This window comes from Actinomadura luteofluorescens, from assembly GCF_013409365.1.
GTDB classification, from domain to species: domain Bacteria; phylum Actinomycetota; class Actinomycetes; order Streptosporangiales; family Streptosporangiaceae; genus Spirillospora; species Spirillospora luteofluorescens.
In genome coordinates, this window is record NZ_JACCBA010000001.1 from 1,601,026 (window position 1) to 1,656,215 (window position 55,190).

Annotated in this window: 57 protein-coding genes and 1 riboswitch (2 of these 58 only partly in view); of the genes, 18 read left to right on the forward strand and 39 right to left on the reverse strand. The window is 73.6% G+C overall.

Annotated elements, in window-relative coordinates; genetic code table 11:
* On the forward strand, positions 1-856 hold the final stretch of the coding sequence (locus BJY14_RS07140) for a glycoside hydrolase family 3 C-terminal domain-containing protein (protein WP_179842880.1). It extends 1,298 nt beyond the left edge of the window; only the last 856 of its 2,154 coding nucleotides appear in the window; the start codon falls outside the window, past its left edge; it ends in the stop codon at positions 854-856.
* 91 nt (positions 857-947) lie between these two features.
* Positions 948-2,036, forward strand: coding sequence for a serine/threonine-protein kinase (locus BJY14_RS07145; RefSeq protein ID WP_312879044.1), 1,089 nt, complete (start codon positions 948-950; stop codon positions 2,034-2,036).
* A gap of 13 nt (positions 2,037-2,049) precedes the next feature.
* On the opposite strand, the gene BJY14_RS07150 is transcribed toward BJY14_RS07145, so the two are convergent.
* From BJY14_RS07150 to BJY14_RS07165, 4 genes are all read right to left on the reverse strand, one after another.
* The gene (locus tag BJY14_RS07150; RefSeq protein ID WP_179842881.1) at positions 2,050-2,208 is read right to left on the reverse strand and encodes a hypothetical protein; all 159 of its coding nucleotides are present in this window, start codon (positions 2,206-2,208) and stop codon (positions 2,050-2,052) included.
* A gap of 48 nt (positions 2,209-2,256) precedes the next feature.
* Entirely contained in the window at positions 2,257-2,943 is a 687-nt protein-coding gene (gene thiE, locus BJY14_RS07155; RefSeq protein ID WP_179842882.1) for a thiamine phosphate synthase, read from the reverse strand.
* Positions 2,944-3,114: 171 nt separating this feature from the next.
* On the reverse strand, positions 3,115-3,489 hold the full coding sequence (locus tag BJY14_RS07160) for an Rv2175c family DNA-binding protein (protein ID WP_179842883.1): 375 nt from the start codon (positions 3,487-3,489) through the stop codon (positions 3,115-3,117).
* A 76-nt stretch (positions 3,490-3,565) separates the two neighbouring features.
* The gene (locus BJY14_RS07165) at positions 3,566-4,783 is read right to left on the reverse strand and encodes an NAD(P)/FAD-dependent oxidoreductase (protein ID WP_179842884.1); all 1,218 of its coding nucleotides are present in this window, start codon (positions 4,781-4,783) and stop codon (positions 3,566-3,568) included.
* 106 nt (positions 4,784-4,889) lie between these two features.
* Positions 4,890-5,003: riboswitch (TPP riboswitch) on the forward strand.
* On the opposite strand from BJY14_RS07165, the gene thiO reads away from it, so the two are divergent.
* The 6 genes from thiO to BJY14_RS07195 all read left to right on the forward strand — a co-directional run bounded on the left by thiO (position 4,993) and on the right by BJY14_RS07195 (position 11,035).
* Complete coding sequence (gene thiO / locus BJY14_RS07170; RefSeq protein ID WP_179842885.1) at positions 4,993-6,120, forward strand: glycine oxidase ThiO; 1,128 nt, start codon at positions 4,993-4,995, stop codon at positions 6,118-6,120. (Overlaps the previous riboswitch by 11 nt.)
* Positions 6,117-6,317 carry a sulfur carrier protein ThiS gene (gene thiS / locus BJY14_RS07175; RefSeq protein ID WP_179842886.1) on the forward strand — a complete coding sequence of 67 codons (201 nt, stop codon included), beginning with the start codon at positions 6,117-6,119 and terminating at the stop codon, positions 6,315-6,317. Before thiO ends, thiS begins: the two co-directional genes overlap by 4 nt.
* A gap of 2 nt (positions 6,318-6,319) precedes the next feature.
* A complete protein-coding gene (locus BJY14_RS07180) occupies positions 6,320-7,096 on the forward strand; it encodes a thiazole synthase (protein WP_179842887.1) in 777 nt (258 codons plus the stop codon).
* A 136-nt stretch (positions 7,097-7,232) separates the two neighbouring features.
* The gene (locus BJY14_RS07185; RefSeq protein ID WP_179842888.1) at positions 7,233-8,204 is read left to right on the forward strand and encodes a DMT family transporter; all 972 of its coding nucleotides are present in this window, start codon (positions 7,233-7,235) and stop codon (positions 8,202-8,204) included.
* Between the two features lie 36 nt (positions 8,205-8,240).
* Positions 8,241-10,163, forward strand: coding sequence for a Stk1 family PASTA domain-containing Ser/Thr kinase (gene pknB / locus BJY14_RS07190; protein ID WP_179842889.1), 1,923 nt, complete (start codon positions 8,241-8,243; stop codon positions 10,161-10,163).
* A 20-nt stretch (positions 10,164-10,183) separates the two neighbouring features.
* The gene (locus BJY14_RS07195; RefSeq protein ID WP_179842890.1) at positions 10,184-11,035 is read left to right on the forward strand and encodes a deoxyribonuclease IV; all 852 of its coding nucleotides are present in this window, start codon (positions 10,184-10,186) and stop codon (positions 11,033-11,035) included.
* Positions 11,036-11,104: 69 nt separating this feature from the next.
* Here the strand turns inward: BJY14_RS07195 and BJY14_RS07200 are convergent, their stop codons facing one another.
* A complete protein-coding gene (locus BJY14_RS07200; protein ID WP_179842891.1) occupies positions 11,105-11,290 on the reverse strand; it encodes a DUF397 domain-containing protein in 186 nt (61 codons plus the stop codon).
* The gene (locus BJY14_RS07205; RefSeq protein ID WP_179842892.1) at positions 11,287-12,117 is read right to left on the reverse strand and encodes a helix-turn-helix domain-containing protein; all 831 of its coding nucleotides are present in this window, start codon (positions 12,115-12,117) and stop codon (positions 11,287-11,289) included. Before BJY14_RS07205 ends, BJY14_RS07200 begins: the two co-directional genes overlap by 4 nt.
* Positions 12,118-12,288: 171 nt before the next feature.
* Between BJY14_RS07205 and BJY14_RS07210 the strand changes: the two genes are divergently transcribed.
* From BJY14_RS07210 to BJY14_RS07220, 3 genes are read left to right on the forward strand one after another with little or no spacing between them, the layout of a single operon-like run.
* The gene (locus BJY14_RS07210; RefSeq protein ID WP_312879780.1) at positions 12,289-12,627 is read left to right on the forward strand and encodes an ATP-binding protein; all 339 of its coding nucleotides are present in this window, start codon (positions 12,289-12,291) and stop codon (positions 12,625-12,627) included.
* Positions 12,612-12,836: a hypothetical protein gene (locus BJY14_RS07215; protein WP_218905175.1), complete on the forward strand. Its 225-nt coding sequence runs from the start codon at positions 12,612-12,614 to the stop codon at positions 12,834-12,836. The genes BJY14_RS07210 and BJY14_RS07215 overlap by 16 nt, the downstream gene beginning before the upstream one ends.
* The gene (locus BJY14_RS07220) at positions 12,833-13,135 is read left to right on the forward strand and encodes a helix-turn-helix domain-containing protein (protein ID WP_179842895.1); all 303 of its coding nucleotides are present in this window, start codon (positions 12,833-12,835) and stop codon (positions 13,133-13,135) included. The genes BJY14_RS07215 and BJY14_RS07220 overlap by 4 nt, the downstream gene beginning before the upstream one ends.
* Positions 13,136-13,720: 585 nt before the next feature.
* Here the strand turns inward: BJY14_RS07220 and BJY14_RS07225 are convergent.
* The 5 genes from BJY14_RS07225 to BJY14_RS07245 all read right to left on the reverse strand — a co-directional run bounded on the left by BJY14_RS07225 (position 13,721) and on the right by BJY14_RS07245 (position 18,839).
* Positions 13,721-15,424 (reverse strand): sodium:solute symporter family transporter, encoded by a 1,704-nt coding sequence (locus BJY14_RS07225; RefSeq protein ID WP_179842896.1) that lies wholly within the window; start codon positions 15,422-15,424, stop codon positions 13,721-13,723.
* Positions 15,421-15,900, reverse strand: a complete 480-nt coding sequence (locus BJY14_RS07230; protein ID WP_179842897.1) for a hypothetical protein — start codon at positions 15,898-15,900, stop codon at positions 15,421-15,423. The genes BJY14_RS07225 and BJY14_RS07230 overlap by 4 nt, the downstream gene beginning before the upstream one ends.
* Positions 15,890-16,687, reverse strand: a complete 798-nt coding sequence (locus tag BJY14_RS07235) for a LytR/AlgR family response regulator transcription factor (protein WP_179842898.1) — start codon at positions 16,685-16,687, stop codon at positions 15,890-15,892. Before BJY14_RS07235 ends, BJY14_RS07230 begins: the two co-directional genes overlap by 11 nt.
* A gap of 77 nt (positions 16,688-16,764) precedes the next feature.
* Positions 16,765-18,090 carry a histidine kinase gene (locus BJY14_RS07240; protein WP_179842899.1) on the reverse strand — a complete coding sequence of 442 codons (1,326 nt, stop codon included), beginning with the start codon at positions 18,088-18,090 and terminating at the stop codon, positions 16,765-16,767.
* Positions 18,091-18,215: 125 nt separating this feature from the next.
* Positions 18,216-18,839 carry a sulfite oxidase-like oxidoreductase gene (locus BJY14_RS07245; RefSeq protein ID WP_179842900.1) on the reverse strand — a complete coding sequence of 208 codons (624 nt, stop codon included), beginning with the start codon at positions 18,837-18,839 and terminating at the stop codon, positions 18,216-18,218.
* Positions 18,840-19,097: 258 nt separating this feature from the next.
* Here BJY14_RS07245 and aroF point away from each other — a divergent pair, with 258 nt between their 5' ends.
* The 3 genes from aroF to BJY14_RS07260 all read left to right on the forward strand — a co-directional run bounded on the left by aroF (position 19,098) and on the right by BJY14_RS07260 (position 22,253).
* Positions 19,098-20,144 (forward strand): 3-deoxy-7-phosphoheptulonate synthase, encoded by a 1,047-nt coding sequence (aroF, locus tag BJY14_RS07250; RefSeq protein WP_179842901.1) that lies wholly within the window; start codon positions 19,098-19,100, stop codon positions 20,142-20,144.
* A gap of 193 nt (positions 20,145-20,337) precedes the next feature.
* On the forward strand, positions 20,338-21,297 hold the full coding sequence (locus BJY14_RS07255; RefSeq protein ID WP_179842902.1) for a DMT family transporter: 960 nt from the start codon (positions 20,338-20,340) through the stop codon (positions 21,295-21,297).
* Between the two features lie 53 nt (positions 21,298-21,350).
* A complete protein-coding gene (locus BJY14_RS07260; protein ID WP_179842903.1) occupies positions 21,351-22,253 on the forward strand; it encodes a DUF5954 family protein in 903 nt (300 codons plus the stop codon).
* 265 nt (positions 22,254-22,518) lie between these two features.
* On the opposite strand, the gene thiI is transcribed toward BJY14_RS07260, so the two are convergent.
* From thiI to BJY14_RS07300, 8 genes are all read right to left on the reverse strand, one after another.
* Positions 22,519-23,763, reverse strand: a complete 1,245-nt coding sequence (gene thiI / locus BJY14_RS07265; RefSeq protein ID WP_179842904.1) for a tRNA uracil 4-sulfurtransferase ThiI — start codon at positions 23,761-23,763, stop codon at positions 22,519-22,521.
* 103 nt (positions 23,764-23,866) lie between these two features.
* Positions 23,867-24,892 (reverse strand): 6-phosphofructokinase, encoded by a 1,026-nt coding sequence (locus BJY14_RS07270; protein WP_179842905.1) that lies wholly within the window; start codon positions 24,890-24,892, stop codon positions 23,867-23,869.
* A gap of 169 nt (positions 24,893-25,061) precedes the next feature.
* Positions 25,062-25,511 carry an SCO6045 C-terminal-like domain-containing protein gene (locus BJY14_RS07275; protein WP_218905177.1) on the reverse strand — a complete coding sequence of 150 codons (450 nt, stop codon included), beginning with the start codon at positions 25,509-25,511 and terminating at the stop codon, positions 25,062-25,064.
* Complete coding sequence (locus tag BJY14_RS07280; protein ID WP_179842906.1) at positions 25,508-26,317, reverse strand: MbnB/TglH/ChrH family RiPP precursor modification enzyme; 810 nt, start codon at positions 26,315-26,317, stop codon at positions 25,508-25,510. The genes BJY14_RS07275 and BJY14_RS07280 overlap by 4 nt, the downstream gene beginning before the upstream one ends.
* Before the next feature lies 1 nt (position 26,318).
* Entirely contained in the window at positions 26,319-27,314 is a 996-nt protein-coding gene (locus BJY14_RS07285) for a TIGR04222 domain-containing membrane protein (protein ID WP_179842907.1), read from the reverse strand.
* Between the two features lie 62 nt (positions 27,315-27,376).
* Positions 27,377-28,015, reverse strand: coding sequence for a response regulator (locus tag BJY14_RS07290; protein WP_179849228.1), 639 nt, complete (start codon positions 28,013-28,015; stop codon positions 27,377-27,379).
* Positions 28,016-28,050: 35 nt separating this feature from the next.
* Positions 28,051-29,235, reverse strand: coding sequence for a MacS family sensor histidine kinase (gene macS, locus BJY14_RS07295; RefSeq protein ID WP_312879046.1), 1,185 nt, complete (start codon positions 29,233-29,235; stop codon positions 28,051-28,053).
* Positions 29,222-29,956: a lysophospholipid acyltransferase family protein gene (locus BJY14_RS07300; protein WP_179842908.1), complete on the reverse strand. Its 735-nt coding sequence runs from the start codon at positions 29,954-29,956 to the stop codon at positions 29,222-29,224. The genes macS and BJY14_RS07300 overlap by 14 nt, the downstream gene beginning before the upstream one ends.
* Before the next feature lie 368 nt (positions 29,957-30,324).
* Between BJY14_RS07300 and BJY14_RS07305 the strand changes: the two genes are divergently transcribed.
* On the forward strand, positions 30,325-31,185 hold the full coding sequence (locus BJY14_RS07305) for a hypothetical protein (RefSeq protein WP_179842909.1): 861 nt from the start codon (positions 30,325-30,327) through the stop codon (positions 31,183-31,185).
* Here the strand turns inward: BJY14_RS07305 and BJY14_RS07310 are convergent.
* The 6 genes from BJY14_RS07310 to BJY14_RS07335 form a co-directional block, all read right to left on the reverse strand.
* Positions 31,182-31,877: an endonuclease/exonuclease/phosphatase family protein gene (locus tag BJY14_RS07310; RefSeq protein WP_179842910.1), complete on the reverse strand. Its 696-nt coding sequence runs from the start codon at positions 31,875-31,877 to the stop codon at positions 31,182-31,184. The genes BJY14_RS07305 and BJY14_RS07310 overlap by 4 nt on opposite strands.
* 2 nt (positions 31,878-31,879) lie before the next feature.
* The gene (locus BJY14_RS07315) at positions 31,880-32,848 is read right to left on the reverse strand and encodes an ROK family glucokinase (RefSeq protein WP_179842911.1); all 969 of its coding nucleotides are present in this window, start codon (positions 32,846-32,848) and stop codon (positions 31,880-31,882) included.
* 49 nt (positions 32,849-32,897) lie between these two features.
* On the reverse strand, positions 32,898-33,419 hold the full coding sequence (locus BJY14_RS07320; RefSeq protein WP_179842912.1) for a hypothetical protein: 522 nt from the start codon (positions 33,417-33,419) through the stop codon (positions 32,898-32,900).
* A 77-nt stretch (positions 33,420-33,496) separates the two neighbouring features.
* The gene (locus BJY14_RS07325) at positions 33,497-33,931 is read right to left on the reverse strand and encodes an SRPBCC family protein (RefSeq protein ID WP_179842913.1); all 435 of its coding nucleotides are present in this window, start codon (positions 33,929-33,931) and stop codon (positions 33,497-33,499) included.
* Positions 33,932-33,993: 62 nt separating this feature from the next.
* A complete protein-coding gene (locus tag BJY14_RS07330) occupies positions 33,994-34,761 on the reverse strand; it encodes a metallophosphoesterase family protein (RefSeq protein WP_179842914.1) in 768 nt (255 codons plus the stop codon).
* Positions 34,762-34,817: 56 nt separating this feature from the next.
* Positions 34,818-35,513: a copper homeostasis protein CutC gene (locus BJY14_RS07335; protein WP_179842915.1), complete on the reverse strand. Its 696-nt coding sequence runs from the start codon at positions 35,511-35,513 to the stop codon at positions 34,818-34,820.
* A gap of 237 nt (positions 35,514-35,750) precedes the next feature.
* Between BJY14_RS07335 and BJY14_RS07340 the strand changes: the two genes are divergently transcribed.
* Entirely contained in the window at positions 35,751-37,541 is a 1,791-nt protein-coding gene (locus tag BJY14_RS07340) for an AMP-dependent synthetase/ligase (RefSeq protein WP_179842916.1), read from the forward strand.
* Here the strand turns inward: BJY14_RS07340 and BJY14_RS07345 are convergent.
* From BJY14_RS07345 to ctaE, 11 genes are all read right to left on the reverse strand, one after another.
* Positions 37,529-38,197 carry an NAD(P)H-binding protein gene (locus tag BJY14_RS07345; protein ID WP_179842917.1) on the reverse strand — a complete coding sequence of 223 codons (669 nt, stop codon included), beginning with the start codon at positions 38,195-38,197 and terminating at the stop codon, positions 37,529-37,531. The genes BJY14_RS07340 and BJY14_RS07345 overlap by 13 nt on opposite strands.
* A 70-nt stretch (positions 38,198-38,267) precedes the next feature.
* Entirely contained in the window at positions 38,268-39,695 is a 1,428-nt protein-coding gene (locus tag BJY14_RS07350) for a DUF1996 domain-containing protein (protein WP_179842918.1), read from the reverse strand.
* A 30-nt stretch (positions 39,696-39,725) separates the two neighbouring features.
* Positions 39,726-40,358, reverse strand: coding sequence for a DUF4142 domain-containing protein (locus BJY14_RS07355; protein WP_246395835.1), 633 nt, complete (start codon positions 40,356-40,358; stop codon positions 39,726-39,728).
* Between the two features lie 124 nt (positions 40,359-40,482).
* A complete protein-coding gene (locus BJY14_RS07360; protein WP_179842919.1) occupies positions 40,483-41,994 on the reverse strand; it encodes an NADH-quinone oxidoreductase subunit NuoF family protein in 1,512 nt (503 codons plus the stop codon).
* Complete coding sequence (locus tag BJY14_RS07365) at positions 41,991-42,917, reverse strand: ferric reductase-like transmembrane domain-containing protein (RefSeq protein ID WP_179842920.1); 927 nt, start codon at positions 42,915-42,917, stop codon at positions 41,991-41,993. Before BJY14_RS07365 ends, BJY14_RS07360 begins: the two co-directional genes overlap by 4 nt.
* A gap of 22 nt (positions 42,918-42,939) precedes the next feature.
* Positions 42,940-44,988 carry a peptidoglycan DD-metalloendopeptidase family protein gene (locus tag BJY14_RS07370; protein ID WP_179842921.1) on the reverse strand — a complete coding sequence of 683 codons (2,049 nt, stop codon included), beginning with the start codon at positions 44,986-44,988 and terminating at the stop codon, positions 42,940-42,942.
* Positions 44,989-45,910: 922 nt separating this feature from the next.
* Positions 45,911-47,038: a glycosyltransferase family 4 protein gene (locus BJY14_RS07375; protein ID WP_179842922.1), complete on the reverse strand. Its 1,128-nt coding sequence runs from the start codon at positions 47,036-47,038 to the stop codon at positions 45,911-45,913.
* Between the two features lie 70 nt (positions 47,039-47,108).
* Positions 47,109-48,737, reverse strand: coding sequence for a cytochrome bc1 complex cytochrome b subunit (gene qcrB, locus BJY14_RS07380; protein ID WP_179842923.1), 1,629 nt, complete (start codon positions 48,735-48,737; stop codon positions 47,109-47,111).
* Positions 48,734-49,831, reverse strand: a complete 1,098-nt coding sequence (qcrA, locus tag BJY14_RS07385) for a cytochrome bc1 complex Rieske iron-sulfur subunit (RefSeq protein WP_179842924.1) — start codon at positions 49,829-49,831, stop codon at positions 48,734-48,736. Before qcrA ends, qcrB begins: the two co-directional genes overlap by 4 nt.
* Complete coding sequence (qcrC, locus tag BJY14_RS07390) at positions 49,828-50,739, reverse strand: cytochrome bc1 complex diheme cytochrome c subunit (RefSeq protein WP_179842925.1); 912 nt, start codon at positions 50,737-50,739, stop codon at positions 49,828-49,830. The genes qcrA and qcrC overlap by 4 nt, the downstream gene beginning before the upstream one ends.
* Before the next feature lie 44 nt (positions 50,740-50,783).
* Positions 50,784-51,431: an aa3-type cytochrome oxidase subunit III gene (gene ctaE / locus BJY14_RS07395; RefSeq protein ID WP_179842926.1), complete on the reverse strand. Its 648-nt coding sequence runs from the start codon at positions 51,429-51,431 to the stop codon at positions 50,784-50,786.
* Between the two features lie 100 nt (positions 51,432-51,531).
* On the opposite strand from ctaE, the gene BJY14_RS07400 reads away from it, so the two are divergent.
* A complete protein-coding gene (locus BJY14_RS07400) occupies positions 51,532-51,954 on the forward strand; it encodes a type 2 periplasmic-binding domain-containing protein (protein ID WP_179842927.1) in 423 nt (140 codons plus the stop codon).
* Between the two features lie 56 nt (positions 51,955-52,010).
* A complete protein-coding gene (gene trpD, locus BJY14_RS07405) occupies positions 52,011-53,060 on the forward strand; it encodes an anthranilate phosphoribosyltransferase (protein ID WP_179842928.1) in 1,050 nt (349 codons plus the stop codon).
* Positions 53,061-53,095: 35 nt separating this feature from the next.
* Here the strand turns inward: trpD and BJY14_RS07410 are convergent, their stop codons facing one another.
* The 3 genes in view from BJY14_RS07410 to BJY14_RS07420 are tightly spaced (each overlapping or abutting the next) and all read right to left on the reverse strand, a layout consistent with a single transcriptional unit that may run on beyond the window.
* A complete protein-coding gene (locus BJY14_RS07410) occupies positions 53,096-53,905 on the reverse strand; it encodes an ABC transporter permease (protein ID WP_179842929.1) in 810 nt (269 codons plus the stop codon).
* The gene (locus tag BJY14_RS07415) at positions 53,905-54,819 is read right to left on the reverse strand and encodes an ABC transporter permease (RefSeq protein ID WP_179842930.1); all 915 of its coding nucleotides are present in this window, start codon (positions 54,817-54,819) and stop codon (positions 53,905-53,907) included. The genes BJY14_RS07410 and BJY14_RS07415 overlap by 1 nt, the downstream gene beginning before the upstream one ends.
* Positions 54,816-55,190, reverse strand: the end of a protein-coding gene (locus BJY14_RS07420; RefSeq protein ID WP_218905181.1) for an ABC transporter substrate-binding protein. Its footprint extends 834 nt past the window's final position; the window shows 375 of its 1,209 coding nt (coding positions 835-1,209); its start codon lies off the right edge, out of view; it ends in the stop codon at positions 54,816-54,818. Before BJY14_RS07420 ends, BJY14_RS07415 begins: the two co-directional genes overlap by 4 nt.

Here is a 55,190-nt window from a genome sequence, read left to right on the forward strand (position 1 = left end):
GACCTATCACGACGGCGACGACCACCGAGGCGCTGCGGACACGGCCCGCGCCGCCGACCTCGCCATCGTGTTCGCGACCGACAGCCAGGGCGAGTTCTTCGACAAGTCGTGCCTGACGCTGCGCTGCGGTGAGCCGCTCAGGGGCGACCAGGACGGTCTGATCTCCGAGGTCGCCAAGGCCAACCCCAACACGATCGTCGTGCTGAACACGGGCGGACCTGTACTGACGCCCTGGGCCGGACAGGTGAGGGGCATCGTCGAGGCCTGGTACCCGGGGCAGGAGGCAGGGGACGCCCTGGCGCGCGTCCTGTACGGGGACGTGGACCCCGGCGGACGGCTTCCGGTGACGTTCCCCGTCAACGAGAACGACGCGCCCGCGTCCGGGAACCCGGCCCAGTACCCCGGCCTCGGCAAGAACACCACGTTCTCAGAGGGCGTCATGGTGGGCTACCGGCACTACGACGCGAAGGGCATCGCGCCCCGGTTCCCGTTCGGGCACGGCCTGTCCTACACCACCTTCGCCTACAGCGGGCTGGTCGCGACCTCCAAGTCCGTGCAGGTGACCGTCACCAACACCGGTCGCCGCACCGGCGTCGCGGTGCCGCAGCTCTACATCGGCATGCCGTCGCCTGGCGCGGAGGTCCCGCAACCGCCCAGGCAACTCAAGGGTTACGCCAAGGTCGCCCTCGCGCCCGGCCGGAGCGCGAAGGTGACGTTCCCGCTGTCGTCGCGCTCGTTCGCCTACTGGAACGAGAAGGCGAAGGCGTGGAAGGTCGCCGCCGGCTGCTACAAGATCATGGTGGGCGAGTCGTCCCGGCGGATCGCCGAATCCGCGGCGCTCGGGACCTGCCGCTGACAGCGAAGATCGCGGTTCCCCTGCCCCACGTCACGATTACGCGGTACAAAGGGGGAGATCTTCGTCCGCCCCCGCCGAGTCGGAGTCCTCTGTGCCGCACGACACCTCCCGCGGGAGGACGGATCCCCATCCCCCGCGTTCCTCTTCCCCCCGCCCCGGCCGCGCCGGCCGCGCCGGGCAGCCCCACGGCGCGCACGCCGGCCGCCCGGCCAAGGCGCACGCCGGGCCGGGCCGCGCCCCGGCCCGCCCCGCGCACGGCCGCGACCACCAGCCCGGCGGCCCGCTGGGCCCCGACGACCCCCGCGGCCTCGGCGGCTACACGCTGGTCGCGCGGCTCGGCGAGGGCGGCCAGGGCGTCGTCTACCTCGGCCGGGACGGCGACGGCGAACTCGTCACCGTCAAGCTGCTGCGCGGAGGCGTGGCGGCCGGTCAAAGGGCGCGCAGCCGCTTCGCCAAGGAGGCGGACGCGGCCCTGCGGGTGTCCGGGCGGCACACCGCCCGCGTGCTGGACGCCGACATGACCGGCGACCGCCCCTACATCGTCAGCGAGTTCGTCGAGGGGCCCTCGCTCCAGCACGTCGTCGCCGACCGCGGCCCGCTCGCCGCGCCGCGGCTCCGCAAGCTCGCGCTGCGGACCGCCGGCGCGCTGGCGGCGATCCACCGCGCCGGGATCGTGCACCGCGACTTCAAGCCCGGCAACGTGCTGCTCGGCCCGGACGGCGCCAAGGTCATCGACTTCGGCATCGCCCGCACCGCCGACGCGACCCCGCTGACCACGGGCCCGGTCGGGACGCCCGCCTACATGGCGCCCGAGCAGATCGAGGACGAGCCGGTCGGGCCGCCCGCCGACGTGTTCGCGTGGGGCGCCGCGATGGTGTTCGCCGCGACGGGGCGCCCGCCGTTCGGCACCGGGCCGAGCGCGGCCGTCATGCGGCGCGTGACGTCGCGCAGGCCCGACCTCGGCGAGATGCAGGGGCCGCTGCGCGAGCTCGCGGCGCGCTGCCTGGACAAGAACCCCGCCGCGCGCCCGACCGCGTCGCAGATCGTCCGGGCGCTGCGCGAGGGCCAGGCCCCGGCGCCCAAGCCGCGCCCGACGCGGATCCCGCGCTACCGGTGGCGGATGATGGTCGCGCTCGGCGGCGTCGTGGCCGCCGGGTTCCTCCTCGGCGTCCTGACCTGATCCGGGCCGCCGCTCACCAGTGCGGCGGCCGGTCCTCCAGCAGGCGCGCGTCGTCGTCGGGGGTGCGCCACTCGCCCCACCCGGTGTCGGTGTCGTCGGACGTCTGGTCCGGCAGGACGTCCAGGTCGTCGTCCAGGTCGACCACGCGGTCGTCGTCGGGTCCCACGCTCATGATCCCCATTGTCGGCGATGCGGGGCGCGGCCCGCACCGTGATCCGCGTCAAACCCCGCCGAGCGGCCGGGCGGCCAGCCGCCGCGCGAACCGCTCCGCGGCGGCGCCCGGGTCGTCGGCCTCGGTGATCGCCCGGACCACCACGACGCGCTCCGCGCCCGCGGCGAGGACCTCGTCCAGGTTGCCGAGGTCGATGCCGCCGATCGCGAACCACGGCCGCGCGGCGCGCTGCGCCGCGACGTACTCCAGCAGCTTGGGGCCGGGGGCGGGGCGTCCGGGCTTGGTCGGCGTGGGCCACACCGGGCCCGCGCAGAAGTAGTCGGCGCCGGGCTCGACCGCCGCCGAGGACGCCTGCTCGCCGGAGTGCGTGGACCGGCCGATCAGCATGTCGCCGCCGACGATCTCGCGGGCGGCGGGCACCGGCAGGTCGTCCTGGCCGAGGTGCAGCACGTCCGCGCCGGCCGCGTGCGCGATGTCGGCCCGGTCGTTGACGGCCAGCAGCGCCCCGTGCCGCTCGCACGCCGCCCGGAACACCTCCAGGTGGGCGGTCTCCTGGCGGGCCTCCAGGCCCTTCTGGCGGAGCTGGACGATGTCGACGCCGCCCGCGAGCACGGCGTCGAGGAAGTCCGGCAGGTCGCCCTGGCGCTCCCGCGCGTCCGTGCAGAGGTAGAGGCGGGCGCGGCTCAGCCGGGCGCGCAGCGCGACGGCGCGCTCGGTGGGGAGGTGCCTGGACACGGCCGGGGAACGTCCTTTCCACAGATGATCGAGGGGCCGCGCGCGCGGTCACCCGCCGCGCGCGACCCCGCGATCGTGTCACGTGCGTCGTGCGCCTCCGGCGGCGGCCCAGGCCCGGACACGTAGCGAGCCGCCAGGCGAGCGAAGTGGGCCGGGCCTGGGGAACACGGCCTAGAAGGCGAGCGCCTGGGCGCGGCGGCGGACCTCGGTCCCCCGGTTCTCGGTGAGCGCGTCCACCGGCGTCCCCGGCAGCGTGTCGTCGGCGGTGAACAGCCACCGGATCGTCTCGGCCTCGTCGAAGCCGGCGTCCGACAGGAGCGTCAGGGTGCCGGGCAGTCCCTTGATGACCTGGCCGTCCTTGATGAAGGCCGCGGGCACCATCGGCTCCCCGCCCCGGCGCACCGCGAGGATGCGGTGCTCGTGGATGAGCTGCTTGATCCGGTTGGGCTTGATCCCGAGCCGCTCGGCGGTCTCCCGGAGGGTGAGCCACTCGCCGGCCAGGGCGTCGGTGCGGGGGTCCAGTGCGCTGTCAACGGTTGCGTGCATCTGCGTCACGCCCCCTTGCTACCACGCCTTCGGAAGGCTCAAACCCCCCGCGCAGCCGTTACGTCCTCTCCGATCGCTATCCGCGAACGGCCTGCCGGACGGGCACGTCCGGGTCGGCGATCGCCTCCGGATCCACCGGCGTCCCGGCGGCGATCACGCGCCTCGCCTGCACCAGGTCGCGGGGCCGGTCGACGGTGAGGATCGCGTCGAGGCGGTCGCCGGTCAGCCACGCCACCGCCCACCTGCGGCCGGACGGGTCGCCCCGGCGCACGAGCCGCTCGGACGCCGAGTGGTCGCCCGCGTACTGGACCATGCGCCCGAACTGCTCCGACCAGAAGTACGGGGCGGCGTCGTACACGGCCTCCTGGCCGAGGAGGGTCGCGGCGGCGACCTCCGGGGCGTTCAGCGCCGCGTCCCAGTGCTCGACGAGGAGCCGCCGCCCGTAGCGGTGCGACCACCAGGCGGCGCAGTCGCCGACCGCGACGACGTCCGGGCGCAGCGCGCCGGGGTCCTCCTCGCCCATGTAGGTCCGGAACGAGCCGTCGGTGACGACGCCGCGCTCCAGCAGCAGCCCGGAGCCCTCCAGCCAGGACAGGACGGGACGGACCCCGACGCCGACGACCACCTCGTCGGCCTCGACGCGGCCGCCTCCGGCGAGGGCGAGGCCGCCGTCGCGCACCTCCGCGACCTTGACCCCGGTCCGCAGCTCGACGCCCGCCTCGGCGTACCAGGGGGCGGTGAGCGCGCCGGCCTCGGGGCCGAGCGCGCCCGCCAGCGGGGTGTCGGCCGCCTCCACGACGGTGACAGCGCAGCCCCGGCGGGCCGCGGCGGTGGCGACCTCGGCGCCGATCCAGCCCGCGCCGACGATCACGATGCGGGCGCCGGGGGTGAGCCGGGCGCGCAGGTCGCGCGCCTCGTCGATCGTGCGCAGCACATGCTGGCGCCCCTCCCCCGGCAGCGTGATCGGGGCGGCGCCGGTCGCGATCACCAGCCCGTCGAAGGGCAGCCCGCCCGCCGTGGACGCCACCGTTCCGCCGCGTCCGGGCCCGTCCAGCCGCAGGCCGGTGGCGCGCTCGCCGAGCAGCAGCTCGCAGCGCAGCGCGTCCCAGTCGGCGTCCACGGTCGTGTCGTCGGACTCGCCCGCGAGGACGGCCTTCGACAGCGGCGGCCGGTCGTAGGGCCGGTGCCGCTCCGCCGACACGAGGGTCAGCGCGCCCTCGTACCCCTTGCTCCGCAGGGCCTCCACGGCGCGCACGCCGGCCAGCCCGCCACCCACGACGATGACCCTCTCCATGGAGGTCACCCTAACGGGCGGCGATCCGGGAGTGGACAGGTGTCCAGGCAGTTGCCCGGTTCCCCGAGGTCGTAAGGTGGGGGCCAGCAGAACGGCACAGCAGAACAGCACAGAGCGCGGGAGTCCGGTGCGACCGGGCTGAGAGGGCGGCTGAACGGGCCGCCGACCGCCACGACCTGATCCGGATCATGCCGGCGAAGGGAGCGCGCATGCAGATCGTCATCATCGGCGCCGGGGTGGTCGGCCTCGCCACCGCCTGGCGCACCGCCGCCGGCGGGGCCGCCGTCACCCTCGTCGACCCCGCGCCCGCGTCCGGGGCCTCCTCGGTGGCGGCGGGCATGCTCACCCCGGTCAGCGAGCTGACCTACGGCGAGGAGCCGCTGCTGCGACTCGGCCTCGCCTCCCGCGACCGGTACGGCGCGTTCGTCGCCGAACTGGAGGAACTGACCGGCCTGGAGACCGGCTACCGCACCGACGGGATCATCGAGGTCGCGTTCGACTCCGACGACCTGCGGCACCTGGACGACCTGCGCCGCTTCCAGGAGAGCCTGGGCATCCCCGTCGAGGCGCTCACCCGCCGCGAGTGCCGGCGGCTGGAGCCGATGCTCGCGCCCGGCGTGCGCGGCGGCCTGCTCGCCCCCGAGGACGGCTCGGTCGACCCCCGCAGGCTCGCCCCGGCGCTGCTGGCGGCGTGCGAGCGGCTGGGGGTCCGGCTCGTGCGGCGGCGGGCCGAGCGCCTCGTCGTCGAGAACGACGCCGCCGCCGGCGTGGGCCTGGACGACGGCACCGTGATCCGCGCGGACCGGGTGCTGCTGGCCGCGGGGCCGTGGTCGGGCGACCTCGGCGGCCTGCCTCCCGGGACCGTTCCACCCGTCCGCCCGGTCAAGGGCCAGGTGATCCGGCTGCGCACCCGCGCGCCCTTCCTGCGGCGCCCGACCCGCGGCCTCGTCCGGGGCTCGTCGGTCTACCTGGTGCCGCGCGCGGACGGCGAGATCGTCCTCGGCGCCACGCAGGAGGAGCTGGGCTTCGACACGCGGGTCACCGCCGGCGGGCTCTGGGAGCTGCTGCGCGACGCCCGCGAGCTGCTGCCGGGCATCACCGAGCTGGAGTTCGCGGAGGTCACCGCCGGGCTGCGGCCCGGCTCCCCCGACAACGCGCCCGTGATGGGGCCGACCGCGCTGCCCGGGCTGCTCGTGGGCACGGGGCACTTCCGCAACGGCATCCTGCTCACGCCCGTGAGCGCCGACATCCTGTCCGCGATGCTGCTGGACGGGCCCGTCCCCGAGGTCGCCGGGCCGTTCGCCCCCGACCGCTTCTCCCCCGAGGTGAGCGCATGAAGGTGATCGTCAACGGTGAGCCGCGCGAGCTGCCCGACGGCGCGAGCGTGGCCGAGGTCGTCGCGTCCGTCACGGCCGCGGCGACGGGCGTGGCCGCGGCGCTGAACGACGAGGTCGTCCGGCGCTCGCAGTGGGAGGCCACGCCCCTGCGGGACGCCGACCGCATCGAAGTGCTGACCGCGGTCCAGGGAGGCTGAGGATGAACGACACCGACGGACTGGTCATCGCGGGCGAGGAGCTCGGCTCGCGGCTGATCATGGGAACGGGCGGGGCGCCCAGCATGGCGGTCCTGCGCGAGGCGCTGACCGCCTCCGGCACCGAGCTCACGACGGTCGCGATGCGCAGGGTGGACCCGGCCGCGCGCGGCTCGGTGCTGGACGTGCTGACCGAGTGCGGCATCCGGGTGCTGCCGAACACCGCCGGCTGCTTCACCGCGGGCGAGGCCGTCCTGACCGCCAAGCTCGCCCGGGAGGCGCTCGGGACGAACTGGGTCAAGCTGGAGGTGATCGCCGACGAGCGCACGCTGCTGCCCGACCCGATCGAGCTGGTCGAGGCCGCCGAGCAGCTCGTCGACGACGGCTTCGTCGTCCTGCCCTACACCAGTGACGACCCGGTCCTGGCGCACCGGCTGGAGCAGCTCGGCTGCGCGGCCGTCATGCCGCTCGGCTCCCCGATCGGGTCGGGGCTCGGCATCCGCAACCCGCACAACATCGAGCTGATCGTCGAGCGCGCGAACGTCCCGGTGATCCTCGACGCGGGGCTCGGCACGGCGTCGGACGCGGCGCTGGCCATGGAGCTCGGCTGCGACGCCGTGCTCCTCGCGACCGCCGTCACCCGCGCGCAGTCCCCGGCGCGGATGGCCGCCGCGATGCGGCACGCGGTCGAGGGCGGGCGGCTCGCCCGGCTCGCCGGGCGCATCCCCAAGCGCCGCTACGCCCAGGCGTCCTCCCCCTTCGACGGCCTCGCGACTTCGTAGCGATGCTTAAGCTCCACCTGTAGAAATATTCGCTGGACCTGAAAAGTCGCGCACCACCAGACTGGGGCGTACCGGGGCGCAACCACACAGATTGCTTCGGTGTCCATAGAAGCGTCCCCTCCCTAAGGTGCGTGACATGCAGCAGGACAGCGGCGCGCGCGCCGGCAAGCTCGCGGTGGCGGCGGCCACGGTCACGGTCGTGTTCTGGGCCTCGGCCTTCGTCGCCATCCGCAGCGCGGGCGCCGAGTACAGCCCCGGCGCCCTCGCCCTCGGCCGGCTCCTGTCCGGAACGGTCGTCCTGGGGACGTTCTGGCTCATCCGGGGCGAGGGCCTGCCGCCCAAGGCCGCGTGGCCCGGCATCGTCACCGCCGGCCTCCTGTGGTTCGGCGCCTACATGGTCGTCCTGAACTGGGGCGAGCAACTGGTGGACGCGGGCACCGCCGCCCTCGTCGTCAACATCGGGCCGATCCTCATCGCGCTCCTCGGCGGCTGGCTGCTGAAGGAGGGCCTGCCGCCGCGGCTGATGCTCGGCATGGCCGTGTCGTTCGCCGGCGCCGCCGTCGTCGGGCTGTCGATGTCGGGCGACGGCCGGTCGTCCGTCGGCGGGGTGCTGCTCTGCCTGGCCGCCGCCGTCACCTACGCGGCGGGCGTCGTCGCCCAGAAGCCCGCGCTGCGGCACGCGTCGGCGCTGCAGTTCACCACGTTCGCCTGCGCGATCGGCGCGGTCGCGTGCCTGCCGTTCTCCGGGCAGCTCGTCTCGCAGGCCGCGGACGCCCCCGCGGGCGCCACCCTCAACATGGTCTACCTGGGCGTCTTCCCGACCGCGATCGCCTTCACGACCTGGGGATACGCCCTCGCCCGCACGACCGCCGGGAAGATGGGCGCCACCACCTACGCCGCGCCCGCGCTCGTCGTGGGGATGTCGTGGCTGTTCCTCGACGAGGTCCCCGGCCCGGTCACCCTCGGCGGCGGGCTGCTGTGCCTCGCCGGCGTGGCCGTGTCCCGCAGCACGCGGGCCCTGCGCCGCCGCGTCCCGCCGGTCGCTCCCGAACCGGGCGCCCCGGAGGCCTCACCCTCCGGGCTCATCGAGGCTCATACTCGCGACTGATGGGATCCATGCGGATTCGCCCGTAAACTCGCACCGATGGACACGACGGTTGCAGACCCACTCGTCGGGCGTGTGCTCGACGGGCGCTACCGCATTGAGTCCCGCATCGCGCGCGGCGGCATGGCCACGGTCTACCTCGCGCGCGACCTCAGGCTCGACCGCATCATCGCGATCAAGGTGATGCACGCAGGACTCGCCTCCGACGAGGACTTCGTCGCCCGCTTCATCGGCGAGGCCAAGGCCGCCGCGGCGCTGTCCCACCCCAACGTCGTCGCCGTCTACGACCAGCGCACCGACGGCGAGCACGTCTTCCTGGTGATGGAGTACGTCGCCGGCCGCACCCTGCGCGACGCCCTCAACTCGCTCGGGCGGCTCGGCCCCCGCGCCGCGCTGGAGATCATGCAGCCGGTGCTGGCCGCGCTCGGCGCCGCGCACCGGGCCGGTCTCGTGCACCGCGACGTCAAGCCCGAGAACGTGCTGATCACCGAGGACGGCCAGGTCAAGGTCGCCGACTTCGGCCTCGCGCGGGCCGAGACCGCCAGCAAGATGACCAAGACCGGCATGATCATCGGGACGGTCGGCTACCTGGCGCCCGAGCAGGTGCTGTCCGGCAACGCCGACGTCCGCTCCGACGTCTACGCCGCCGGGATCATGCTGTTCGAGCTGATCACCGGGCGGCTGCCGCACCAGGGCGACACGCCCCTCGCCGTCGCCTACAAGCACGTCAACGACACGGTGCCGCCGCCGTCCAGCGTCGTGCCCGGCATCCCCCCGCAGGTGGACGCCCTGGTCACCGACGCCACCAGCCACGACCCGGCGCGCCGCCCGCACGACGCGAACCAGTACCTGGCGGAGGTCGCCGAGGTCTTCGGCGGCCTCCCCCGCGACTTCGACCGCCGCGTCGAGGAGTCGTCCCGCAACGCGACGAGCGTCCTGGAGGCCCCGCCCGCCCACGGCCGCACCGCCGTCATGGACGCCGAGACCCTGGCCCCCGAGCACGCCGCCCGGCCCACCAGGACCGACCGCGCCCTCGGGGCGCTGACCGGCCGCTACGTCCTGATCGCCATCGGCCTGGTCGCGGCGGTCATCCTCGGCTGGGCCGTCTGGTACCAGACGTCCGGCCAGTACGAGCACGTCCCGTCCTCGATCATCGGGATGAAGGTCGCCGACGCCCGCGACCAGCTGGAGTCCGACGGCATGGACGTGCGCACCGCCAAGGCGGTCTACAGCGACCGCGTCCACAAGGGCGGCGTCGCCAAGTCCGACCCGCCCGCCGGGGCCCGCATCGCCAAGGGCCAGACGGTCACCCTCACCCCGTCCCGGGGCATCACGCCCCGCGAGGTGCCCGACGTCGGCGGCAAGTCCCTCGCCGACGCCAAGAAGGCGCTGGAGGACAAGGGCTTCACCGTCGGCCGGACGAGCTCCACCCCCTCGCAGACCGTCACCAAGGGCGACGTGATCAGCACCGATCCGGACGCCGGCGAGAAGCAGTCCCCCGACGTGCCCGTCGCGATCGTCGTCTCCACGGGCATGTCGATGCCCGGCCTCCTCGGCCAGAACGGCGACACGGCGGCCAACCAGTTGCGCTCCATGGGCCTGGACGTCACGGTCAAGAAGAAGCAGGTGAACGGGAAGGACCCGAACACCGTGATCGAGCAGGACCCGTCGGAGGGCACCGGCGTCTCCCGCGGCGACAAGGTCACCATCGTCGTCAACAAGCGCGACTGCATCGTCGACGCGGGCCCCTTCCAGTTCGGCTGCGACGACGGCGACGGCAACCAGAACGTCCCCATCCCCGACCTGACCGGCCGGCGCGTCAACGACGCCAAGAAGGCCCTGGAGGACTCGGGCTTCCAGGTGAACGTGACGGGCTTCGGCGGCAACGTCGTCCGCTTCCAGTCGCCCAACAGCGGCGAGGCCCCGCGCGGCTCCACCGTCACGATCGTCCGGGGCCCGTGACCGGCTAACCTGAACGTGCCATGACCTCACCTATCAGCCCCGTAGGGGCGCACGTCCCCGTGGCCGGCGGCCTCGCCACCGGCGGCCTGAAGTACGCCGCCGAGATCGGCGCCGAGGCGGTCCAGGTCTTCGTCTCCAACCCCCGTGGCTGGGCGCTGCCCGAGGGCAGGCCCGCGGAGGACGCCAAGCTCCGCGACGAGGGCGTTCCCGTGTACGTCCACGCCCCGTACCTGGTCAACCTCGGCTCCCCCACGCCGGAGACGCTCGACAAGTCGCTCGCGGCCGTCCGCCACTCCCTGACCCGGGGCCGCGCCATCGGCGCCCGCGGCGTCGTCGTCCACACCGGTTCCGCCGTCACCCGGACCTACGACGAGGCCATGGCCCAGGTCCGCGAGCACGTCCTGCCGCTCCTCGACGAGATCCCCGAGGACGGCCCCGACCTGCTCCTGGAGCCCATGGCCGGCCAGAACAACATGCTCTGCGCCAAGGTCCAGGACCTGGCCCCGTTCTTCGAGCGCCTCGACCACCACCCGAAGCTCGGCGTGTGCTTCGACACCTGCCACGCCTTCGCCGCAGGCCACGACCTGACCGCCCCCGGCGGCGCCAAGGACACCCTCGACGCCCTGGTCGCCGCCGTCGGCGAGGGCCGCCTGAAACTGGTCCACGCCAACGACTCCAAGGACGCGTGCGGCTCCGCCAAGGACCGCCACGAGAACATCGGCGCCGGCCAGATAGGCGAATCCCCCTTCGCCGACCTCTTCCGTCACCCGGCCACGGCAGGCGTCCCCTTCATCATCGAGACCCCGGGCCGAGCCCCCGCCCCCCACGCCGAAGACATCAAGACCCTCAAACGCCTCCGCGACGCTCCCTGACCCACCGCGGCAGTCCACCCCGCAAGAGAAATTCCCCGGACACCGTCCGGGGAATTTCTCTTCTCCAGGTCAGACCAGGTCGTACCGCCCTCGCCGAATCTCCTCGAACAGAGCCGTCACCGAGGCGACACTGAACCGGTGATACGACTCCTCAGGGCTCTTGCTGTCCCGCAGGGCCACCGACTTCTCAATGCGAGTCATCTCGACGCAGTCGGCTCCTCCATTGCCGCTGTACGAGGACTTTCGCCATTTCATGGTCTCCACCTTTCAACTGCTTTCGCCATCAATTCGACCGACTGCTCTACCGGCAAGGCCCTGTCGCGGAGCGCCTCCCACACGCGCTCCATGGTCGCGACATCCTCCGCGTGTTCGAGAACGTCTCCGCTGAAGGCGTCATCGACGTAGGCGAAGGACCGCCCGTCCATGGTGGCGATATGGAAGTTGCCGGCGAGCCCGGCATATTCCCCCACACTCACGGGGACGACGTTGATGCGCACGTTCGGATACTCGGCGACTTCCAAAAGCTTCAAAACCTGATCGCACATGACCTCCGCACCGCCGATCGCCCGATAGAACAGCGCTCCTTCGTCTATGACCGCGATGAACATCGCGTCGTTCTCCGGAGAAAGAATCGACTGCCGATCCACTCTCGCCCGAACCTGTTCATCGACGTTGTCCGTGCGCCTTCCCGAGGAGACGATGACCGCGCGGGCATACTCCGGGGTCTGCAGCAGCCCGGGAACGAGAAGCGGATGGTAGGAACGAAGAAGCGACGCGTGCTCCTCGACCTCCCGCCACCGGTCCATGAATTCCGGCGCATGCTCGTCTTTCACGAGGTCGCGGCCCATTTCAGACAATAGACCTTTCGTTTGAAAGATGTCATCCATCCGGTTCAGATCATCGGATCGCGGCACCCGCCGGCCACTCTCCCACGCCTTGACGAGCGACTCGCTCCTGTACACCAGTTTGGCCAACCCGGCAGTAGTCATGATCTTGCTCGTCTCCGAGTCGATCACGGACTCGCGCAGCCGCCGGATCTGCCTGGCGAGGAACCGGCGAGGGGTCATGCGGTTATTGGCCATGAGCGGATACACCTCGATACGCCGGGGGGACGGGTCTTGTCAGTCCGCTGTAGTTGTGCCTGACCTTCCGAGACTATCCCCACCCCCTCACCCTGAGAATGGCGAACACCCAAGACAGAACGAGGAAGGGGGCGGCCGGGAGTGATCGTTTTCAGACCCGAGTTGGAGAAGGTGAGGATCGCACGCGATCACGTCGCCGAGATCACCACCGATTGGCCGGTTAATGAGTACTTCATCCGTTTAGTCGCATCCGAATTAGTCACCAACGCGGTCCGGCATGCCGCCACCGAGGTGATCCGGGTCCATGCCTGCGCCGGCGAGGGCGTGTACGTGATCGAGGTCTGGGACGCCGACCGAAGGCCCCCCGTCCCCGCCGCGCAGCCGCTCTGCCCCGAGTCACCTGGCGGGCGCGGGCTCTGGATCGTCACCGACTACGCCGACCGCTGGGGCGTCCGCCACGACGACGATGACGGCGGCAAGGTCGTCTACGCCCAGTGGACCCGGCCTTGACCCCCGAGCAGCTCGTCGCCGACACCCTGTTCCAGCGCGCCGTCCTGAGCGTCTACGGCCCGTGGCTCACGTCCAGGGCGGTGGGCCTCGCCGAGCGCCGCCGCGCGGTGACACGCGTCCACCACGCCCGCCTCGCCCTCGCCGCACGCGAACCGAACACCCCGTCCCACACCAGCGGCCTCTCCCCAGAAAAGGACACTCCCCCATGACCGGTAGGCCGAGAAGCAACCGCCCCCTGATCGTCAACGGCTGGGACTTCGGTCCCCACCAGCTCCTCTCCCCGGGAGACGTAGCCAAGATCTTCCGCGTCACCCCCAAGACCGTGGGCCAGTGGGCCGAGCAGGGAAAACTGACCAGCGTCCGCACCCCGGGAGGAGCCCGCCGCTTCAGCCGCCACCAGATAGAGCACTACCTGCACAACGAACACCCCCACCCCATGACCGAGACCAGCAGTGAGCCGCGAAAGCCCAGCGGACCACAACCGCAACCGTCGAACGAGAAGACCTAAGCCGTCGAACGAGACAACCCCAGCCGCCACAGCAACCCCACAACAACCTGGGGGGCCGCGATCGCGTCCGAAGGCAGGTTCGAGCCTGCGAGAACCTGATCGCGAAGCGAGCCGCAAGGCGAGCCGAAGCGATGCCAGCGATCGCCCGCTTTTATCGACGATGGAGGGCCGCCAGGCCCGAAGGAGGAGAAAAAAGCAATAAAAAAGAGCTCGGGCGTCGCTGAACAACCCCCCGACTGTTCAGCGACGCCCGAGCCACAGGTCGCGGGATCCCACCCCCCCGGTACGGGATCCTGCGACTCACGATCCGGCGTTGTCGCCGGATCTCCGGATTTGCTCTTGTGGGAGGGTCTGCGGCCGGGGGCCGCCCGCCCCTCCTCGGCGGTGTGACGTGTGGTGCCACTGAGAACATTAGAGGGGGTCCGCCACCTGGGGACAGGGGGACGGCGCGGCTCTCGATGAACGGTGCGTAGTCAGAGATATACGGAGCGTAGTCATCGGATGAACGGTCTCTGCGGCGGGACGAGCGGTCGCGGGGCGGTGGGCGGGGGGCGGGGCGCCATCGCGAACGGTTCATATCGGGGCTCAGCGGGCGAAAACGTCCTCCGGTAGGTGCAGTTTCGTCAGGGCGCGGTCGGCGCGGCGGGGAACGCGGCGGCGGGTCAGGAGCGAGACGGCGACCATGACGGCGAACGCGGCGGGGGCGGCCAGGGCGGCGGGTTCGGCCACGGCGGCGGCGGGCCAGCCCGTCAGGGGGACCTCGTACAGGTGCAGGACGCCGGACGTGACGGCGAGGCCGGTGCCGACGAGCAGGCCGGCGCCGGCGCCGGCGGCGGTGAGGCCGCGCCACCAGATGGCGAGGAGGAGGAGCGGGCACAGGGAGCACGCCGACACGCAGAGCGCCAGGGCGACGAGGCCGGCGGCGCCCTGCGTCCCGATCCTCGGGAGCAGGGCGAGCGGGACGATGAGCGCGAACACGGTGGCGATGCGGAAGGAGGCGGTGCCGCTGCGGCGGGCGCACTGGGTGACCGTGCCCGCGATGGTGACGACGAGGCCGCAGGAGGTGGAGATGAACGCGGCGAAGGCGCCGAGGGTGATGAGCCCGGTGAGCAGCGCGCCGGCCGGGCCGGGGACGCGCTGGGGCAGCAGCAGGACGGTCGCGTCGGTGTCGCCGGTCATCAGCAGTTCGGGCGCGTAGAGGCGTCCCATGGACGCGTAGATGGTGGGGAAGACGTAGAAGAGCGCGAGGAGGAGCGGGACGAGGGCGGCCGTGCGGCGGGCGGTGCTTCCGTTCGGGTTGGTGTAGAAGCGGATGAGGACGTGGGGCAGCCCCATGGTGCCGAGCAGGATGCCCAGGAGCGCCGAGTACGTGCGGTAGAAGCCGTGCTCCTCCCCGCGGCCGAAGGGGGTGGCCCAGGTCTGGCCGCTCTGGACGGGGAGTCGTTCGGCGTGGGGCACCGGCGCTCCGGCCGGGAAGACCACTTCGGCGCCGGGTCCGATGGTGTGCCGCCCCGCGGCGAGCGTCATCGCCCCGCCGCCGTGGCGGACGCCGTCCACGCGTCCCCGGGCGGTGACCAGGACGGCGGCGGGCGCGGTGACCACCGCCTCGGTGCTCACGCGGACCCGGGTGGAGTGCGCGAACCGCGCGGGCCCGCCGGCGAGGGGGTCGGGGCGGCCGTCCATCTGCCACATGGCCAGCAGCGCCAGGGCGGGGACGGCCAGGGCGACCAGTTTCACCCAGAACTGGATGCTCTGGACGGCGGTGATGCTGCACATCCCGCCGGAGGCGACGAGCAGCAGCGTGACCGCGACGACGACGGCCCAGCCCGCCCACACCGGGGCCCCGGTCATCACGCGCAGGGTCACGCCGGCGCCCTGGAACTGCGGCAGCAGGTAGAACCAGCCGATGAAGCAGACGCAGCAGGTGACGATGCGCCGCACGGCCGGGGAGCCGAGCCTCCACTCGGCGAAGTCGGAGACGGTGTAGGCGCCCGACCTGCGCAGCGGCGCGGTGACGAACGCCAGGAGCAGGACGTGTCCGGCGGTCGCCGCGACCGGCAGCCACAGCATGTCGGCGCCGTAGGCGAGCACCAGCCCGGCGGTGCCGAGGAACGCGGCGGCGGACAGGTACTCGCCGCCGATCGCCGACGCGTTCCGCCAGGGAGTGACGCCCCGGGAGGCGACCAGGAGGTCGGAGGCGGTGCAGGCGGAGCGGCGGTCGCACGCGCCGAGCGCGGCGGACGCGACCAGCAGCAGCAGGAGCGCCGCCGCCACCGCCGCGGCGGTCATCGCCGGCCCGCCGGTCGGGTGAGGTCGCGTTCGGCGCGTTCGGCGCGGCCGAGCTGGCGGAACGACACCGCGACCCAGACCGGCTGGATGCCGAAGGCGAGGACGAGCCAGGGCAGCGGGACGCCGTGCACGCGGATCCGCGCCACCGCCGGGACGATCGCCATCAGCGCGGGGAGCGCCGTCACCACGGTCATGACGAGCGCGCCGGTGCCGAGGGCGGTGCGCAGCTGGGCGCGGATGAGGTGGCGGGTCTCGGCGGCGCTGAGCGGTGGCCCGGAGGCGGGCGGGGCGGACAGGGACAGGTCGGTATCGGGCGGGTCGGTATCCACCGGGCCGGCCGCGGGCGCCGCCGTCCCGGTGGCCTGGGCCGTGCCCGCCGCCGTGCCCGCCGCCGTGCCCGCCGCCGCGCCCTCCGGCGGCGCGAGGGGGCGGACGGCCGCCGCCCCCGCCACCGCGTCGCGGCGTTCATCGGTCATCGCGGCCCTCCCCCGGGACTCGGGCGTCCTCGTCCGGCTGGTGGAACTTGCGGACCAGCAGGTCCCGGACCTCGCGGGTGTGGCGGCGGCTGACCTGCAGCAGCTCGTCCCCGATCTGGACGGCGGCCCGGCCGCCGTCGAAGCGCAGCTCGGTGATGTGCGCGGCCGCGACGAGGGTGCTGCGGTGGATCCGGATGAACCCGGCGCCCTCCCACCGCCTGGAGAGCGCCGACAGCGGCATGCGGACGAGGTAGCCGCCGTCGGCGGTGTGCAGCCGCACGTAGTCGCCCTGCGCCTCGACGTGGGTCACGGCGCGGCGCGACACCAGCCGCGTCCGACCGCCGAGCTCGACGGGGATCATCTCGTCGTCGGGGTCGGGGGAGGCCTCCCCGGCGGGCGGGGACGGCCGGCGCACGGCCGCCGCCACGCGCCGGACCGACTCGGCCAGCCGCTCCGGGCGGACGGGCTTCAGCAGGTAGTCGAGCGCGCCGAGCTCGTAGGCGGTGACGGCGCAGTCGTCGTGCGCGGTCACGAACACCACGTGCGGCGGCGCGGCGAACCCGGTCAGCAGCCGGGTGAAGTCGAGCCCGTCGAGGCCCGGCATGCGGATGTCGAGGAACACGGCGTCGAGGCGCTCCCCCTCGACGAGCATCCGGCTCAGGTCGCGGAGCGCGGCCGAGGCGTCCGCGGCGCCGGTGACCCGCCCGATCCGCGGGTCGTTCCTGAGCAGGTAGGTCAGCTCCTCCAGGGCCGGGCGTTCATCGTCGACGGCGAGGACGTGAAGCATGAGGGCGACTTTGCCGCGATTACCGTCTGTCCGCAATCGGTTCCGAAAAGTGAGTGGCGTGTCGCCCGGATCGCCCCTCAGTCGGGAAAGACGCCCGGACGGTACTTCGGGACGCGTAATTTGACCTTTGTTCCGGCGCCGAGCGCTGTCTCGACGGTGAGGCCGTACTCGTCCCCGTAGACCTGGCGCATGCGCGCGTCGACGTTCGCGAGGCCGATGCCGGGGGCGCCCTCAGGCCGGTCGTGGGTGGCGACGCTCCCCCAGCCGGTGGGCCCGGGACGTCCGAGGGGCGCCGAGAGGATCTCTTCGAGGCGTTCGGGATCCATGCCGATCCCGTCGTCCTCGACGCTGATCGCGGCCTCGGCGCCCGAGTCGCGGGCCACGATCGAGATGTGGAACGCCCGGCGGCCCCCGGCCATGCCGTGCCGGACGGCGTTCTCGACTAGGGGCTGGAGCGCGAGGAACGGGACGGCGACCGGCAGCACCTCGGGCGCGACCTCGACGTTGCACTGCAGCCGCTCGCCGAATCTGGCGCGCTCCAGAAGCAGGTAGCGGTCGATCGAGCGCAGCTCGTCGGCGAGTGTGGTGAAGTCGCGCGGGTTGCGGAAGGAGTAGCGGGCGAAGTCGGCGAAGTCGAGCAGCAGGCCGCGGGCCCGCTCGGGGTCGGTGCGGACGAACGAGGCGATCGTGGTCAGCGAGTTGTAGACGAAGTGCGGCGAGATCTGCGCCCGCAGCGCGCGCATCTCGGCCTCGGCGAGGCGGACGCGGACCGAGTCGAGCCCGGCCAGTTCGAGCTGCCCGGTGACGAGCCTGGCCGCCTCCCCGACCGCGCGGACCCGCGCGGCGGACGGGCTCGGCCAGTACGCGGTCAGCGTGCCCTCGACGCGGCCCTCGACGGTGAGGGGGGCGATCATCGCGACCTGGACGCCGCAGTGCGGGTCGCCGCAGGCGAGCGGCTCGGGTGCGATGACCCGGGGCCTGCCGGAGGTGAGGACGGGCAGCGCGTGCGCGACGGCCTCTCCCGCGTGGGCGCCGCGGCCGGTGCCGTCCCAGGCCAGCAGCCGCGGCGCGGCGCCCGCGCCGTCACCGGGATCGCCGGGTTTGCCGGGGTCGCCGGCGCCGTCAGGGTCGTCGGGCGGGCGCGCCGCCACGATCGCGACCGCCTCGGCGCCGAGCAGGGAGCGCAGCAGCCGGGTCGCCCTGCGCGCGGCGGCGCCGGTGAGCCCGGCCCGCAGCGGGGGCGCGGCGTGCGCGACCAGGTGCAGGGCGGCGAGGGCCGCCGCTTCCGCCGGGTCGGCCCGCCCTCGCCGCGGCAGCAGGCACCACCGGCGCGGCGCCCAGACCCCGCTGGCCCCGGCTGCCGCGGCGCACACCACGACATCTGTGACGGACGGTAGGTCCATGGAAACTTACGGTAATGGCTATCATCGCCGCGGGTGCGCCTGTTGCCGATTTACCGAGGTCTCGAATGGGACACGCTCGCTCCCCCCGAACGGCCCGCTCCGGCGGACCAATCGCGGCGGACCGGTCACAGCGGGGGCGACTCGCCCTCGTCCTCCTGGTATGAGTAGCGCTGCTCCCGCCACGGGTCGGCGACGTTGTGGTAGCCGCGCTCCTCCCAGAAACCCCGCCGGTCCTTCACCAGGTACTCCACGCCCCGGACCCATTTCACGCTCTTCCACGCGTACAGGTGCGGGATGACGATGCGGACGGGGAAGCCGTGGTCGGGGGTGAGGCGCTCGCCGTCGCGGTGGGTGGCGAACATCGTCCCGTCGGCGAGGAAGTCGCCCATCCGGATGTTGGCGCTGTAGCCGTACTCGGCCCAGACCATGACGTGCGTGACGTCCGGCGCGGGCGGCGCCAGTTCGGTGATCGTCGCGCCGGGGACGCCCCGCCACTCGTTGTCCGGGATGGTGAACTTGGTGACGCAGTGGAAGTCGGCGACCGAGGCGGCCTTCGGCAGCGCGTCGAACTCGTCCCAGGTCCAGCGGTGCTGCTCCCCCGACTCGGTGGCGCCGAAGACCCGGAAATCCCAGTCCTTGGGACGGAACTTCGGCACGGGACCGTAGTGCAGGACGGGCCAGCCCCGGGGGACGTACTGCCCGGGCGGCAGCTCGCCCGGCTGCGGCGCGGACTGTTCGGGGTGGGTCATGACGCGGCCATCCTGCCATCCGGAGTGAGCTGAGCCATATCCGGGGTGCGTGCGGGCCGCCGGCCCGGACATCGGCTAGGCTCTTCCCCATGCGCAACGTCGTGTATTTCTTTTGGCCCGACCAGCCCGGACGGCTGGTCTGCCAGACGCTGCGCTGACAGACCACTAAGGCGAAAGCCCCGGGCCGGCCGGCCCGGGGCTTTCGTCGTTCCGGGGACCGGCCGGCCTCCCGGGGCATGAACGAGAGGCAGCAGACCCATGGTCGTCGTCATGGCCCCGGAGGCCAGCGAAGCGGATGTCCGAGCCGTCGTCTCACTGGTCGAGACGGCGGGAGGCGACGCCTTCGTCAGCCGCGGCGTGGAGCGGACCATCGTCGGGCTGGTGGGCGACGTCCAGCAGTTCGGCTCGCTGAACCTGCGCGGGATGCGCGGCGTGAGCGACGTCATCCGCATCTCGGCGCCCTACAAGCTGGTGAGCCGCGAGAACCACGCCGAGCGGTCGGTCGTCCGGGTCGGCGGGGTGCCGATCGGCCCCGGCACCATGACCCTGATCGCGGGCCCGTGCGCGGTGGAGACCCCCGAGCAGACCCTCGGCGCGGCGCAGATGGCGCAGGCCGCGGGCGCGACGCTGCTGCGCGGCGGCGCGTTCAAGCCGCGCACGTCGCCGTACGCGTTCCAGGGCCTCGGGGAGGCCGGGCTGCGCATCCTCGCGGACGTCCGCGAGGAGACCGGCATGCCGATCGTCACCGAGGTCGTGGACGCCGCCGACGTCGAGCTGGTCGCCTCCTACGCCGACATGCTCCAGATCGGCACCCGCAACGCGCAGAACTTCGCGCTCCTGCAGGCCGCCGGCGAGGCGGGCAAGCCGGTGATGCTGAAGCGCGGCATGAACGGGACGATCGAGGAGTGGCTGATGGCCGCCGAGTACGTCGCGCAGCGCGGCAACCTCGACATCGTGCTGTGCGAGCGGGGCATCCGCACGTTCGAGCGGGCGACCCGCAACACCCTCGACATCTCCGCGGTGCCGGTGGCGCAGCGCCTCTCCCACCTGCCGGTCATCGTGGACCCGTCGCACTCGGGCGGCAGCCGCGACCTCGTCCTGCCGCTGACCCGCGCGGCGATCGCGGTCGGCGCCGACGGCGTGATCATCGACGTGCACCCGCACCCGGAGACCGCCCTGTGCGACGGCCCGCAGGCCCTGGTGGACGGCGACCTGCGCGAGCTCGCCAAGCTCGTGCGCGACCTGCCCCCGATCGTCGGCCGCTCCCTAACCCGGAGCGAGGACCCCGACGCGGTGCCCGCCTGACCCGGGCAGGTATCGTCCTGAACCATGGCTTACTGGGCACCCGACTGCGGCCCGCCGCGCTCCTGACGGGGCGTAGCGACCGCATTCCCTGCTGATCACGGCACGGCCCGGCGCGATCACGCGCCCGGGCCGCGCCGTCCTGCGCCCCGAATCCGGATCTTCCCTTCCGATTCGAGCCCAGGAGCCCTTCTCCGTGTCACAGAACACCTCCCTCAGCCGCGCCTCCGGCAAGCTCTCGCGGTCCCCTGCCCGGCGCGGCGGCGCCGACGTCCTGCTGGCGGCGACCCTGTGGGGGACGACCGGCACCGTCCGCACGTTCGCGGACGGAGCGTCCCCCTACTCGGTCGCCGCGATCCGCATCATCATCGGCGGCCTGGTGCTGCTGGCCCTCGCCGCGTCCACGCGCGGCGGCGCGGGGCTGCGCCGCCTGGTGACCGATCGCCGCAACCTGCCGCTCGTCGGGCTCGGCGCGGCCGCCATCACCGTGTACCAGACGGCGTTCTTCGTCGCCGCCGGCCGCACCGGCGTCGCCGTCGGCACCGTCGTCACGATCGGCAGCGCGCCCGTGTTCACCGGCGTGATCGGGCTGATCGCCCGCCGGTCCGTGCCGACCGGACGGTGGACGCTCGCCACGGCCGGCGCCGTCGCGGGCTGCGCGCTGCTCGTCGGCGGCGGCCGGGACGCGGGCGCGGAGCCGCTCGGCATCGGGCTGGCCCTGCTGTCCGGGCTGTCGTACGCGGGGTACGCGACGGTGGCGTCCGTCCTCATCACCCGGGGCGAGGAGGACCGCGCGGTCGCCGCGGCGCTGTTCGGCACGGCGGCCCTCCCGATGGTCCCCGTGCTGCTCGCGGGGCCCACGGGCTGGCTGCTCACCGGCGGCGGCGCGCTCATCGCGCTCTACCTCGGCGTGGTCACCACGGGCGGCGGCTACCTGCTGTTCGCCCGGGGCCTGCGGACGACGCCCGCGACGACGGCGACGACCCTGACGCTCGCGGAGCCGGCGGTGGCGGCCGTGCTCGGCACGGCCCTGCTGGGCGAGCGGCTGGGCGGCGCGGCGCTGGGCGGCCTCGCGCTGCTGGCGGCGAGCCTGGTGGTCCTCGTGGCGCCCGCCCGCCCGCCGGCGCGGCCGCGACGCGCGCGCACAGGGCGGTAACGAATTGGTCTGAACCATTGGCCGGGCGCGGCGCGGCGAGGATGATGACCGGCATGACGACGGGAGATGGTGACGCCGGGGGGCGGCTCTTCCCGGAGGACCTGGACGGCGTCGACCCGGTCGCCGCGGTGCTGCTGGCGGACGCCCGCCGCGCCCTCGCCGCCTACCCGGAACTGGTGGCCCTCGGCGCCGTGTACACGGCCGCCGAGCGCGTTCCGGGCGGCTGGCAGGTGGTGTGCCCGTTCGACCCGCTGCCGCAGGGCGCGCGCGAGATCCTCGCCGACCACCTGGAGGACCGGGCCGCGCCGGGATCCGGCGCGCGGGCACGCGACCTGGCGGCCGCGGCCCGGACGCTGCGGCGCGAGCCGGTCGACGAGGTGGTCGCCGGCGGCCGGCGGTTCCGGATCGCGCGGATCGAGCAGCTGGCCCGCACCGGCCCGGACGGGCCGGAGCCGCCCCGGCCGACCGACCTCGACCCGCTCCCGGCGGGCGGCCGCGTCCCGCCGGCCCGGCCGCACGAGCTGCTGCCGGACGAGGGCCCGACGTCCGACCTCGCGACCGCCGAGCTGCTGTGCCAGGTGCTGGACGCCGCAGCCGCCACGGGCAACGAGCCGTCCGGCGCGTTCCTCACCCCGGTCGCGCTGGCGCCCGCGTTCACCGTCGCCGAGCGCGGCGAGCGGCGCTGGCGGCCCGTGGGGCGCCTGTACGACGCGCCACAGCAGGCCCGCGACTCGCTGGCCACGTACTTCAGGCACGTGGTGCCCGTGGTGGAGAGCCCCGCCGAGGCCGACGTCGCCCGGTTCGCCGAGGCGGCGGAGCTGATGGAGGACGAGAGCCGCCGCAACGGCATCGCCGTCGCGGGCCGCCGCTTCCGGATCGTCCGCATCGAGCGGATCACCCTGATGGGCCCGGACGGGCCCGAGCCGCCGCGCCCGACGGACTTCGACGCCCGCTAGCCGTGTTTCAAGGTCCCGGCTCGCTGTGTTTCAACAGTCCCGGCCCACTTCGCTCGCCTGGCGGCTGTGTTGATTCAGTCCCGGCCCACTTCGCTCGCCTGGCGGCTCGCTACGTGACCGGGCCTGGGCGAACGCGGCATCGCTTCGCGATCTGCCCGGTGCCGCTCGCCTCCGGCTTCGCGGCACCGGGCAGGTCACGCGTTCGCGCGCGTGGACGAGGCCACCTCGAGACAGGACCTGGCCGAGGCGTGCGCGGGCGGTCCGATCAGACCGCGGGGTCGCCGTAGGCGGGGCGGTGCTCCTGGACGGACGCGGCGAGCTGGTCGGCGAGCTCGCCGACGTCGAGGCGCTTCTCGATCTGCCGCAGGTCTTCGATCTTGGCCCGGGTCTCGGCGCGGCGGGGCGCGAGCAGGGTGCAGCAGTCCTCGTCGGGCAGCTCGGAGATCGTCAGGGTGCGGATGCGGCGCGCCTGGTCCATGATCTCGACCTTGTCCATGCCGACGAGGGGGCGCAGGATCGGCAGCTCGACGGCGTCGTCCAGCGCGGTGATGTTGGCGAGGGTCTGGCTGGACACCTGCCCGAGCGCGTCACCGGTGATCAGCGCGGAGCCGCGCAGCCGCCGGGCGAGGACCTCCCCGGTGCGCAGCATCAGCCGCCGCTGCGCGATCACCGCGAGCTTGTCGGCGCCGGACGACTTGATCTGCTGCTGCGCCTTGCCGAACGGCACGACGAACAGCCGGGACCCGGTCTGGAACTTGTCCAGCTCGCGGACCAGCGCGTACGCCTTGTAGATCGACTCGGGGCCGGTGAACGGCATGCCGGAGAAGTGCAGGTAGTCGACGCGCAGGCCGCGGCGCATCATCCGGTACGCGGCGACGGGCGAGTCGATGCCGCCCGACATCAGCACCAGGCCGCGGCCGCTCATCCCGACGGGCAGGCCGCCCTGGCCGGGCAGGCCGCCGGAGTAGACGAACACCTCGTCGCGGTCGACCTCGATCGACAGGGTGTGGTCGGGGTGCTTCAGCCGGACGGGCTGGCCGTAGCGGGCGGTGACGAGCGTGCCGATGTGCCGGTCGAGCTCGGTGGAGGTCATCGGGAACCGCTTGTCGCGGCGCCGGGACCGGACGGCGAACGAGCCGGTCCGCCCGTCCATGAGCTCCAGGGCGGCGCGCTCGACGCTGGGGAGGTCCTTGCCGACCCGCCAGGCGCGGTGCGCCCACACGATGCCCATGACGTCGGTGATCCGCTGCGCGACCCGCTCCATGGTGGCCAGGTCGGCGTCGTGCTTGCGCACGATGAACACGCCGTGCCGGCGGACGACGTCGACCCGGGCGACCGGCCGGACGGCGGTGCGCACGTTGTCGGCGAGGCGGCGCTCGAACTGCTCGCGGTTCTTGCCCTTGAGGACGACCTCGCCCAGTTTGAGCAGCACGCACGGCTCGCCGTCGACCGGCGACTGCTCCCGGACGTCCGCCGCCGCGGTGCCGGGCGCGGTGTCGAGCGTGGTCATGCGTGATCCTCCTGGCGGGAACAGGGTAAAGAGAGGACCTCCAGTGTGGCCCAGAGAGGCCAACACCGCGACCCGCATTCCCTGTTCCCGCCCGGCGGGACGATCAGCCGAAGAAGACCTCGGCCTCGGAGTAGCGCTCCAGCGGGACGGTCTTGAGCTCCTTCGTCGCCTCGTCGAGGCCGACGCGGATGATGTCGGTGCCCTGGAGGGCGACCATCTTGCCGTAGTCGCCGTCCTTGACGGCGTCGATCGCCTGGAGGCCGAAGCGGGTGGCGAGGACGCGGTCGAACGCGGTGGGGGTGCCACCGCGCTGGATGTGCCCGAGCACGGTGGCGCGGGCCTCCTTGCCGGTGCGCTTCTCGATCTCGTCGGCGAGGGCCTGCCCGATGCCGCCGAGCCGGACGTGCCCGAACGCGTCGCGCTCACCGGTCTGCAGCTGCATCTGCCCGTCGACGGGGTGCGCGCCCTCCGACACCACGATGATCGGGGCGTAGCGGGTCTTGAACCGGCTCTCCACGTACTGGCAGACCTTCTCGATGTCGAAGGGCCGCTCGGGGATGAGGATGACGTTGGCGCCGGCGGCCATGCCGACGTGCAGCGCGATCCAGCCCGCGTGCCGGCCCATGACCTCGCAGATCAGCGCGCGGTGGTGGCTCTCGGCGGTGGTGTGCAGCCGGTCGACGGCCTCCACGCCGATGTTCACCGCGGTGTCGAACCCGAAGGTGTAGTCGGTCGCGTTCAGGTCGTTGTCGATCGTCTTCGGGACGCCGACGACGTTGACGCCGTTCTTGTACAGCTCGCTCGCGACGCCGAGGGTGTCCTCGCCGCCGATGGCGATCAGCGCGTCCACGCCGAGGCCGGCGAGGTTGTCCTTGATCCGCTCGACGCCGCCCTCGACCTTGACCGGGTTGGTCCGCGACGAGCCGAGGATCGTCCCGCCGCGGGGCAGGATCCCGCGCACGGCCTGGACGTCGAGGGCCACGGTGTCGCCTTCGAGCGGTCCGCGCCAGCCGGCCCGGAAGCCGACGAACTCGTAGCCGTAGACCTGGACGCCCTTGCGGACGACCGCGCGTATCACCGCGTTCAGGCCGGGGCAGTCCCCGCCTCCGGTCAGCACTCCGACGCGCATGCCGTCACCTTCTCCCGCCACCGGGCTCCTCCCTCGCTCCACGTTCTCAAGACTAGTCGTCGCACGCGGCGGCACGGGCCCTTCACCGGATGTCCCGGCGCGCCGCCATTGGTCTAGACCATAGTCCGTGCAGGGGGTCGCGCGGCACTTCGCCGGCGGGACGGCGCCCTCAGCCGGACGGATCCCGGCCGAAGACGCGGACCCACCTCCCGAGGACCACCACCGCTCCCCCCGGCACGCGCCGCGCCGCCGCCCGGCGCGGGCGCGGCGGGTCCTGCCCGTCATAGGACCATCGCGCCTCGGCCAGCGCGAGTTCCCGCGCCGCGTCTCCGGCGAACCGGTCCCGGTTCTCGCGCGCGAAGTCCCAGCCGTCCCGGAGGGAGCCGCGCGTCGGGCGCTCGGCGGCCCACGCGGCGAAGGCCGCCTTCCAGGACGTCCCGTACGACTCGGCCAGCGAGGGCCAGGCGCGGGCGACCTCGCCCGCCCGCTTGAGCAGGATCCCGTGCGCGGCGGCCCGCACCGCGCCGGCGTCGAAGCCCTCCGGCATCGGGCCGCCCGCCGTCATGGCCCGCACGAGCGCCTCCTGCGCCGCGGCCAGCCCGGCGTCGAATTCGCTCACGTGACGGGCTCCATCCCGGAGGCCGCGGCGATGGCGTCCAGCTCGGCGCGCAGCTCGGCGGCGGGTGGGTAGCGGCCGTCGCGCTCCAGCAGGAAGCCGGGCGGGCGGTGCCGCGCGCACAGCTCCGCGACCAGCTCCAGCACCTCGTTGGGAACGGCGGCGGCGTGCGTGTCGTGGTACCGCCCGCCCTCCTGCGAGCCGCCCGCGACATGGCAGTAGGCGATGCGCTCCAGGGGTAGGCGGGCGAGGAGGTCCGCGGGGTCCTCGCCCCGGTTGCGCGCGTTGGCGTACACGTTGGCGACGTCCAGCAGCAGGAGGGCGCCGGTGCGCTCCAGCAGCTCGGTCAGGAAGTCGGCCTCGGTGTACTCGGCGTCAGGCCAGTCGAAGAGCGCGGCGATGGGCTCGACGGCCAGCGGGACGGGCAGCTCCGCCTGCGTCCGGCGGATGTTGGCGGTCAGCGCGTCCAGCGCGGCGCGGGTGCGCGGAACCGGCAGCAGGTGCCCGGCCTCGACACCGCCCGCGCGGACGAACGCGACGTGCTCGCTCACCAGCGGCGCGCCGAGCGCCTCGGCGCAGGCGGCCAGGCGCGCGACGCGCTCGGCGGCCACGGGCTCGGCGCCGCCGAGCGACAGCCGCACCCCGTGCGGGACGATCGCCGCGCCGCGGTCGCGCAGCGCGAGCAGCTCGGGGACGGGCGCCGCCGGGTGCACCGACTCGGCGATCACCTCGGTGAAGCGCAGCCCCGGCAGCGCGCCGACGAACCCGCTGATCTCGGGGCGCCAGCCGATCCCCACGCCCAGCCGCATCTCAGCCCCCTCCGCCGCAGCCGCCGCCACCACCGCACCCGCCTCCCCCACCGCAGCCGCTCCCGCCGCCGCAGCCGCTTCCGCCGCCGCACGAGCCGCCGCCTCCGCAGGAGGAGGACGAGCACACCGAGGCGGTCGAGTTGCAGGAGGAGCCCGAGTAGCCGCCAGAGGAGGCCGCGACCCCGGCCATCTCCAGGTACCGGCCGAGCCCCACGGTCTGGGCGAACACCGGGTCGAGCGCCATCAGCGCGGCCGTGCCGAACAGCGCCACGCCCATCAGCACGGCGGGCGCCGGGAGCCCGGCGTAGGACGGCTGGTTCGCCGGGTCGAGGGCGGGCTGGGACGCCTTGATCCGCTCGACGGCCAGCTCGCCCTCCCGCGTCCGCTCGGCGCCCGCGTCGAGGCCGATGGCTCCGGCGCCGAGGCCGACCAGCGCGGCCATCGGGACGAGCTTGCCGAACCCGCTGAAGGCGTCGCTCACGACGAAGGCGGCGAAGCCGACCAGGATCCAGCCGAACATGACCAGCTGGAGGGTGCGCAGCCGGCGGCGCCCGGCCGGCGCGAGCACCATGCCCTGCGCGGCGAGACCGTCGCGGAGCTGGTCGAGCGCCGCGCGCACGCCCGGCTCGGCGGTGAGTTCGGCCAGCGTCCCGGCCCGCAGGTGGGCGACCGCCCCGAAGACCGCCGTGTCCAGCGGCGTCCCGGCCGCGCGCGGGCCGCCGGCGGACGGCTCGGTGGCCAGCAGCCGGCCGTCGGCGTAGGCGTCGGCCGCGCCGTCCAGGCGCAGCGCCGTGATCGAGGCGGCGATCGCGTGCCGCCCTCCGCCCTGCAGGTAGGCGACCTCGTACGGGTGCGGATCGCGCGCCGTGCCTTGGCGCCGGGGCGACCCCCGCAGCACCGCGGCCCGCATCCGGCGCAGGAACGCCAGCAGCACGAGCCCGATCAGGAAGTGGGCCGCGAGGAACCCCAGCGCGGGGCCCAGGATCTCGTCCGCCATGACGTGCTCCCCTCGCTATGCGCCTTTGCGGGATGAGACGCAGGCGCCGCCGCGGCGGTTCGCTACTCCTCCTCGTCGAGCCCCTTCTCGATGGCGTAGCGGACGAGTTCGACGCGGTTGTGCAGCTGGAGCTTGCCGAGCGTGTTCTGCACGTGGTTCTGCACCGTCCGGTGGGACAGGACGAGGCGCTGCGCGATCTGCTTGTACGTCAGCCCCTTCGCGACGAGGCGCAGCACCTCGGTCTCGCGCTCGGTCAGCCGCGGCGCGTCGTCGTCCTCGCGGGCGGGGGCGGCGGCGAGGCGGCGGTACTCGCCGAGGACGAGCCCGGCGAGCCCGGGGGTGAAGACGGCGTCGCCCTCGCCGGTCCGCCGGACGGCGTCGAGGAACTCCTCGCGGGCGGCGGACTTGAGCAGGTAGCCGGTCGCGCCCGCCTTCACCGCCTCCAGGACGTCCTGCTGCTCGCCGCTCGCCGACAGCACCAGCACCCGGACGGGCGGGTCGGCGGCGGCGAGGCGCCGGGTCACCTCGACCCCGCTGAGGTCGGGCAGCTGGAGGTCGACCACGGCGACCTGCGGCCTCGCCGCGGCGGCGATGCGGACCGCGGCGCGGCCCTCCCCCGCCGTCGCGACCACGTCGTGGCCGGCCTCGGCCAGGTCGCGGGCGACCGCCTCGCGCCACATCGGATGGTCGTCCACGACCATGACCCGCAGGGGCCGGAAGGGAACGTCGCTCACGGTCACACCCTAGCCCGGGGCACGGTCATCTCGACCTCGGTCCCCTCGCCCTCCGCGGAGACGATCGCCACGGTCCCGCCGAGGTCGGCGATGCGGCCGCGGATGGACTGGGCGACGCCGAGCCGCCCGTCCGCCGCCGCCCGGTCCAGGCGCCCCGGGGGCATGCCCGGGCCGTCGTCGCGGACGCTGACGGTGACCTCGCCCTCGCCGTCCTCCAGCAGGACCCACGCGCGGGCCTCCTCACCGCAGTGCCGCCGGACATTGTCGAGGGCCGCCGCCACCGCCGCCCCGACCTCCCCGGCTGCGTGCGCCGGGAGCCGCACCTCCGTGGCGGGCGTCGAGACCGTCACGAAGGTGGAGGCGTGCCCGGTGAGCAGCGGGCGCAGGTCCGTCCCGGCCCCGGAGACGTCCGCGGGCGGCGCCGCCGGGCCCGCGCCGATGAGGGCGCGCAGCGCCGCCTCCTGCTCGCCCGCGAGGCGGCCGAGCTCGGCCGCCTCGCCGCCGAGCTCGCCGCCGCGCCGCTGCACCATCGCCAGGACCTGCAGCACCGAGTCGTGGATGCGGCGCGCCAGCCGCTCCCGCTCCCGGGTCGCCGCCTCCAGCTCGACGGCCCGCGCCAGCCGCGCCTCCGCCTCCCGCGCCAGCCGCACGACGTGCCCGACGACGAGGCCCGCGAGGAACAGCAGCACGATGCCGTTGAACGTCGTCCCGCCGATGCCGCCGCTCGTCCCGGCGACCGCGTGCACCATGAGGTTCGCGGCGGCCAGGACGGCCGCGGCGGCGATGCCGGCCCGCCGGCCCCCGGCGACCGCCCACGCCAGCACCGCGGCCGCCACCCACGACACCGGCAGCGTCGGGCGGCCGGCCGAGATGTTCGGGGACGTCTCCACCCACGCCGTCGCCAGCACGCACCCCGCCGCGACGGCGAGGTCGGCGCCCAGCAGCGCCCTGCCCCGCGGGCCCGGGCCGCCCGGGGCGAACGCGGCGGGCCTGAAGGCGAACGACGCGTAGCCCGTCCACGCGGCCATGACGGCGAGGACGGCCCATCCGCCGAGCGGGTGGGCGTAGCCGCCGGAGTTCATGGCGATCACGACCGCCGCGTAGCACAGGGCGAGCCCGCGGTAGACGGCCACGGCGCGCCACAGCGCGGTCTCCAGGCCCGTCCCGCGCGGCTCAGCCGCGGTCACTCAGCCCTCCGTCGTCCTCGACCGGACGCACCTCCTTGCCGGCCATCTCGGCCTTCACCTCGGCGGAGTACCGGTCGACGTACTCCTGCCCGGACAGCCTCTGGATCGCCATCATGATCTCGTCGGTGATCTCGCGGAGCACCTCGTGGTCGTCCTCGCGCCCGTAGTGGCGGGAGAAGTCCAGGGGCTCGCCGAACCGCACGCCCGGCCGGATCCCGAGCCGCGGGTACGGCCTGCCGGGCGGCATCAGCTCGAACGTGTTGACCATCGCCATCGGGATCACCGGCACCCGCGACTTCAGCGCCAGCCGCGCGACCCCCGTCTTGCCGCGGTACAGCCGGTTGTCGGGCGCCCGGGTGCCCTCGGGGTAGATGCCGAGCAGCTTGCCCTCGCCGAGGATGCGCAGCCCCGTCCGCAGCGCCGCCTCGGCCGCCGAGCCGCCGGTCCGGTCGACCGGCACCACCCCGACGCCGGTGAAGAAGCCCTTGCTGACCAGCCCCTTGATCCCCCGGCCGGTGAAGTACTCCTCCTTGCCGATGAAGAAGATCGGGCGCATCAGGGGCAGCGGGCCGAAGAAGTGGTCGGCGAACGACAGGTGGTTGCTCACCATCAGCGCCGGCCCGCGCTTCGGGACGTTGCGCACCCCCCGGTTCCGCGGCCACCACAGCAGGTACATGACCGGGGTGAGGACGATCCTCAGCAGGATCCAGAACCAGAGCATCGTATGCGGGCACCTTTCCCTCGGACCGGACGCCCCCGCGCGGGCGTGCCCCGGTCCTGGCCGACGGGAGACGATGGGACATCCTCCCACTCTCCGTCCCACCGATCTACCGGCCGGTACCGCGCACCGGAACGCGACCGCCCGGCGGCGGACCGGGAATAACCGTAGGCTCGGAGCGGTAAATCTCAATCGGGTGCGCCGGGGGGCTTGTCCCGGGCGGCGCAGCGAATACCGTGGGACACACGTTTCGGGGTGTCCGGGAGAGTCCTCCGCGCGGAGGCGACCGGGCACCACATGTCAATGGGGGGAGCGGAGGCCGCCATGCCGGTGCTGTCGGTCACGCCGGAGTCGTCGAAGGAGCCGGCCCCGTGAATCGCCGTGGCAATGGACTGTCAGCGGAGACCTACGCCCCACTGGTCGACCTCGCGCCGCATCTCGCGGACGCGATGCTGTCGGCCCTCGGCGAGGCGGGCGTCGCGGCCTACGCGGCGTCCCCGTCCGGGCTGCCGGAGATCGCCGAGGCGCCCGCGGAGCCGGTCGCCGGCGACGTCCTCGACCGGCTGTACGTGGACGTGGAGATGAAGCCGGCCGCCGAGGGCATCCTGCGCGTGCACCTCGCGCGCCTGCGCGAGGCCTCCGCACGCGGCTCCGACGGCGAGCACGAGGGCGCCGAGCTCAACGACGCCGACCTGCTCGGCGCCGGCCGGCCCGACCCCGCCGAGCGCACCGAGACCGGCCTGGCCGACCCTGGCGCGGGCCAGGCGGGCGGCGCCGCCGAGCGCGACGAGGACGCCATCTGGGCCGAGATCGTCGCCGGGTACGACGCCGTCCCCGAGGGCGACGAGGTCCCGTGGCCCGACGAGGAGAACATCCGCGAGCCCGCCGACCCCCCGGGCGAGGGTGAGGACCGCACCGGGCGGCTGCCCCGCGCCCGCGTGATCAGGCCGGTCGAGGAGCCCGCGTTCCCCGCCGGCGACGACGATGACGACGAGGGGCACTACGTCCCGCCCCCTCCCCCGCCGCTGCCGAGCGCCGACCCGCTCACCAAGGGCGCCTGGATCGCGCTGATCGGCGGCCCCGTCTACCTGCTGGTCACCGTCATCCTCGACTGGGAGGTCCCCGGCTGGGCCGCCTTCCTCGCCGTCGCGGCCTTCATCGGCGGCTTCGTCACCCTCGTCCTGCGCATGGGCGACGAGCCCCGCGACCCCGACGACGGGGCCGTCGTCTAGGGCGTCTCCAGCTCGGCCAGCAGGGGCCGGTGGTCGGTGGCCAGGGGGTGGTCCCCGGCGTCGTCGGGCGGTACCCCGCACGCGGCGACCCGCACGGCCGGGTCGGCGAAGACGCCGTCGATGCGGCGCTTCGGGGCGCGCGCGGTGAAGGTGAGCTCCCCGCCTGCCGGAGCGGCCGCGTAGCCGTCCTGGAAGCGGCCGGCCAGCAGTGACCAGGACGGTCCGCCCGGCTCCTCGTTGACGTCGCCCGCGAGCACGACCGGGGCGCCGTGGCGGGCGCGGGCGCGGTCGAGGTGGGCGAGGATCTCGTGGACGTGCCGCAGCCGCGGGCCGTCCGCCAGGTCCAGGTGGGTGCTCGCGGCGATCAGGCGGGCGCCGCCGACCTCCAGGACGGCGATCGCGAGGGCGCGGCGGTGCAGGCCCGGGTCCGGGGTGAGCAGGTGGAACTCGCGGGCCACGCGGCGCACGTGCGGCGCGGCGAGGACTGCGAGCCCGCAGGCCCGCCGCCCCGCCGCGATCCGCAGGCCGCAGTCCCGCGCCAGGCGGCGGCGCCGGAGCCGCCAGCCCCAGAAGCGCGGGACCTCCTGCACGCACACCACGTCCGGGGCGTTCGCGCGGACGACGCGGGCCACGGCGGCCGGGTCGTCGCGCAGCGACCGGATGTTGTACGAGAGCAACCGGACGGCGGTCACGCCTAGACGATCACGTCCTGGAACGGGCGGACGCGGGCCAGGTCGGCGGCGCCGACGATGCCCGCCGCCGAGCCCAGCTCGGCGATCCGGATGTCGGGCAGCGGGCGGTGGCCGCGACCGGTCAGGGCGTCCTCGAACGCGGAGCGGATCGGATCGAGCAGCAGGTCTCCGGCGTCCGACAGGCCGCCGCCGATGATGAACGCGCCCGGGTCGAGGATCGCGCTGAGGTCGGCCAGGCCCTGGCCCGCCCAGTGCGCGATCGTCCGGAAGCACTCCAGCGCCGCCTTGTCGCCCTCCCTGGCCGCCTGCGACACCTCGGGGCCGCTGATGCCCTCGGGCCGGCCGCCGCCGAGCTCCAGCAGGCGCCCGGCCATCGCGGGCGCCACCCGGGCCAGGTCGCGTGCCTCGTGCACGAGGGCGTTGCCGCTGGCGTACTGCTCCCAGCAGCCGCGGTTGCCGCAGCCGCAGCGGCGCCCGTCCGGGACGACCCGGAAGTGCCCCATCTCGGCGCCGATGCCGAACCGGCCCCGGTACAGCTCGCCGTTGATGATGATGCCGCCGCCGATGCCGGTGCCGAGGGCCACCAGGACGAGGAAGTTCTCACCGCGCCCGGCGCCGAACCGGGCCTCGCCCCACGCGGTGGCGTTGCCGTCGTTCTCCACGACGACCGGCAGCCCGACGAGGCTCTCCACCTTCTCCTTGATCGGCTCGTCCCGCCAGGCGAGGTTCGGCGCGAACAGCACGGTGGAGCGGGTCTCGTCGACGAAGCCCGCGGTGCCGAGCCCGACCGCCGCGACCTCCTCGTACTTGCCCTTGAGCAGGTCGACGACCTCGGCGATGGTCTCGGCGGTCTCTTTGGGGTTGGTCGAGGGAGTCGGCCGGCGGACCTTCTCCAGGATCGTTCCCCGGTCGTCGACGACCCCCGCGGCCACCTTCGTGCCGCCCACATCCACGCCGATGGTCAGGGCCATGTAACCCTTCCTCCTCCTCGCGTCGCCCCTGGCTGGAGCCACTCCCGCTCTACCCGATGTCGATGGGGCCGCCGGTGGCGGCCGACCACGGGTCGCCCGGATCGGGACGTTCCGACCGATCGGACGTACCCGCCCGCGCGCCCTCCGACGCCTCCGGCGGCCCGGTCCGGCCGGGCCCGCCCGTCCGGTGCGCCTCCCGCGCCCGGTCGGACGGCCGGGTCCGGTCGAACGCGGCCGCGACGTCCAGGGCGGCGGCGACCAGCGACCGCCCGGCCTCGCGCAGGTGCCGCCCCACGTCGCCGCCCGACTCCCGCTTGATCGCGATGGCCCGGCAGACCGGGCAGTCGCGGCACTCGGGGGCGCCGGTGGCGATGTGCGGCCCGCGGGCGTCCGCGCCGGGCCCGCCGGACGTCTCGTCGGCGATGGCACGGTCCCACACGTTCCCGCCCGGCTCGTCCGGCTCGCCGCCCCGGCCCGCGCGCCCGTCCCGGCCGCCGCCGCCCACCCGTCTGATCAACGCGTCGACGAGCTTCGCCGCCTCGTCCAGGACGTCGCCCGACTGGTCGCTCATGTCTCCATCTTCCATCCGTCGTCGGCGTGAACGGTATCGCCTCCGCGCCGTGTTCAGGCCACCACCCCGCGGCGGGCTCAGCCCTCCACGTGGCGCTTGAGGCCCTTGAGGGCTGAGTCGATGATCCGCTTCTCGCCCTTGCGCTTCACCATGCCGATCATGGGGATGCGGACGTCCACCGCCAGCTCGTAGGTCACCTCGGTGACGCCGCCCTCCTCCGCCAGGTCGTAGGTGCCGTGCAGCCCGGTGACGACCGTGCCCGGCTCCACCAGCTCCCACGTCACCCGGTCGTCGCCCTCCCAGGTGTAGGCGAGCCCGACGGTGTCGCTGAACGGGCCGCCGTCGAACGTGAGCCGGGCGCGGGCGGCCCGGCCGTCCTCGCCCCTGTCCTGCACGGTGAACTCGCGGATGCCGCTCGCCCACTCCGGGTACGCCTCGAGATCGGCGATCACCGCCATGATCTCGGCCTTTCCGGCCTTGACCGTGACGGAGGAACTCGTGCGGTCCGCCATCTGCGTCTCCCTCCGGCTCGCCCCGAACCCCTGCGGGCTCGCTGTCCCTAGAGAAGTATGGTTCACACCGTCAGGACGTAAGGCACACCGCGCGCACGGAAGTGCCCGACGTTCACGCATTCGGTGCGGCCGATGCGGATGCGGCTCGCGAGCGGCTGGTGGACGTGCCCGAACAGCACGTACCTCGGCTGCGTGCGGTGGATCGCCTCCAGGATCGCCTCGCTGCCGCGCTCGAACCTGCGCGCCACGGTGTCGTACAGCAGGTCGGGGACGGCGGGCGGGATGTGGCTGCACAGCACGTCCACCTCGCCGACCGCCTCGACCTTGGCCGCGAAGGCCTCCTCGTCCAGCTCGTAAGGGGTGCGGTACTCGGTGCGCAGGCCGCCCCCGACGAACCCGAACCGCAGGCCGCCGATCTCGGTGGTCTCGCCGTCCAGGACGTGGTGGCCGTCGCGCAGGTGCGCGTCCCACAGCCGGGGGACGTCGACGTTGCCGTAGGTCAGGTACGCCGGGGCGGGCATGGCCGCGAACAGCTCGGCGTACTGGCGGTTCACGGCCCGCTCGATGTGCGGCCGGGCGTCCCCGTCGAGCGAGGCCCACAGCCCCCGGGAGAACTCGCGGGCCTCGTCGAAGCGCTTCTCGGTCCGCAGCCCGATGAAGCGGTCGGCGTTGTCCTGGCCGAACAGGTCGGCGAAGATCCCCTGCCCGTGGTCGTGGTAGTCGATGAACAGGATCAGGTCGCCCAGGCAGATGAGCGCGTCCGCCCCGTCCGCCGCGCCCGCCAGCGCGTCCGCGCGGCCGTGGACGTCGCTCACCACATGGATCCTCATGAACCGAATGTAATGGCGCCGACCACCGGAGTGAACGGGCGTCCGCCGGAAGGCCGTCAGCCGGCGGCGGCCGCCACGAGGGTGCGCCACTCGCGCACCAGGGCGGGGTCGACCGGCGCGTCCCAGTCGCCGTCCGGGCGCACGGCCGTGCCCACGTGGAACGCGGTGACGCCCGCGGCGGCGAGGACGGCGACGTGCTTGCGGCGCAGCCCGCCCCCGGCCATGATCATCTCGGCGGCGGCGGGGTCCCCGACCGCGCGCCGGACGAGCACGTCGACCCCCGCGTCCACGCCGCGGGCCGAACCCGCCGTCAGCACGGTGTCCAGGCGTCCGCCGAACGCGCGTACGGCGTTCCACGCCTGGGCCGGGTCGGCGGCGTGGTCCAGCGCCCGGTGGAAGGTCCAGGGCAGCGGGTCGGTGTCGGCGGCGAGCTTGCCGGTGGCGCCCGCGTCGACATGCCCGGAGGAGTCGAGGAAGCCGAGCACGAACCCGTCCGCGCCCGCGGCGGCGAGGCCCGCTGCGGCGCGCCGCAGCCGGTCCAGCTCGGCGCCGGTGGTGCGGAACCCCGCGTTGGCGCGCAGCATCACCCGCATCGGCAGGGACGTGGCCTCCCGGATGGCCGCGACCAGGTCGGGGTCGGGGGTGAGCCCGTCCGCTGCCATGTCGGCGACGACCTCGATGCGGTCGGCGCCGCCCTCCTGCGCCGCGCGGGCGTCGGCGGCGGACAGCGCGATCACTTCGAGCAGCGACATGGCGACCCCCGGAACCCGTTTGCGTTGTGCGACCGGCTCCAGGGTAGGCGACCCGGCGGCGGGCGCCGGGAGCCGGCGGGCGGTCTTTGCCGTGCCGTTAACCGCCGGGGTTCGCGGCACGATTCCTACTCGTGGGTATCATGCGGCAACGGAGGAGTTCGCGCGCCGCGGGCCGGACGGCCCGAGCGCGCCGCGGACCCTCCCGCCGTCCTCGAAGACCGACGACAGGAGTGGGCCGTGCGCGAGTTCAGCGTCCCCGCGATGGTGGAGGTCCCCGACTCCGCCACTCTGACCGACGCGCCCTTCGCCCGGGCCGCCGAAGAGCCCGGCCGGATCGTGCTGCGCCGCAAGAACGGCGACGCGTGGAGCGCCGTCACCGCGGCGGAGTTCGCCGCCGAGACGGCGGGGGTCGCCAAGGGCCTGGCCGCCGCCGGCGTCGAGCCCGGCGACCGGGTGTGCCTGCTGTCGCGGACCCGCTACGAGTGGACGGTCCTGGACTACGCGATCTGGGCGGCGGGCGCGGTCTCCGTCCCGATCTACGAGACGTCCTCCGCCGAGCAGATCGAGTGGATCGTCGGCGACTCCGGGGCCAGGGCGGTGTTCGCCGAGACCGCCGCGCACGTGGCGACCGTCGAGGAGATCCGCGACCGGCTCCCCGGGCTGGCGCACGTGTGGGGCATCGACGCGGGCGGCGTCGCGGAGGTCACCCGGCTCGGCGCGGACGTCGGCGACGACGTCGTCGAGGAGCGCCGCCGGTCCCGCCGCGCCGCGGACATCGCCACGCTCGTCTACACCTCCGGCACCACCGGGCGCCCCAAGGGCTGCGAGATCACCCATGGGAACCTGGTGTCGACCGCCCGCAACGCCGTGCAGGGGGCGATCGCCGAGATCGCCGTCGAGGGCAGCTCCACGCTGCTGTTCCTGCCGCTGGCGCACGTGTTCGCCCGGCTGATCGAGGTCGCCACCATCGAGGGCGGCATCGTGCTCGGGCACAGCGACGTCCCGAACCTGCTGCCGGACCTGGCCTCGTTCCGGCCGACGTTCCTGCTGGCCGTCCCGCGCGTGTTCGAGAAGGTCTACAACGGCGCCGAGCAGAAGGCCGCGGCCGACGGCAAGGGCAAGATCTTCAAGACGGCGGCGGAGACCGCGGTCGCCTACAGCCGGGCGCTGGACGACGGCGGCCCCGGCCTCGGGCTGAAGGCCCGGCACCGCGTCTTCGACGTGCTCGTGTACCGCAAGCTGCGCGCCGCGGTCGGCGGCAGGGTGCAGTACGCGGTGTCCGGCGGCGCCGCGCTCGGCGAGCGGCTCGGGCACTTCTTCCGCGGCGTCGGGATCACGATCCTGGAGGGCTACGGGCTCACCGAGACGACCGCGCCCGCCGCCGTCAACCGGCCCTCCGCCATCAAGATCGGCACGGTGGGCAGGCCGATCCCCGGCGTCGACGTGCGCATCGCCGAGGACGGCGAGGTCCTCGTGCGCGGCGTCGACGTCATGCGCGGCTACTGGAACAACGAGGCCGCCACCAAGGAGGCCCTGGAGGACGGCTGGTTCCACACCGGCGACCTCGGCTCCCTCGACGAGGAGGGCTTCCTGCGGATCACCGGCCGGAAGAAGGAGATCCTCGTCACCGCGGCGGGCAAGAACGTGGCGCCCGCCCCGCTGGAGGACCGGCTCCGCGCCCACCCGCTGATCAGCCAGTGCCTCGTCGTCGGCGACGGCCGCAAGTTCATCAGCGCGCTCGTCACCCTGGACGAGGAGGCGCTCGGCCCGTGGAAGGCCCGGCACGGCAAGCCGGCGGAGATGACGGTGGACGAGCTGCGCCGCGACCCCGACCTCGTCGCCGAGATCGAGGCCGCGGTCGCCGACGCCAACAAGTCGGTCAGCCACGCTGAGGCGATCAAGAAGCACGTCGTCCTCGGCGTCGACTTCACCGAGGAGGCCGGCCACATGACGCCGAGCCTGAAGGTGAAGCGCAACGTGGTGATGAAGGACTTCGCCGACGAGATCGACGCCCTCTACACCGGCTGAGCCAGCGCGGCGACGGCGTCCCCGATCGGGGTCGAGCCGTTGAGCAGGTCCAGCGTGAGGCGGCGGACGTCGCCGGCGTCCAGCAGCGCCGCGACGACCGCCGCGACGTCGTCGCGGGTGACCGCGCCGTGCCCGATCGGCGGCTCGGCCAGCGCCACCAGGCCGGTGGGCGGGTCGTCGGTGAGGCGGCCCGGCCGCAGGATCAGCCAGTCCAGGGCGTCGCGGCGCCTCAGGTCGTCCTCGGCCTCGCCCTTGGCCCTGATGTAGGCCTCCCAGACCTCGCCGCGCCCGGGCGCGGGCGGCTCGCCCGCGCCCATCGCGGAGATCTGCACGAAGCCGCGGACCCCCGCGCGTTCGGCGGCGTCGGCCGCGAGCACCGCGGCGCCGCGGTCGACGGTGTCCTTGCGCGACACTCCGCTGCCCGGCCCCGCGCCCGCGGCGAACACGACGGCGTCCGCGCCGGTCAGATGGTCGGCGAGCTCGTCGAGGGTCGCCGACTCCAGGTCGCACACGACCGGCCCGGCGCCGGTGTCCCGGACGTCGCCGGCGTGGCCGGGGTTGCGGATGATGCTCAGCACGGTGTCCCCCCGTGCGGACAGCAGCCGGGACAGCCGCAGTGCGATCTGCCCGTGCCCGCCCGCGATCACGATGTTCATGCCGCGATCGTAGGACGCCGCGGACCCGGACGCGCGGACGCGCGGCCGGGTCCCGGCGGGTCGGAGCCGTTCAGCGGCGGCGCTTGATCCGCGTCCCGGCCCTGCCGTTGATCGCGTTGACGGCCTTCGCCATGAGCTGGTCGTCCATCACGTTGATGAGGTCGCCGTGGTCGGTCACCGGGTCGTGGCCCGACTCGGGGAAGCTGTCCAGCGCGAACGCCAGCGGCTTGGCGGGCAGGTTGTAGGCCAGCGTCATCCGCAGCTGCGGCACCGCCTTCGTGCCCTGCGGGCACTGCCCCGTCGCCTGGTCCGGGAACCGGATGTGGTCGCGGTGGTTGGCGCTGTCGGTGTTCTGGCCGTCCCAGCAACTCGGGAAGTTCAGCACGCGCAGCACCTTGCTGCCCCGCGGGCACAGCGGGTACTTGTCGGTGAACGCCCGGTTCTCGAATCCGGTGCACGTCCAGCTGGCGTGCGCGTTCTTCAGGCCGTTCGTCACCGCCTTGGCGTCACCGGTGGCGACCCGGATGAACCGCGGCATCGCGGTCACCTTGCTGCGCGGGTTGCCGAGGAACTGGAGCTTCACGCTCGACGGCGTGACGATGCTGCCGGTGTTGCCGTCCGCCTGGCTCTGCTGCGCGCGATCGGAGTCGTCCTGGCCGTTGCGGAGCCGGATCACCGGCCAGAAGTAGGCCGACTTGTCGCCGTTGGTGCAGGTCGTCCCGGCGGCGGCAAAGGTCTCGTCGGTGGAGAACGCGTTCGTGTCGAGGTTGCCCACGTAGTCGTGGATGTGGTGCGCGCCGTTCACGACGCCGGGGGCCGCGAGCACGTTGTCGGGGTTGCTGTGGGCCTGGCCCTTGTTCACACCGCAACTGGAGGCGAACACGCCGGTCGAGGCCTGGCGGCTGCGGCGCGGCTGCCGCACACGTGGCGCCTTGCGGATGTCGACGAACTGGTCGGCGCGCAGGCTCGGATTCGCCGGAGCCTGCCCGCCGTTCTGCCCGCCGTTCTGGCCGCCGTTCTGGCCGTTGCCCTGCCCGCCTCCGGGCTGCTGACCGCCCTGCGGGTCGGCCGGGGGTGTCGTCTGGCCGCCCTGCGGGTCGGCCGGCGGGGTGGTCTGGCCGCCGTCGATCGGGCCGCCATCGCCCATCTGACCGCCGTCACCCATCTGGCCACCGTCGCCCATTTGACCGCCGTCGCCCATCTGGCCACCATCGCCCATTTGACCGCCGTCGCCCATTTGACCGCCGTCGCCCATCTGGCCGCCTCCGGGCTGCTGACCGCCCTGCGGGTCGGCCGGCGGCGTCGTCCGGCCGGAGCCCTGGAGCTTCGGAACGCCGGAGCCGTCCGCGGGCAGCGCCGGATAGGCGGCCGGGCCCGCCGCCGCGGTGGTCACGGGAATGTACGGCTGCGCCGCCGCGCCGGGGGTCCCCTGGCAGGCCGTCGCGACGAGGGTGAACGCCGGGATCAACACGGCGAAGGCTTTCTTCTTTCGTCCCATCGAAAAACTGCTCCCTTTGCGGGGTGTACGTCAGTGCAGGGCGCGCCTGGGAACCAGGCCCGTGCTCTCCAGCAGCGACATGTGCGTGTTGACGAATTTCAGGCACCGTTCGGCGAACGCGCGGATCTCGGTGTTCTCGGTCGCCGCGCGCACCTTGGCGATGACGGTGAAGACCTGCCCGTGGGCGGCACGCAACCGCAGCACGAACGTCTTGTCATAGTCGGCGCCGTATTTTCCCGACATCTCCCTCAGCCAGCTCTTCTGGCTGCCGTTGGGCTCGTTGGGAAGGAGTACGCCCAGCTTCTGCGCCTCGGCGCGGGTGTCGGCGTCCAGCTGCATGTGCTGGCGCATGATGATCTCGCCGACCTCCTTCACCCGGGGGCTGGACGCGCGCTGCGCGGCCTGCTGCCCGGCGGGCATCTCCCAGAGGCCGGCCTGCCGGACCTTGACCAGGAGCTGCCTGTCCAGAGTGCTGAGCCGCCCCCAGCGGGTGTTGACGGTGCCACCGAGGTTCGCCGCGCCGCTCGCGGGCGTGCCGACCGGGCTCATGACGACCGCGAAGGCCGCCACGACGGCGGCCACGGCCGCCAGTACCAGCAGCAGGCGTCCTTTGCCGAGGCGCGGGAGCGTGCGCTTTCCGGCGATTCCGTAGGATTTCCTCAAGGGCTCTCGTCCCTCCTTTCAAGGATCTCTCGACGGACCCGGCGCGGGTTCGTCCGGAGATACGCACCGGCCCACCGTCCGGGTTCAACGATGTCCACCTGTTGTCATTTCTTCGCGCGGGAATTCAGCGCCGCGACGGCGCTCCGGGAACTCCGCCGACGACTCGCAGCGCCAATGCAGGGCACATCGCGACCGCCTTCTGGACGTCCTTCTCCATCCATGAGGGAATGTCGGTGCCGAGCACGACGGGAAAGCCGTACCGGTCGAGCTGGATCAGCTCGGGCACGAGATAGGCGCACAGGCCGTGCCCGTCGCACCGGCTCCAGTCGATCGCGACCCGCCCCTCCGAGCCGTCCGGCACCGGCAGCGGCAGGACCCCGTAGGTCGACTGGCCGCACCCGCCGCCCCACCGGTGCTCCTCGATGTCGGCGGTGAAGGCCTCCATCGCCGACAGGACGAACCTCGCCGTCCCGTCGGGGTGGGTGCAGGCGCCGCGGCCCCGGCCGACGCCGGCCGCGCGGCGCACGTCCTCCGCCGTCCCGGCCCCCTCGGTGAGCGCCATCAGCGACCGGACGACGTCGGGCAGCCCGAGCCGGCACGGCCCGCATTGCCCGGCGGACTGCGCGGCGAGGTACGACGCGATCCGCGTGACCTCGCCGAGCGGGCAGGTGCCCTGGGTGAGCGGCAGGATGATCCCGGCGCCCACCGTCCCGCCCACGCGCCGCATCCCGGCGCGCGACAGCACCGCCCGCGACACCGCGGCCGGGTCGAGCCACATCCCGTGGTACCCGCCGACGAGCACGCCCGGCGACGGCGGCACCTCGCAGTGGTCAAGGACGGCCCGCAGCGGCGTGCCGAGCGGCGCCTCCACGACCTGCGTCCCGCCGATCGTCAGCAGCGTGGTGCCCGGCTCGTCGTCGGTCCCGGCCGAGGCGTACAGGTCGGGGCCAAGGGAGACCAGCACCGCCAGCTGCGCGAACGTCTCGGTGTTGGACAGCAGCGTCGGGAAGCCGTCCACCCCCGAGTCGGACGCGCGGACCTTGACTCCCGGCGGGATCGGCGTCTCCCCGTTGATCGCGCGGATCACCGCGCCGCTCTCCCCCGAGATGAACCGCTCCGTCAGCCGCACGACCCGGGCGGGCATCCGCCGCTCGCTGATCGCGGCGCGGACCGACCGGGCGGCCTCGTCGCTCTCGACGGCCAGCACGATCCGCTGGGTGCCGAGCGCGCTCGCCGCGATCTGCGCGCCGTCGAGCACCAGGTGCGGGGCCCTGCCGAGCAGCACCTTGTCCTTGGCGCTGCCGGGCTCGCCCTCGGCGCCGTTGACCACCACGACGACATCCTCGCTGGACCCGCGCTCGTCGCCCTTCTCGCCGGGCAGCAGCGCGGTCCGGTCGGCGGTCGGGTGGTTGACCCGCGCGGCGACCGCCATCAGCTTGCGGGCGAACGGGAACCCCGCCCCGCCCCGCCCCCTCAGGTCGACCTGTTCGGCCATGCGCACCAGGTCGTCCAGCGCCGGCGCGCGGAGCCTGCCGTGCACCGCCAGATGTCGGTCGAGGTCCAGCCGGTCGAACCGGTCGAACCCGAGCGTCAGCCGCGGCCCGCCGATATTGGAGACGGTGACGGTCGAGGTCATCGGATCACCTCGGTGTCACGGCCCTGGCCGGTGACGGGCATGCCGCGCGGGTCCGCGACGGTCCTGCGGGAGTCGTCGAGGTCCCGCCGGACGCCGAAGTCCCGGCGGCCGCCGAAGTCGCGCGGGTCGTCGGTGTCGCGCGGGTCGTCGAAGCGGTCCTCCCCCGCCCGGGCGCGCGCCCTCGCGGCGGCGCGTCCCTCCTCGTGCTCGCGCGCCGCCATGGCGCGCCGGTCGCGGCGCCGTCCCGCGCCGTCCGGCAGCGAGTACGCCTCGACGTCCTCGCCCGCCAGGTGGACGTCCCGCGGCTTGATCACCACGACCATGCGGGTGACCAGGGCGAGCACGACGAACACGACGCTCATCACGTAGCTGAGGACGACCCACGGCGCCGCGGCCCGCCCGGTGATCAGGCCGTGCACGATCGCGAGCGGCCAGGACACGTAGGCGACGGCGTGCATCGACCGCCACACCCAGGCCTTGCCGCGCAGCGCGAACCGCGCCCGCATCAGCCCGGTGACCACGATGAGGAGCATCAGGTCGGAGGCGATGGTGCCGAGGCCGATCGCGCCGCCGTCCGGCACGACGATCTGGACGGGCAGCGCGAGGCCGCTCATCACCTTCACCGTGACGTGCGCGACCAGCATCGCCGTCGCGATGACGGCGGAGGCGCGGTGCACCGCCTGGGCGAGCACCCGGTGCCGGATCTTCAGGATGAGGCGCTCGGTGGCCAGCAGCCCGCTCATCACCGCGGTGGTGAGGGCGACCAGCGCGAAGACCCCCGCGTAGAAGCTGAGGAAGTACTGCACGTTCGCGACCGCGACGGCGCCCTGCGGGGTCGCCGCGCCGACCAGCACCAGCACCGCGCCGGCGAGCACCACGCGCAGCGCCCAGGCGGGCACCGCGGGATCATCACTGTTGCGCATTCGCACCGCTCGGACTCCTGTTCTAGGTGGCGGCCGGCGCCGGGGCTCCGGCCGATCCGGCGCCGTCCTTCTTCGGCTTCGCGCCGGGGGACGGAGATGACGACGGAGGGTCGTCCGCGGCGGGGACCGGGCCGAGGTTGGCCAGCAGGCCCCCGGGAAGCACCTGCAGGACGCCGCGTTCGGCGAAGCCGAGGAGCGGCTTGGCGCGCTCGCGGAACGTCCAGCCGCCGATCTCGGCGCCGTCGAGCGGGACCGCCCCGCCGCCGCGGCGCAGCCCGAAGGCGACCTCGGGGCCCGGCGCGGCCGCCCCGCCGCAGGGCCGGGCGGCGCCGGTGCGGCCGAGCGCGTCGCCCTGCGCGACGACGCTGCCGTCGCGCAGCTCGGTCACGCTCCGCATGCCGTAGTACGTGGACGCGAGGCCGCTCGGGTGGATCACCATGACCACCGCACCGGCCTGGCCGGAGCAGAACCGGTAGAGCCGTCCGGCGCCGGCGGCGAGGACGCGGCCGTCGCCGCCCGAGAAGGCCAGCGACGCCAGCGGGCGCGAGGACGCGGCGTCGTCGGAGGTCGTCATCGACCACGCCTCCCCCGTCTTCCAGGGCAGCATCAGCCGGTCGCCCGCCCGCGTCCCGTTGACGAGCGTGGTGGCCTGCGCGGCGCTGAGCGCGCCGTACTTGCGCAGGAGCCGCGACTCCGACGGCGACATGAGGTTCGCGGGGGCGGCTCCGAGGAGCGCGGCGAAGGTCGTCGCGCCCGACAGCCCGACCTGCCACTGCCGGCCCGTCCAGTGGGCGGCGTAGAAGGCGAGCTCGGGGCCGGCCGCGCTGGACTCGGGAACCGGGATCGCGCTCGTGCCGAAGACCCAGGTCCGGTCGGCGCTCTGGCGGGTGGCGCCCACGAACGGCTGCCGCGTCAGCGCCGCACCGTAGGCCTGCCGCGCCGCGGCGCCCCGCTGGGCCAGCGTCAGCTTGCGGACCTGCGTGGCGAGGACCCCGAGGTCGGGTCCCGCCGGAGGGGCGGCCGTGCCGCCGCCGGTCCCGGGCCGCTGCTGGGGCTGCTGGGGCCGCGCGGGTGTCCCGCCCGTGCCGGGCTTCGGCGGCCGGATCGCGCGCTGCGAGCCGACCGGTCCCGAGGAGCCGCCGACGGGCCCGCCGTCGAGCAGGGCCCGCTCGGCGATGCCCAGCAGGGACAGCCCGACCGCGGTGGACAGGACGATCGCGCCGATGCTCAGCCGGTCGGCGGGCCGCCTGCCGCGGCGCGGCGTCGCCTTCGGCCCGGGGCGCGGCGGCGACTGGCGGCGGCGCTGCTCCGGTCGGGCGGGCCTGCGCCGGGAGCCGTCCCGCCCCGCGCGCGGCGGCTCCGCACGGCGGGGACGCCCGCCCCGCGCGGGGAACTCGCGGGACCGATCCCTCGCGGAGCGTCCCGCGCGCCCGCCGAGCCCCTCGACCCTGGCATCGAACCTTTCGGTGCGGTCGTCGCGCGGCTTGCCGCGGGCGTCGGGGCGCTCCGTCCGTGCGTCCCGCTCGGCGCGGGGGGTGGGACGCCCGGTCGGGGTGTCGCGCCGCGTGGCCCGCGCGTCGAGCTGCTCGGTGCGGGCGTCGGGCTGCTCGGTGCGGGCGTCCCGCCGCGCGTTCCGGGGGGCCGGCCGCTCGCCTCGGGCGTCGGGGCGCTCCGGTCGGGCGTCCCGGCGCGTGCGGGCGGCGTAGCCCGCGGGGTCGTAGCTGCCGCGCGCGTCGAAACGCTCGCTCGCGGCGTCGCCGCGCCGTTCGGCGGGCTCCGGCCACTGCGCCCGGGGGCGCGGCCGCTCGGTGCCCTTGCCGGAACGGCGCGCGCGGGCCTTGGACTCGCGGCGCTTGATCTCGCGCCGCGACGGCTCGCGCCGCGACGCTCCGCGGCCCCGCTCGGACCAGTCCGGCTGCTCCGACCACCAGGACCCTTCGGGCCACTGGGGGTCCCCGGACCGGAGCCCCCGCTCGGGCTCGGGTCTCGTGGACGGGCGCGCGGGCGTCTCGGCCCACGGTGAAGCATGCGTTTGGCCCTGGGACGCATGCCCGTAATCGCGTCGCGCCATGCCCTCTCCTGTGGAGGAGACGGAGAGCACGGCGAACGCCGGTAGGTTCCGCGCCGCCGGGCCTGTCGCCCGGCGGCCGTCCCGCTGAGACATGACGGGACCGTGATGTCGGAGCCCGCTCGCTCCCACCACGATCCCCGGAACGGATTCTCGCGAATCCGCCCGATCACTCCGGGAGCATACGCCCCTGAAGCCTCGTAGATGTCAATCGATGCCAGAAAAGGCCGGTGACTCTCGTCCTGCGGGGCTGCGCTCATCACCTGTACGCACGGAGGCCGCCACAGGTTCACGCCTTCCGGCGCGAGTTCCGGTACCCCTCCCACCTGGGCGGATCGACATTCCGGCGGACAACGGGCTTAGTGACGGCTGATCCGCCCATTAAGTGCGGGTTAACGCCACCGCGGCGGGCGGCCGGCGGCCCTAACGTCGGAAAAGCCGGCGGCCATGGACGCGGGCGGCGGCAGGAGGTGGCCCCATGACACGATCACCGCGACACGGGATCAGCCCGGGGGCCTCCTCTGCCTCCCGCGCGTCCACGGCCGGGCACCGTCGCGGGGCCGGGCCCCACGGTGCCGCACGCCGGGGCCGTGCCCCGCGCTCCCGTCCACGCGTACCCGATCCGTTCCCGCCTGCCGGCCCGCACGGCGCGCCCGTCTCCTGGTCCTCCCCCACGAGGGCGCCGGGCGGGCAGGCGGCGGATCACGCCCACCCCGTCTCGGCAGGGGCGGTCCGCGCGGAACCGGTCTCCGGGGGCGGGGCATGCGCCCGCGGCGCCGTTCCGGGCCCGGACGCCTTCGAGCGTCCGGGCCCGGAGCGGCGTGCCCGCGGGTCCGGCGTGTTCAGGCGCCTTTGAGCCGCCGTCCCTGGGACGAGGACCCGCCTACGGCGCGGGGGCGGGTCCTCGTCCTGGGGGCGGTGTCGTTCAGGGCACGAGCAGCTTTCCCAGACGGGCCGCCTGGACGTCCCAGCGCCACTCGCGTTCGACCCAGGCCCGGCCCTTCTCCCCCATGACGCGAGCCCGGTCCGGGTCCGCGAGGAGGCCCGCCACGGCCTCGGCGATGTCGGGGACGGAGCGGCCCGGGACCACAAGGCCCGTCTCGCCGTCCAGGACGGCGTCGGGGGCGCCGCCTGAGTCGCCCGCGACGACCGGGAGCCCGGTCGCGGACGCCTCCAGGTACACGATGCCGAGGCCTTCCACGTCAAGGCCACGGCGGCGCGTGCGGCAGGGCATCGCGAAGACGTCGCCCGCGTCGAAGTGGGCGGGCAGCTCTTCCCAGGGCACGCCGCCGGTGAAGACGACCGAACGGCCCACGTCGAGGGACGCGGCAAGGCGTTCCAGGTCGCCGCGGTACGGGCCGCCGCCGACGAGGAGAAGTGCGGCGTCCGGCACGGACTTCAGGACGCGCGGCCAGGCGTGGAGCAGGGCGTCCTGCCCCTTGCGCGGGACCAGGCGGGACACGCACACCGCCACCGGACGTCCGGCCAGCCCGTGCCGCTCCCGGATCTCCGCCCCGCCGGCGCCCCGGTGGAAGAGCGTCTCGTCGACGCCGGGCGCGAGCCGGGCCATCCGCGCCGCCGCCTCGGGCGACAGGGCCCGCGCCATCCGGGAGCGGGTGTACTCGCCGAGGTAGGTCAGGACGTCGACACCGTCCCCGATGCGGCCCAGCAGGGTGCGCGCCACCGGCAGCGACGCCCAGCCGGCCTCGTGCCCGTGCGTGATCCCGACGAGCCGCCGCGCCCCGCGGCGCCGCAGCGCCGGGGCCAGCAGGCCGAGCGGTGCCGCCGCCCCGAACACGACCGAGTCGCAGCGCTCCGCGCGCAGCACGTCCGCGGCCCGGCGCAGCACGCCCGGCTCCGGAAGCATGAGGGAGCCCGGATGCCGGACGACGGGGAACGGCTGCGCCGCGTCGAACTCCGCGGCGCCCTTCCAGGCCGGGGCGTAGACGACGACCGAACCGGGCGGGCGCCGCACGGCGAGGCCGTGCACGAACGCCTGGATGCCGCCCGGCCGCGGCGGGAAGTCGTTGGTGACGAACAGCGTCCTGGTCATCGCGGGCGGCCCGGCACGCGGAAGGGCCCGCCACCGGCGGTGCGGTGACGGGCCCTCGATGCGCGAACGGTCAGTGCCTGACCTCGTGCGACGTGGCGCCGCCCTCGATCTCGGCCTGCTCGCCGTGCGGGTGCTCCTCGACGGGGATGTCGTCGAAGGTCCACGCGCGGTTGAGCCGCGAGCGCAGGTGCCCGATCGGCCCCTTGGTGCCGGGCGCCGGGATGCCCTTGGCGTCCCGGGCCGGGGCCTCGGGCCGGGTGTTCTCCTTGGAGAGCAGGACGTGCCGCTCCTCCTCGCGCGGCGCCTCGTGCCGCTCGGAGAACTTCCCGTCCGGCGACATCATGATCACGCCGGCCTCCACGCCGTGCCCGATGACGTCGGCGTCCTTGCGCTGCAGGCCCAGGCAGATCCGCTTGGTGACGATGAACGCCACGATCGGCCCGAGGAAGAACGCGACCCGGAAGAACCACGTCGTCGCGAACAGCGACACGTGGAACTTGTCCGCGATGACGTCGTTGGCGCCGGCGACCCACAGCAGCCCGTAGAAGGTGACCGCCGCGATGCCCGTCGCCGTGCGGACCGGGGCGTTGCGCGGCCGCTCGTTCACGTGGTGGTGGCGCTTGTCGCCGGTCACCCACTGCTCGACGAACGGCCAGGCGGCCGCGCCGCCGAACACGATGCCGAGCGGGACCAGCGCCGGGATCAGCACGTTGAAGCTGACCGTGTGGCCCCAGGCGGAGACCTCCCAGTTCGGCATGATGCGCAGCGCGCCTTCGAGGACGCCCATGTACCAGTCGGGCTGGGAGCCCGAGGAGATCGCGCCGGGGTCGTACGGGCCGAACAGCCAGATCGGGTTGATCTGCGCGAACGCGCCGAGCAGCGCCAGGACGCCGAAGGTGAACAGGAAGTAGGCGCCCGTCTTGGCCATGAAGACCGGGTAGAACGGGTAGCCGTACACCTGCTGCTCGCTCTGGTTCTTGACCGGCATCGCCGTGTGCTTCTGCACCCACATGATCATCATGTGCGCGGTGACCATGCCGAGCAGCAGCCCCGGGATCAGCAGGATGTGCAGCATGTACAGGCGCGGGACGATGTCCTGGCCGGGGAACTCGCCGCCGAACAGGAACATGTAGATGTAGGTTCCGACCACCGGGATCGACTCCGCGACGCCCTGCGTGATGCGCAGGCCGGTGCCGGACAGCAGGTCGTCGGGCAGCGAGTACCCGAACAGGCCCTCCAGCATGCCCAGCGTGAACATGCCGATGCCGATCAGCCAGTTCAGCTCGCGCGGCTTGCGGTAGGCGCCGGTGAAGAACACGCGCAGCATGTGCGCGAGGATCGACGCCATGAACAGGATCGCGGCCCAGTGGTGGATCTGCCGCATGAGCAGGCCGCCGCGCACGTCGAACGTGATGTGCAGCGTCGAGGCGTAGGCCTCGGACATCTTCACGCCCTGCAGCTTCGTGTACGAGCCGTTGTACACGGTCTCCGTCATGCTCGGCTGGAACCAGAGCGTCAGGAACGTCCCGGTCAGCAGCAGGATGATGAAGGAGTACAGGGCGATCTCGCCCAGCATGAAGGACCAGTGGTCCGGAAAGACCTTCTTCATGTTCCGCTTGAAGAAGGTGGTGGAGCCGAGGCGGTCGTCGAGGAACGTCAGCGGCGCCTCGACCGCCTTCGGAGCTGTCGCCTCGCTCATCCGCGCTCCCAGAAGCTCGGTCCGACGGGTTCGTGGTAGTCGCTCGTGGCGATGAGGTACCCGTCCTCGACGGACAGCGGCAGCTGCGGCAGCGACCGGGCCGCCGGCCCGAAGATGACCTTCGCCGCGTCGGTGGCGTCGAACGTCGACTGGTGGCACGGGCACAGGATGTGGTGGGTGGTCTGCTCGTACAGGGCCGCGGGGCAGCCGACGTGCGTGCAGACCTTGGAGTAGGCGACGATCCCGTTGACGTGCCAGTTCTCGCGGCCCTTGGCGGGCTTGAACTGGTCCGCGGGGATGTTGATGAGGATGGTGACGGCCTTGGCGTTCTGGGTCAGCACCTGGTCCTCGGGGAGCTCCTCCTCGATCCCCTCCGGCAGGACGGTGATCATCGAGCCCGGGGAGGAGAAGTCGCTGACCCGCAGCGGCTTGTTGGTGCCGTCCACGACCAGGCGAGCGCCCTTCTTGCCCTCGGCCTGCGCCTTCTTGACGGCCTCGCCCCAGTAGGTGTGGCGGAGCCGCTTCTCCGGCAGCGGGCCGAGGTCGCGCAGCAGCACCAGCGGGGCCAGGCCGAGCGGCGCGGCGGCCAGCAGCAGCGTGCGGCGCAGCAGGGGCCGCTTGGTGATGCCGCTGTCGTCGGCGCCTTCCAGGAAGTCCTCGGTGAAGGCCGCCCGGGTCTCCTCGTCGGCGGCCAGCTCGTGCCGCTCCTGGACGATCGGCTTGCTGGTCATCAGGCGGCGCACCCAGATGGTGACGCCGAAGGCAAGCGCGAGGAACGACAGCGCCATCAGGCCGCCGAGCCACAGGTTGCTCTCGCGCGCCCGGCTGACGCCGTGCATGCCGCCGTCGCGGCCGCTCCAGCCGATGAAGTAGGCGATGAACGCCACGCTGGCGGCGAACGCGACCAGGAAGAGCGTCGCGACGATCCGCTCGGCGCGCTTGGCCGACGCCTCGTCGAGCTGGTCTCCCACGCCCGCGGGCGCCGAGATGTCGTCCTCGGCCAGCAGGGCCTTCTCCCGCGCGGGGGACGGCGTGCCGATCACGCGTTCGCGCGGGCCGGGCCGGCCCGCCGTGTCCTTGTTGTCGTCGCTCATGACTTCTTCAGCTTCTTCGGCTTCTTCGCGGTGATCCACATGGCGGCCAGGACCAGCAGGCCGATGCCGGCCAGCCAGCCGGCCAGCCCCTCGGTCACCGGGCCGATGCGGCCGAGGCCGTTACCGCCGGGGTTCGGTTCCTCGCGCGTCTGGACGAGGTAGGCGATGATCGCCTGCTTGTCCTTCGGCGTGAGCGTGGTGTCGTTGAACACCGGCATCGCCTGCGGGCCGGTCAGCATGGCCTCGTACATCTGCGTGGGCGTGACGTCGGCGTTCGACAGCGAGGGCGCGTACTTCCCGCCGGTCAGAGCGCCGCCCTGGCCGGTGAAGTTGTGGCACTGCGCGCAGTTGGTGCGGAACAGCTTCCCGCCGAGCGCGACGTTGCCGGTCTTCGGGTCCACGGCCGACGCCGGGGGGACCGCCGGGCCGCCGCCGAGCGAGGCGACGTAGGCGCTCAGGTCGGACAGGTTCTTCTCGGCCTGCGCCTTCTGCTTCTCGGCCGCCTCCCGCTTGTCCTTCTCCTCGTAGTCGGTCTTGAGCGAGGTGTTGAACTCGGGGATCGGCGTCTTGCGCGGGATCTGCGCGCCGGGGTTCGCCGCCGGCATGCGGCCCGAGCCGACCTGGAAGTCGACGGCCGCGGCGCCCACGCCGATGAGGCTCGGGGCGATCGGGTTGCCCTTGGCGTCCTTGGTGCCCTCGGCGTTCAGCCCGTGGCAGCTCGCACAGTTCTTGTTGAAGAGCTGCTGGCCGTTCTTCAGGTCCTGCGCCGCCTGGGCGGTGGTCTGCGCCTCTGCGCGGTCAGTCCGCGGCGAGAAGCCGGCGTAGATCGCGCCGATCGCCGCCAGGGCCGCCAGCACGACGGCGTAGCCCGCCCACGGGCGCCGTCGCCATGCGGTGATCCTTTTCACGGAAGTCCCCGTTCGGGTCAAGTCGGTCGGGTCGGTCGGGTCGTTCAGAGGTCGAGCAGGTAGACGACCGAGAACAGGCCGATCCACACCACGTCGACGAAGTGCCAGTAGTAGGAGACGACGATCGCGCTCGTCGCCTGCTCGTGCGTCCACCGTTTGGCGGCGTAGGTGCGTCCCAGGAGGAACAGGAACGCGACGAGGCCGCCGACGACGTGCAGGCCGTGGAAGCCGGTGGCCAGGTAGAAGACCGAGCCGTAGGCCGAGGACGAGAAGGTGAGGCCGTCCTTGGAGACCAGCTGGGAGTACTCGTAGCCCTGGCCGGCGACGAAGTAGGCGCCCATGAGGAACGAGAGCACGTACCACTCGCGCAGGCCCCAGCGCGCCACGTTGAACACGCTTCCGTCACGTCCGACCTTGCCCGCCTCGGCCTTGAACACGCCCATCTGGCAGGTGACCGAGGAGAGCACCAGGACGGTCGTGTTGATCGCCGAAAGCGGCAGGTCCAGCGGGGCGCCCGGCCAGGCGTGGTGGCCGGACTGGCCGATCGTCACAGAGCGGATCGTGAAGAACATCGCGAACAGCGCCGCGAAGAACATCAGCTCGGACGACAGCCAAACGATCGTCCCCACGCTGACCAGATTGGGACGGTTCGCCCGTGCGTGAGGTGTTGTCTCTATCGCGGATGCTGTCACGCCAGCATTATTGCGCCCCTATCCAGTGAGTGACGCATGACCCCCCTCCTTGGGTTCCCCGAGCGTGTCACCAGTGCCGCGACCCGGTACCCTCACGTCCATGAGCACCGCCCCGGAGAGTCCGATGAAGATCCTCGTCTACAGCGACGACGCGAACACCCGCGCCGAGATCCGGATGGCGATCGGGCGCCGGCCCGCCGCCGACCTCCCCAAGGTCGAGTTCGAGGAGTGCGCCACCCAGCCGGCCGTCGTGGCGCGGCTCGACCAGGGCGGCGTCGACGTCCTGATCGTCGACGGCGAGGCGCAGCCCGCGGGCGGTCTCGGCGTGTGCCGGCAGGCCAAGGACGAGGTGTACGACTGCCCGCCCGTCCTCGCGGTCATCGGCCGCCGCGACGACGGCTGGCTCGCCACCTGGTCGCGCGCCGACGCCGTGGTGGGCCTGCCCATCGACCCGATGGCCTTCGCGAACGCCCTCGCCGGCCTCATGCGGCAGCGGCTCCAGAACCGCCTTCCGGCCTTGTAGCCCCCCCGCACGACGCACCGCCCCTACAACGCACCCACCACGACCCTGTAGGCGACATGGACGCGCGCACCACCTGGCCCGGACTGCTCAACGCCCTCGTGTCGGGCGACTCGCTGTCCAGCGAGGAGACCTCCTGGGCCATGAACAGCATCATGTCCGGCGAGGCCACCGACGTGCAGATCGCGGGCTTCGCCGTGGCGCTGCGCGCCAAGGGCGAGACGGTCGAGGAGGTCACCGGCCTCGCCAGGGGCATGATGGACAACGCCACGCCCATCGAGGTGCCCGGCCGCATCGCCGACCTCGTCGGGACGGGCGGCGACCGGGGCCACACCGTCAACATCTCCACGATGGCCGCCGTGGTGGCGGCCGCGGCGGGCGTGCGGGTCGTCAAGCACGGCAACCGGGCCGCGTCGTCCTCCTGCGGCGCCGCCGACCTGCTGGAGCACCTGGGCGTCGCGATCGACCTGTCCCCCGAGGCCACCGCCCGGGTCGCCGACGAGGTCGGCATCACCTTCTGCTTCGCGCCGCTCTACCACCCGGCGCTGAAGTACGCCTCGCGCACCCGCAGCGAGCTGGGCACTCCGACGGTCTTCAACTTCCTCGGCCCGCTGACGAACCCGGCGCGCCCCCTGGCCCAGGCCGTCGGGGTCTTCCACCCGCGGATGGCGGGCGTGATGGCGGGCGTGTTCGCCGCGCGCGGCTGCTCCTCGCTGGTGTTCCGGGGCGACGACGGGCTCGACGAGCTGACCACCACGGGCACCTCCACGGTGTGGGTCGTGCGCGACGGGACGGCGACGGAGACGACGTTCGACCCCGCCGACCTCGGCATCCCGCCGGCGAAGCCGGAGGACCTGCGCGGCGCCGACGCGGTGTTCAACGGGCGGGTGGCGCGCGAGACGTTCGACGGGCGGCCGGGGCCCGTCCGCGACATGGTCCTGCTGAACGCCGCCGCGCTGATCACCGCCTACGAGGGGGCGCCGCCCGCCGGCGACCTCACCGCCACGCTGGGGGCCGCCTACGAGCGCGCCGCCGCAGCGGTCGATTCGGGAGGCGCCGCCACCCTCCTCGACCGCTGGGTCGACGCCTCCCGGCGCCTGCGGGGCTGACGCTCAGCCCCGGCTCACCGCCGCCTCGCCCCGGCTCACGCGACGCCGCGGGCGCCGCTGGACAGCCGCTGCGCGATCCAGATCGGGATCACCGACAGGACGATCAGGGCCGCGGCGAGCACGTTGACCACCGGGGCCTGGTTGGGCCGGAACAGGTTGCTGAAGATCCAGATCGGCAGGGTCTGGGCGCCCGGCCCGGCGGTGAACGTGGTCACGATGATCTCGTCGAAGGACAGCGCGAACGACAGCAGACCGCCGGCGAGCAGCGCCGAGCGCAGCGCCGGGAACGTGACATGCCAGAACGTCTGGAACGTGTCGGCGCCGAGGTCGGCGGACGCCTCCTCCAGGCTGGTGCCCGTGCGCCGCAGCCGGGCGAGCACGTTGTTGAAGATCGTGACGACGCAGAACGTGGCATGCCCGACGATCACGGTGAACAGGCCGAGCCCGATCCCGAGCGGCTTCAGCACCACCTGGAAGGCGTTGCTGAGCGCGATGCCGGTGACGATGCCGGGCAGCGCGATCGGCAGCACGACGACCAGCGACACCGTCTCGCGTCCGAAGAACCGGTACCGCGACACCGCGAAGGCGGCCATGCTGCCGAGGACGAGCGCGACGGCCGTCGCGCCGAGGCCCGCCTTCACGCTGGTGAGGACGGCCTCCCGGGCGCCCTCGTTGTGCAGCGCCTGCGACCACCAGCGCCCGGTGAACCCGGGCGGCGGCCAGCCGAACGCGCTGTCGGCGTTGAAGGAGTTGACCAGCACGACCAGCAGCGGCACGTAGATGACGGCGAGTCCGAGGAACATCACGACGCGCAGCGCGATCCGCGCGGCGGGCGAGAGGGTCATCACAGCTCCCTGAGCGCGCCGGTGCGGCGGGCCGCGGCGAGGTAGCCGAGCATCACCACCACCGGGATCGTGGCGACCGCCGCCGCGAAGGGCAGGTTGTTGGCGGCGCCGATGTTGTCGTAGACGACGTTGCCGAGCAGCTGGCTCCGGCCGCCGACGATCTTCACGGTGATGTAGTCGCCGAGCGACAGCGAGAACGTGAAGATCGATCCGGCCACCAGTGAGGGGAAGACCAGCGGCAGCACGACCGACCGCAGGGTGCGCAGCGGGCGCGCGCCGAGGTCGCCGGAGGCGTCCAGCAGCGAGTCCGGGAGCCGCTCCAGGCCCGCGTACAGCGGCAGGATCATGTAGGGCAGCCACAGGTAGGCCAGCACGATCACGGTCGCCGTGAGGCCGTAGCCGGGGCTGGAGAGCCCGAACGGGCCCAGCACCTGGTCGAGGAGGCCGCCCTGCGACAGCATCACCCGCCACGCGTACGCCTTGACGAGGTAGGCGGCCCACAGCGGCGCCAGGATCGCGATCACCAGGTAGGGCCGGTGCCGCGGCCTGGCGACCTTGGCCATGTACAGCGCCATCGGGAAGCCGATCGCGGTGTCGATGAGGGTGACGGCCGCCGCGACGCCGAGGCTGCGCAGCGCGACCGTCCGGTAGACCGGTTCGTCGAGCAGGGTCTGGAAGTTGGCGAGCGTGAACTGCCGCACGACCTCGCCGGTGAAGACGTCGGTGGTCCAGAACGCGGTCAGGAAGATCGCGGCGAGGGCGCCGAGATAGACGACGACCAGCCAGGCGAGCGGCGCCGACAGCAGCAGCGACAGGCGCAGCCGCGGGCGGCGGTGCAGCAGGGCCGCCGCCCGGCGCCGGATACCCGGCGCCGGGCGGCCGTCCTTCCCGCCGGTGAGGGCGGAGCCGGTCATCCCTTGATCGTGGTCCACGCCTGGGTCCACTTGGAGTAGTCGACGCACTTGACGTCCTTGCGCCCGTCGAGGCACTGGGCGATCGGCGTCGTCCAGAAGTGCACCTTCGAGAAGTAGTTCTCGTCGGTGGCGTGGAAGGTGTCGCAGTGGGTCTTGTCCGCGGTCTCCCGGCACGCCTTGGCGTTCGCCGGGGCCTCACCGAACCACTCGGCGACCTGCGCGTTCGCCTTGGGGGACACGATCCAGTCCATCCACTTGTAGGCGCAGTTGGGGTGCTTGGCCTTCGCGCCGACCATCCAGGTGTCCGACCAGCCGGTGGAGCCCTCCTTGGGCAGGGCCACCTCGACCGGGGCCTTCTCGCCCTTGGCGAG

Coding starts and splice junctions, on each gene's coding strand:
- BJY14_RS07150 (WP_179842881.1), bottom strand. CDS start 2,208: ATGAGCGTGGGACCCGACGACGACCGCGTGGTCGACCTGGACGACGAC.
- BJY14_RS07160 (WP_179842883.1), bottom strand. CDS start 3,489: ATGCACGCAACCGTTGACAGCGCACTGGACCCCCGCACCGACGCCCTG.
- BJY14_RS07165 (WP_179842884.1), bottom strand. CDS start 4,783: ATGGAGAGGGTCATCGTCGTGGGTGGCGGGCTGGCCGGCGTGCGCGCC.
- thiO (WP_179842885.1), top strand. CDS start 4,993: ATGCAGATCGTCATCATCGGCGCCGGGGTGGTCGGCCTCGCCACCGCC.
- thiS (WP_179842886.1), top strand. CDS start 6,117: ATGAAGGTGATCGTCAACGGTGAGCCGCGCGAGCTGCCCGACGGCGCG.
- BJY14_RS07180 (WP_179842887.1), top strand. CDS start 6,320: ATGAACGACACCGACGGACTGGTCATCGCGGGCGAGGAGCTCGGCTCG.
- BJY14_RS07185 (WP_179842888.1), top strand. CDS start 7,233: ATGCAGCAGGACAGCGGCGCGCGCGCCGGCAAGCTCGCGGTGGCGGCG.
- pknB (WP_179842889.1), top strand. CDS start 8,241: ATGGACACGACGGTTGCAGACCCACTCGTCGGGCGTGTGCTCGACGGG.
- BJY14_RS07195 (WP_179842890.1), top strand. CDS start 10,184: ATGACCTCACCTATCAGCCCCGTAGGGGCGCACGTCCCCGTGGCCGGC.
- BJY14_RS07200 (WP_179842891.1), bottom strand. CDS start 11,290: ATGAAATGGCGAAAGTCCTCGTACAGCGGCAATGGAGGAGCCGACTGC.
- BJY14_RS07205 (WP_179842892.1), bottom strand. CDS start 12,117: ATGGCCAATAACCGCATGACCCCTCGCCGGTTCCTCGCCAGGCAGATC.
- BJY14_RS07220 (WP_179842895.1), top strand. CDS start 12,833: ATGACCGGTAGGCCGAGAAGCAACCGCCCCCTGATCGTCAACGGCTGG.
- BJY14_RS07225 (WP_179842896.1), bottom strand. CDS start 15,424: ATGACCGCCGCGGCGGTGGCGGCGGCGCTCCTGCTGCTGCTGGTCGCG.
- BJY14_RS07230 (WP_179842897.1), bottom strand. CDS start 15,900: ATGACCGATGAACGCCGCGACGCGGTGGCGGGGGCGGCGGCCGTCCGC.
- BJY14_RS07235 (WP_179842898.1), bottom strand. CDS start 16,687: ATGCTTCACGTCCTCGCCGTCGACGATGAACGCCCGGCCCTGGAGGAG.
- BJY14_RS07240 (WP_179842899.1), bottom strand. CDS start 18,090: ATGGACCTACCGTCCGTCACAGATGTCGTGGTGTGCGCCGCGGCAGCC.
- BJY14_RS07245 (WP_179842900.1), bottom strand. CDS start 18,839: ATGACCCACCCCGAACAGTCCGCGCCGCAGCCGGGCGAGCTGCCGCCC.
- aroF (WP_179842901.1), top strand. CDS start 19,098: ATGGTCGTCGTCATGGCCCCGGAGGCCAGCGAAGCGGATGTCCGAGCC.
- BJY14_RS07260 (WP_179842903.1), top strand. CDS start 21,351: ATGACGACGGGAGATGGTGACGCCGGGGGGCGGCTCTTCCCGGAGGAC.
- thiI (WP_179842904.1), bottom strand. CDS start 23,763: ATGACCACGCTCGACACCGCGCCCGGCACCGCGGCGGCGGACGTCCGG.
- BJY14_RS07270 (WP_179842905.1), bottom strand. CDS start 24,892: ATGCGCGTCGGAGTGCTGACCGGAGGCGGGGACTGCCCCGGCCTGAAC.
- BJY14_RS07280 (WP_179842906.1), bottom strand. CDS start 26,317: ATGCGGCTGGGCGTGGGGATCGGCTGGCGCCCCGAGATCAGCGGGTTC.
- BJY14_RS07285 (WP_179842907.1), bottom strand. CDS start 27,314: ATGGCGGACGAGATCCTGGGCCCCGCGCTGGGGTTCCTCGCGGCCCAC.
- BJY14_RS07290 (WP_179849228.1), bottom strand. CDS start 28,015: ATGGTCGTGGACGACCATCCGATGTGGCGCGAGGCGGTCGCCCGCGAC.
- BJY14_RS07300 (WP_179842908.1), bottom strand. CDS start 29,956: ATGCTCTGGTTCTGGATCCTGCTGAGGATCGTCCTCACCCCGGTCATG.
- BJY14_RS07315 (WP_179842911.1), bottom strand. CDS start 32,848: ATGGCCCTGACCATCGGCGTGGATGTGGGCGGCACGAAGGTGGCCGCG.
- BJY14_RS07320 (WP_179842912.1), bottom strand. CDS start 33,419: ATGAGCGACCAGTCGGGCGACGTCCTGGACGAGGCGGCGAAGCTCGTC.
- BJY14_RS07325 (WP_179842913.1), bottom strand. CDS start 33,931: ATGGCGGACCGCACGAGTTCCTCCGTCACGGTCAAGGCCGGAAAGGCC.
- BJY14_RS07330 (WP_179842914.1), bottom strand. CDS start 34,761: ATGAGGATCCATGTGGTGAGCGACGTCCACGGCCGCGCGGACGCGCTG.
- BJY14_RS07335 (WP_179842915.1), bottom strand. CDS start 35,513: ATGTCGCTGCTCGAAGTGATCGCGCTGTCCGCCGCCGACGCCCGCGCG.
- BJY14_RS07345 (WP_179842917.1), bottom strand. CDS start 38,197: ATGAACATCGTGATCGCGGGCGGGCACGGGCAGATCGCACTGCGGCTG.
- BJY14_RS07350 (WP_179842918.1), bottom strand. CDS start 39,695: ATGGGACGAAAGAAGAAAGCCTTCGCCGTGTTGATCCCGGCGTTCACC.
- BJY14_RS07360 (WP_179842919.1), bottom strand. CDS start 41,994: ATGACCTCGACCGTCACCGTCTCCAATATCGGCGGGCCGCGGCTGACG.
- BJY14_RS07365 (WP_179842920.1), bottom strand. CDS start 42,917: ATGCGCAACAGTGATGATCCCGCGGTGCCCGCCTGGGCGCTGCGCGTG.
- BJY14_RS07370 (WP_179842921.1), bottom strand. CDS start 44,988: ATGGCGCGACGCGATTACGGGCATGCGTCCCAGGGCCAAACGCATGCT.
- BJY14_RS07375 (WP_179842922.1), bottom strand. CDS start 47,038: ATGACCAGGACGCTGTTCGTCACCAACGACTTCCCGCCGCGGCCGGGC.
- qcrB (WP_179842923.1), bottom strand. CDS start 48,737: ATGAGCGAGGCGACAGCTCCGAAGGCGGTCGAGGCGCCGCTGACGTTC.
- qcrA (WP_179842924.1), bottom strand. CDS start 49,831: ATGAGCGACGACAACAAGGACACGGCGGGCCGGCCCGGCCCGCGCGAA.
- BJY14_RS07400 (WP_179842927.1), top strand. CDS start 51,532: ATGAGCACCGCCCCGGAGAGTCCGATGAAGATCCTCGTCTACAGCGAC.
- trpD (WP_179842928.1), top strand. CDS start 52,011: ATGGACGCGCGCACCACCTGGCCCGGACTGCTCAACGCCCTCGTGTCG.
- BJY14_RS07410 (WP_179842929.1), bottom strand. CDS start 53,905: ATGACCCTCTCGCCCGCCGCGCGGATCGCGCTGCGCGTCGTGATGTTC.
- BJY14_RS07415 (WP_179842930.1), bottom strand. CDS start 54,819: ATGACCGGCTCCGCCCTCACCGGCGGGAAGGACGGCCGCCCGGCGCCG.